This is a genomic window from Flavonifractor sp. An112, from assembly GCF_002161085.1.
Taxonomy (GTDB): Bacteria; Bacillota; Clostridia; order Oscillospirales; family Oscillospiraceae; genus Flavonifractor; species Flavonifractor avicola.
Genome location: NZ_NFLU01000013.1, coordinates 1 through 54,090 on the forward strand (window position 1 = coordinate 1; position 54,090 = coordinate 54,090).

The following is a 54,090-nucleotide window of genomic DNA, read 5'->3' on the forward strand; positions in this document are numbered from 1 at the left end:
GTACTCAAAAGGTGAGCATTTGGTACTTGGGAAAAACATTGCTCACGACATGAAATCTGGTGCTGAAGGTGCTCACTTTTTTGGGGCCCTTTTGCTCACATTTTCGTTTGACAAACACACAAGGGAATCCTATCACGGTAAAAACACCAGAAAAGGATGTGCCGCAAAACGATTGTTTTTGCAGCGCATCCTTCTTTTTTGGATAACGGCATAGACTGCACCGCCGAAAAATTATTTTATGTATTTACCAAGCGGGGACAATATGATATACTAATCTAACAAACATATCATATTACATAACAGGACGGTGATAGTATGGTCGCTGCCAATCCAATCGTCATCTACTCCCGAAAATCCAAGTTCACCGGTAAAGGGGAGAGCATCGAAAACCAGATTGAAATGTGCAGACAATATATCCGGCTGCAGTTCGGAGACGATGCCGCAGAGCAGGCACTGATATATGAGGATGAGGGGTTCTCCGGCGGTACGCTGGAGCGTCCCCAATTCAAAAAAATGATGGCCGATGCAAAAGAAAAGAACTTCCGGGCCATCGTTGTTTACCGCCTGGACCGGATCAGCCGCAACATCGGCGATTTTGCGAAACTGATCGAGCAGCTGAACAGGATGAAGATCGACTTCACTTCCATCAAGGAGCAGTTTGACACTTCCTCTCCCATGGGACGGGCGATGATGTATATTTCTTCGGTTTTTTCCCAGTTGGAGCGGGAGACCATTGCCGAGCGCATCCGGGACAATATGCATGAGTTGTCCAAAACAGGGCGCTGGCTGGGCGGAAACACTCCCACCGGCTATGAGTCTGAGAGCGTTTCCCATGTGACTATCGACGGCAAGACCAAGAAGGCCTGCAAACTGAAGATTCTCCCGGAGGAGATCGGCATCGTCAAGCTGATCTACGACAAGTTCTTGGAAACCGGCTCGCTGACAAAGACGGAGACCTACCTGCTGCAAAAAGGCTATACCACAAAGAACGGCAAGCAGTTCACCCGCTTTGCCGTCAAGGGGATTTTGTCCAATCCGGTTTATCTGATTGCTGACGAATTTGCCTATGAATATCTGACGAAAAATCATGTGGACCTCTTTGCAGAGCAAAGCGACTTTGACGGCGTCCACGGCATTATGGCCTATAACCGCACCTTGCAGCAGCCGGGGAGAGCCCACCAGATCAAGCCCATGGAGGAGTGGATCGTCTCGGTGGGCAAGCACCAGGGAGTCATCGAGGGGAAGGCGTGGGTCAAGGTACAGACCATTCTGGAGCGGAACAAATCCAAAAGTTACCGCAAGCCCCGCAGCAATGTGGCTCTCCTCTCCGGCCTGCTGATCTGCGGCAACTGCGGCGAGTACATGCGCCCGAAACTGTCCAAGCGGCGAAACGCAAAGGGGGAGTTCATTTATACCTACCTTTGCTCCATGAAGGAGCGCAGCCGAGGATATGTCTGCAACATGAAAAACTGTAACGGCAATACATTGGATGCCGACATTATAGAGCAGCTGAAACATTTGAGTGAAGACGGCTCCGATTTTATCCGTCAACTGGAGCAGAGCAAGCGGGCGCTGCTGGGCAACCGGCAGAGTTATGACGCGGAGATCTCCAACTTGGAGTCCGAGATCGCCGCAAACGAGGAGGAGATCAAGGGACTGGTCTCTGCCTTGGGAAAGTCCTCCGGTACTTCTGCCGAAAGTTATATTATGCAGCAGATTGATGAGCTGCACGAGAAAGGGGAGGGCCTGAAGCGGCATTTGGCGGAACTGAAAGAACTGACCTCCAGCCATGCCCTGGCGGACATTGAGTTTGACCTGTTGGCGCAGATGTTGTCCACGTTCAAGGACACCGTGGACAAAATGACGGTGGAGCAGAAGCGGGCGGCCATCCGTACCTTTGTCAAAGAGATTATCTGGGATGGGACGGACGCCCATGTGGTGCTGTTTGGCTCGGAGTATGAATACGAGTTTCCCAAAATTCCAGCAGGATTGGGGAAGCGGGTCGTGGACGGTCAAACAGAGGAAAATCTTGCAGAAGCGGCGGAACGGGGCCTTGCGGAGCCGTCAGGAGCAGGTAGCAAATGAGATCCTGATGCACTTTCGTGCCCAGCGTAAGACCCAGGGGGAGGTATCTTTGTCAGACGCTATTGATGGAGACGGGGACGGGAATTCGCTTTCTCTAATGGATACCATCAGTGTGGATGACGATATGCTGGAGGAGTTGGATGCCAGAGACGCGTGTATCCAGGTGCGGGAATGTGTAAAGAAGTGCCTGGATGCCCGGGAGGCCGCTATTATTACCCTCCGTTACGGATTAAATGACCGTAAGCCCCTGACCCAGCGGGAGGTGGCTGCCAAATGCGGCATTTCGCGGTCCTATGTATCCCGCATTGAAAAAAAGGCGCTGAAAAAACTGGAGACAGCCATGGGGACCCAGCGGTAGGACTTTACGCGGCGGTGATTGTTGGGTTATAATAACAATAACTGTCTTGCCTTCGTGCGGACGGCAAAATTATTTTGATTTGAGTGCAATAAAATGCCTGTGTTTTGCATTCCACCAATGAGAGGAGAGAAAACTATGCTGATCCTGCTGGAGACCATGGCGGAGGAGAGCCGCCGGGTGACCGCTCCAGATATTCTGGAGCCGCTGCTGGTCAGGATGCAGGCTGGAGAACAGGAGGCACTGGCGGAACTCTATCATCATGCCCGGACAGCTGTATACGGCCTTGCTCTCTCCTATCTCAAGAATACCCATGATGCGGAGGATGTGACGCAAGATACTTTTGTGCGTGTTTGGGAAAATGTCCATCAATACCAGTCCCGTGGTACACCGCTGGCGTGGGTACTCACCGTTGCCCGCAATCTGGCCCTGATGAAGCTGCGGGAGCGGGGCAAGACGGAGGAATTGGAACCGGAATCCTGGGAACGGCTGGCGGCGGACAGTCCTCTGGTAACGGTGGAGGACCGTCAGGTACTGCGGGCTGCGCTGGAAGGTCTGACCGATGAAGAGCGCCAGGTGGTTACCCTCCACGCAGTCACCGGCTGGAAACATAAGGAGATCGCGCACCTGCTGGATCTGCCGCTGTCTACGGTGCTGTCCAAGTACCGCCGGGCGCTGCAGAAGCTGCGGACCATACTGGAAGGGGGTGAGAAACCGTGAATGATCAGGAATTGGAGCGTAAACTCCATACGGCACTGGAGCACGCCGCGCCTGACGATGTGGAGGCGGTGCTTGCTCGCCTGGGGCCCCAGAATGGGAAGATTATTCCGATTTCCGCACCCAAACGGCGAAAGCGCATCCTGCCCTGGATCGCGGCTGCCTGCTTGGCGCTTGCCATTGGCGGCGGTGTGGCCGGAGTGCGGTATCAGCAGGCCAACGCGGTAGCCTCTGTGGTCTCCCTCGACGTGAATCCCTGTGTCCGGCTGGAGGTAAACCGGGAAGAAAAGGTTCTTTCCGCCACCCCGGTCAACGATGATGCCAATCAGATTTTGGACGGCATGGATCTGACCGGTACGGATCTGGAGGTGGCGGTCAATGCCATTATTGGCTCTCTGCTGAAGCACGGATATGTGGACGAACTGGCCAATTCTGTGCTGATTTCGGTGGAGGATGACGATCTGACCCGGGGCGCTGCGTTGGAAGAGAAGCTGACAGGGGAGATCTCCCAGGTGCTGGAGTCGGCTTCTATCAACGGGGCTATCCTGTCCCAGAGCTTTGCCACAGATGATGCCTTGCAGCAGAAGGCGGAAGAATACGGGATCTCCCAGGGTAAGGCTGCATTAATCCAGACATTGGTGGACAGCAGTTCCCACCTGACCTTTGAGTCGCTGGTAGGCTTGTCCATCAACGAACTGAATCTGTTGGCCAATTCCGAGGCTGCAGCCGACCTGACAGGCCAGAGCGGTGAGCAGGAAAGCATCCGTTCTACCGGTACTGCAAGCCAGAGTGGCTATGTGGGTGTGGATGCCGCCACCCAGACGGCGTTGACCCATGCCGGTGTTCAGCAGTCCCAGCTGGACTACCTGGAAGCTGACTATGACTATGAAGATGGCCGGATGGTTTACGAGGTTGAATTTGGCGTCAGCGGTGTGGAGTATGAATACGATATCGACGCGGCCACCGGTGCTATTCTCAAAGCGGAGCAGGAGGGACAGACCATCCAGACACCGGCTCCGGGCCAGACCCAACAGCCTCAGGGTGGTTCCAGCGGCACCATCAGCAGCCAGGAGGCCAGAGATATTGCTTTGTCCAACGCCGGAGTGGCCCTTTCGGATACACGGGAGTTGGAAGTGGAATTGGAAGCGGATGATGGCTGCTACAAGGTGGAGTTTAAGTCAGGCCAATATGAATATGAGTATGAAATCAGCGTTGCCGATGGCAGGATTCTAAGTGCCGAGCGGGACGACTGAACAGATTGTTTCCGAAAATCGGGCAGCCATATGGCTGCCCGATTTTTTGTAGAACAAGGGAATCACACTTCTCCTTGACAACCTATACCCCCATGGGTATAATGATGGCGAGATACCCATAGGGGTATAGGGGGTGGATGATATGAAAAAATTGGAGGCCATACTGGAGTGGGGCGGTGTCCGCAAGGATATCACACTGCTCGTTCTTTCCGGACTGGCTCTGGTGGTCAGCATTCTGTGGGGGGCTCATCTGCCGGTAGACCCGGCCTGGGTGGCCATTGTGCTGTGCGGTCTGCCTATTATTTTGGAGGCATTCATTGGGCTGATCACTGCCTTTGACATCAAGGCGGATGTGCTGGTATCCATTGCTCTGGTGGCTTCGGTGATCATCGGCGAGGACTTTGCCGCTGGCGAGGTGGCCTTTATTATGCAGCTGGGCGCCCTGCTGGAGGATCTGACGGTGGCCCGAGCCAGAGCGGGCATTGAAAAGCTGGTGAAACTGACGCCCCGCACCGCTCGCCGGCTGACTGGCGACGGGGAAGAGGTGGTGCCCGCGGAGGTGGTCCAGGTGGGGGAACTGCTGCGGGTGCTGCCCGGTGAGACCATTCCTGTGGATGGGATCATAAGGGACGGGCGCACCTCTGTGGACCAATCGGTCATGACAGGAGAGTCCTTGCCGGTGGACAAGGTCCCAGGGGACCAGGTGTCCAGCGGAACGGTCAACCAATACGGGGCCTTCACCATGGAAGCCACCCGAGTGGGGGAGGACAGCTCCATCCAGCGGATGGTACGGCTGGTCCAGTCGGCGGACGCAGGAAAAGCGAAAATCGTGGGACTGGCCGACCGGTGGGCCACCTGGATCGTGGCGATTGCCCTGTCTGCTGCTGCCATCACCGGCTTTGTTACCGGGGAGCTGATCCGGGCGGTTACTATTTTGGTGGTGTTCTGCCCCTGTGCCCTGGTGCTGGCTACCCCTACCGCCATTATGGCGGCCATTGGCAACGCCACCCGGCACGGGTTCTTGGTACGGGAGGGAGATGCGCTGGAGCGGCTGGCTGGGGTCCAGTGTGTGGCTTTTGACAAGACGGGCACTCTTACATTAGGAAAGCTGCAGGTAACTGCGGTGCTTCCCCTGAATGGCCGGACGGAGGAACAGGTGTGGACAGGGGCTATGGGACTGGAGTCCTGGTCGGAGCACCCTTTGGGTAAGGCTGTTACCGCGGGTGGACGGGAGCGCTTTCCTGATCTGGTGCTGAAGGGGGAGAGCGTGGAGGTGCTGCCCGGCTTGGGATTGAAGGGCCTTGTGGAGGGCAGAGACCTATGGGCAGGCAATCTGGCGCTGATGGAGCAGCTGGGTGTGCCCATGCCCCAGGAGGCGGAGGGCTTTGTTCAGGCCCGGCTGGACGAGGGGTGTACCCTTATCTATCTGGCAGAGGAGGGAACATTGATCGGGGTGATGGCTCTGGCCGATACCCTGCGGCCCGACGCGGCAGAGACCATTCGGGCAGTGAAGGGTGCCGGAGTGCAGCCGGTGCTGCTGACGGGGGATCACCCAAGCGCCGCCGGGCATATCGCGGCACTGCTGAATATCCGGGAGGTGAAGGCTGGATGCCTGCCGGAGGACAAGCTGAATTGGATTGCCCGGGCTCAGGAAGAGGGCAGACCGGTGTGCATGATCGGCGACGGCATCAACGATGCTCCTGCACTGAAACGGGCCATGGTGGGTATTGCCATGGGCGGTGTGGGCAGCGATATCGCTGTGGATGCCGCCGATATGGCCCTGGTGGGGGACGATCTACGGCAACTGCCCCATCTGCTGCGGCTGGCCCGGCGGATGATGGTCACCATCAAATGCAATCTGACCTTCTCCATGGCGCTGAACTTTGCGGCCATTGCCTTGGCCATTACCGGCATTCTGAATCCTGTGGTGGGGGCGCTGGTCCACAACGCGGGCTCGGTGGTGGTCATTGTCAATTCTGCCCTGCTGCTGCGCTGGCACAAAAGGGCGTAAAAGGGGAAAACGGGCTCTGTTCCCGCTTTTTTGAAGGCGGGAACAGAGCCCTTGACAATTTTTACAGGAAGGGAAGGAGAGAATACGAATAATTTGAAAAACTTTAGCCTAACCTCTATGCAAAAATGGAAAACTATATTAAAATAAGATAGCATGATTTTCCGAAAAGGGGTTGAACATATGAGTGAACCGCAGTTCAAGCGGATTCTTCTGAAGCTCAGCGGCGAGGCCCTCGCCGGCGAGGCCAGCCGGGGTCTGGATTTCGATGTCATCGGCAGCGTTTGCGACGTAATCAAGAAGTGCGTGGCAGCCGGTGTCCAGGTGGGTATCGTGGTTGGCGGCGGCAATTTCTGGCGCGGCCTGAAGGATGGCGGCGACCGGATGGAGCGTACCCGTGCCGACCACATGGGAATGCTGGCTACCACCATCAATGCACTGGCAGTGGCCGACGTGCTGGAGCAGAAGGGTGTGGACGTGCGGGTGCAGACCGCCATTGAAATGCGGTCCATCGCCGAGCCCTACATCCGTTCCAAGGCCATCCGGCATATGGAGAAGGGCAGAGTGGTCATTTTCGGCTGCGGCACCGGCAATCCCTTCTTCTCCACCGATACGGCGGCTGTGCTGCGGGCGGCGGAGATCGACGCCGACGCCATTCTGCTGGCCAAGAACATTGACGGCGTGTATTCCGCCGATCCTCGCAAGGACCCCAACGCGGTGAAGTATGATACCATCACCTATGACGATGTGCTGGCTCAGCACCTGGAGGTGATGGATTCCACCGCCACGTCCCTGTCCATGGACAACAAGATCCCGGTGATCCTGTTCGCACTCAAGGACCCTGAGAACATTCTGCGTGTGGTCATGGGTGAAAAAATCGGAACCATCGTCAAGGAGGAACCGTGAAATGAAAGAGCTCAATAAAGAATTCGACGCCAAGATGAAAAAGACCATCGACGTAGTGATGAGTGATTTCGCCAGTGTCCGTGCCGGCCGGGCCAACGCCGCCGTGCTGGATAAAATTACGGTGGACTACTACGGCGCCCCCACCCCCCTGAATCAGGTGGCCGCCATTTCCTCTCCCGATCCCCGTTCCCTGATGATCCAGCCTTGGGACGGTACTCTGCTGAAGGCCATCGAGAAGGCCATCCAGTGCTCTGATCTGGGTATCAACCCCCAGAACGACGGCCGTGTGATCCGCCTGTCCTTCCCCCAGCTCACCGAGGAGCGCCGTAAGGAACTGACCAAGCAGGTGAAGAAGTACGGTGAGAACGGTAAGGTGGCCATCCGCAACATCCGGCGGGACGCTATGGAGAAGTTCAAGGCTCTGGAGAAAAAGGGCGAGATGACCGAGGACGACCGCAAGGACTATGAGAAGGAGCTCCAGGATCTCACCGACAAGCGGTGCAAGGAGATCGATGAGCTGACCGTCAAAAAAGAAGCGGAACTGATGGCGGTATAACATCAAACAAGAGACACATGGTGCGGGATGCGAAGAGTGTCCCGCACTGGTGTCGTATAGGCGGGTTGAACATGGCATTATTCAAACCGAAGGCGGCGCAGGCCCAGGTGGATTTTGACTACCTGCCCCGTCATGTGGCGATCATCATGGACGGCAACGGCCGCTGGGCCAAGCGTCGGGGGCTGCCCCGTACGGCAGGACACGCCGCTGGCGCGGAGACCTTCCGTACCATCGCCACATACTGTCAGAAGATCGGAATTGAGTATCTGACGGTATACGCCTTCTCCACGGAGAATTGGAAGCGACCTCTGGAGGAGGTCTCCGCCATCATCGGACTGCTGAAGAAGTATCTTCTGGAGTCCATTGAGAAGATGGAGCGGGACAAGATCAGACTCCACTTTTTCGGAGATCTGGAGGCACTTCCTCCGGAGTTGAGAGAATTGACGGTGCGTACCGACGATATCTCCACACACTATGATGGTATGCAGGTCAACGTATGCTTCAACTATGGCGGACGGGATGAGATTGTCCGTGCGGCCCGGGCTTTTGCGGCGGAGTGTGCGGCGGGGAAGAAGGACCCCGCTCAGCTGACAGAGGCGGATTTTTCCGGTTACCTCTATTCTGCCGGGGTACCCGACCCGGACCTGGTGATCCGGCCCAGCGGTGAGCTGCGGATCTCCAACTTCTTGCTGTGGCAGTCGGCCTACGCGGAATTCTACTATACCGACGTGCTGTGGCCTGACTTCAGCAAGGAAGAGCTGAACAAGGCGCTGGCGGCTTATCAGGGCCGTTCCCGCCGCTATGGAGGTGTCTGAGTGGTCAAGCGAATCATGGTGGCGGTGGTCTGTATCCCGCTGCTGGCGGCAGCGGTATACGGTGTCTCGCCGGTCTATCCGGTTATCCTGCCCATTCTGGTGGCCGGATTGTCTATGATCGCGGTGCATGAGGTACTGTGGTCCACCGGATTTCTTAAGCATACCCGTATTTCCGGCTATTCCATTGTTTTGGCAGGCCTCATTCCGTTCTGGGTCTACTATAACGGCAAACTAATACCCGCCTTGGCCGGAATGTTCCTCTATGTGGTGCTTCTCTTTGCCGAGGCCATTGGCAGCCATAAGCGCATTACCCTGGAGAAAATGGGAGGCGCTTTCTTCCTCAGTGTAGTCATTCCCTTTTTCCTGTCCTCGCTGCTGCGGATCCGGCTCATGGAGCACTGGATGGCCCTCATCGTGCTGCCCTTTGAGGTGGCTTTCCTCAGCGATGCCTTTGCCCTCTTTGCAGGCATGGCCTTTGGCAAGCATAAGCTGGCGCCTGAGCTCTCCCCCAAAAAGACGGTGGAGGGCGCTGTGGGCGGCTTTGCAGGTGCCATTATCTGCACGGTGATCTATGGTGCTGTCCTCCAGTTTGGCTTCTCCATGCAGGTCAATTACCTGTATCTTGTGATTTACGGCGCTCTGGGCAGCATTGTATCCCAGCTGGGCGACCTGTCTTTTTCCTATATCAAGCGGGAGTATGGCATCAAGGATTTCGGCAACATTTTCCCCGGCCACGGCGGCGTGCTGGACCGTTTCGACAGCGTGATCTTCTGCGCGCCCCTGATCGAACTGCTGATCCAATTCCTGCCCGCTGTGGGAGGCTGAACACATGAGCAACTGCATTTCTTTGCTGGGTTCTACCGGCTCCATCGGGCGGCAGTCACTGGAAGTGATTGCCGCCTGTGGCATGACTGTGGCTTCCTTGACCGCCAACCGGGACGTGGAGCGGATGGAGGCCCAATGCCGCCAGTTCCGGCCCCGACTGGCGGTCATGATGGACCCTGCCGCTGCCGCCGACCTGCGGACCCGGCTGGCCGATACGTCCATCCGGGTGGCCTCCGGTCCTGAGGGACTGGTGGAGGCCGCCACTCTGGAGGAGGCGGACACTGTGCTCACCGCTGTGGTGGGTATGGTGGGCCTGGTTCCTACCCTGGCGGCGGTCCGTCAGGGCAAACGGATTGCACTGGCCAATAAAGAGACCCTGGTGTGCGCCGGCGAGCTGGTGATGAATGGGGCCGATCAGTACGGCGCGGAGATCGTACCGGTGGACTCGGAGCACTCAGCTATTTTCCAGTGTCTCCAGGGCAGCCGGGACAGGGGAGAGGTGAAACGCCTTATCCTCACCGCCTCCGGCGGGCCCTTCTGGGGCTGGGATAAAGAGGCGATTGCCTCTGCTACGGTGGAGCAGGCCCTGAAGCACCCCAACTGGTCTATGGGCGCCAAGATCACGGTGGACTCCGCTACGCTGATGAACAAAGGCCTGGAGTTTATCGAGGCTATGCGGCTCTATCGGATGCCGCCGGAAAAAATCTCCATTGTGGTCCATCGGGAGAGCATCATCCACTCCCTGGTGGAATACTGTGATAACGCGGTGCTGGCCCAGTTGGGGGTACCAGATATGCGTCTGCCTATCCAGTACGCATTGACCTGGCCCGCCCGTACCCAGGCGGTGGCAAAGCCGCTGGACCTGCTGACCTGTCCGCCGTTGACCTTCCATGCTCCGGATTATGAGGCGTTTCCCTGCCTCTCCCTGGCGCTGGAGGCCGCCAAAACCGGCGGCACCGCTACCGCTATCCTCAACGGTGCAAACGAGGCGGCGGTGGGCCTCTTCCTGGCGGGGCAGATTTCCTTCGGCGAGATTGCCAAGCGAGTGGAGCGAGCGCTGGCCCAGGTTCCTGTGGTTCAAACGCCTGCCCTGGAGGATGTGCTGGAGGCCGACAAAGCCGCACGTCTGATTGCAGGCAGGTAATCTGAGTTTGAGGTGTCTATGAACGTACTTTCCATTGTGCTTATCATCTTGTTTTTCGGGCTGCTCATTGCCATCCATGAATTCGGCCACTTTATTGCCGCCAAGCTGATGGGTGTGAAGGTGAACGAGTTTGCTATCGGCATGGGCCCCAAGCTGTTTTCCAGGGAGAAAGGGGAAACGCTTTACAGTCTACGTGCCTTCCCCATCGGCGGCTTCTGCGCCATGGAGGGAGAGGGAGAGTCCTCCGATGATCCGAGAGCCTTTGGTAACAAGGCGGGCTGGAAGCGGCTTATTATTCTGGTGGCCGGTGCGTTCATGAATTTCATTACCGGTGTGGTGCTCATCCTCATCATCATGGCTATGGCGGGCAGTCCCTCCATGCCGGTGGTCACCAGCTTTATGCCCGGGGCAGAGGATATCGCCCAGACCGGGCTTCAGCCGGGAGATCAGTTTTACTCCATTGACGGACACCGCATCTACTTCAACAACGACGCCTTTATCTTCCTGGAGCGAGCAGGGGAGCAGGTGGATGTGGTGGTGCTGCGGGACGGTGAGAAGGTGGATCTGGGCACCATTGACCTGCCCTATCGACAGCTCACCGATGAAAACGGCAATCAGGTCATGAAGCGGGGAATTTATCTGGGCGAGTTCCAGGAGGATACCCCCCTGACCTTGCTGCGAAACACCTGGTATCAGGCGGTGGACTACGTCCGTATGGTATGGATGGGCCTTGGCGACCTGATTACCGGTGCGGTGGGCCTGAACGATATGTCGGGTGTCATCGGCATTGTAGCCGTGGCAGGCGATGTGGGCCAGGCAGGCGCCGCAGCGGCCGGTTTGTTCGGCCTGTTCATCAACATTCTGGACTTTACTGCTCTGATTGCCATTAACCTGGCGGTGATGAATCTGCTGCCCATCCCGGCTTTGGACGGCGGACAGATCCTGTTTGTGTTTGTGGGCGGGATCTACCGGCTCATTACCAAAAAGAAGATGAATGAAAAGTATCTGGGCTATGTGAATGCCGTGGGCTTTTTCTGCCTCATCGCCTTAATGGTGGTGGTGGCGGTCAACGACGTGATCAAGCTGTTTTAGCGGGAGGTATACCAATGACCAGACAGATTCTTGTGGGCGGCGTCCCGGTGGGCGGCGGCGCTCCGGTCACCATTCAATCCATGACCAATACCCGCACCGAGGATGTGACAGCCACGGTGAATCAGATCCTCCGTCTGGAGGAGGCAGGCTGCCAGATCATCCGGGTAGCGGTACCCGATATGGCGGCGGCCAAAGCCGTAGGGGCCATCAAGGCCGGTATCCATATCCCGCTGGTGGTGGACATTCACTTTGACTATAAGCTGGCCCTGGCCTGTGTAGAGGAGGGGTGCGACGCAGTGCGCATCAATCCCGGCAACATTGGCGGGGAAGACCGGGTGAAAGCGGTAGCGGAAGCCTGTAAAGCAAGACACCTTCCCATCCGCATTGGCGTCAACGGCGGTTCTCTGGAGAAGCCCCTGCTAGCCAAGTACGGCGGAGTCACCCCGGAGGCCCTGGTGGAGTCTGCCTTCGGTCACATTGCTCTGCTGGAACAGTATGATTTCCATGATATCTGCGTCTCTCTCAAGTCCTCGTCGGTGGTCACCACCATGGCGGCCTACAAGCTGATGAGCGAGAAAAGTGATTATCCTTTACACCTTGGCGTTACCGAGACGGGCACCACCCGTATGGGTACCATCAAGTCCGCCATCGGCATCGGGGGTCTGCTGGCCCTGGGTATCGGCGACACCCTGCGGGTGTCTCTATCCGCCGACCCGGTGGAGGAGGTGTACGCCGCCAAGGATATCCTAAAGGCCCTGGGTATGGCAGCCAACGAGCCCAATCTGGTGTCCTGTCCCACCTGCGGTCGTACCCGCATTGATCTGATTGGCCTGGCCCACCAGGTGGAGGATCGGCTGAAGGAAGTCCACAAGCCCATTACCGTGGCAGTGATGGGCTGCGTGGTCAACGGCCCCGGCGAAGCCGCCGCCGCCGATGTAGGTATTGCCGGTGGACAGGGGGAGGGCCTTCTGTTCCGCAAGGGCGAGATTGTGAAGAAGGTCCCCCAGGAGCAGCTGGTGGACGAGCTATTTACCCTGATCGACCAACTGTAAAGCAGGAGCGTGTCCTATGCCTCAAGCACAAAAGATCCCATTTTTAAAACTGTTTTCCGCCTGGCGGGCCGGCCCGGAGCTGACGGCGATGGTCCAGGGCTACCTAGTGACCCGGGCGGTCATCGATAAACATACCCGGTCCATCAAGGCCCAGGTGGAGTGCACCGCGCTCCCGGCGGAGGAGCTGCGCCGCCAAATCGAGCGCAGCATTGCCTTGGCCTACCGGGTGGAGCAGGTGTCGCTGGAGATGTCTGTCCCGGCTGGGGATGGGGCTGCCCCTACGCCCGAAGCGCCCCGGAAGCCTGCGGCAGCCGCCCCGGTTCCGGAGCAGCCTGCTCCCGTCCAGCAGCCCCAAAAGCCGCCGGTGGAGGATGATGCCGCCGCGGCCTTCCGCCGTACCGAGGAGATCCGCCGCAAGGCTCTGGAGAGCCTGAAGGTGGCCCGTCCCACAGAGAAAAAGGCCCCTAAAGAGGGGAAAGGGAAATTACTTTACGGCCGCCATGAGATCAAGAAGGAACCTATCCCAATGGGTACCCTGGATCTGGATATGGGTACCGTCATTGTGGAGGGCGACGTGTTCGCGGTAGACCACCGGGAGTTGAAGCGGCGGGAGGCCTGGGTGGTGTCCTTCGACGTGACCGACTATACCGGCTCCGTGCGGGTCAACAAGTTTTTTCCCGGCGATGAGGGCAAGCCCTTGGTAGAGGGTGTGAAGAAAGGTCAGCATCTCTTTATCCAGGGTAAGCTGAATATCGACCGCTTTACCGGTGACATGGTGCTGGAGCCCTTCGCGGTGATGGAGGGCAAAAAAGAGCCCAAGATGGACAACGCCCCCGAGAAACGGGTGGAGCTCCACCTCCATACCAATATGTCGGCCATGGATGCCCTTACCGCTGTGGGCTCCAAGATGGACTCTCCCATCGGCGTGGACAAGAACGTGGTGAAGCGGGCGGAGCGGTGGGGCCACCGGGCCATCGCCATCACCGACCACGGCGTGGCCCATTCCTTCCCCAACGCCTGGCACTCGGCCAAGAACATCAAGATCCTCTACGGTGTGGAGGCCTATTTCATCAACGACGTGGATGACCGGGTGGTCATTCACGGTGACAAGGAACAGGACTTTACACAAGATATCGTCTGCTTTGATATTGAGACCACCGGCCTGGACAAGCGCACCGAGGCCATCACTGAGATCGGCGCCGTGGTGCTGCGGAACGGGGAAGTGGTGGAGCAGTTCTCCACCTTCGCCGACCCGGGCCGGCCCCTGACCCGGGAGATCACCCAGCTCACCGGCATCACGGATGAGATGCTGAAGGGGGCCCCCTCCCAGGAGGAGGCGGTCAATGCGTTCCTGGACTTCGTGGGGGACCGGCCTCTGGCCGCCCACAACGCGGAGTTCGATATGGGCTTTATTGGGGAGGCCTGCCGCCGCATGGGCCGGCCTTTCGAGAATACCTCTCTGGACAGCCTGATCCTGGCTCAGAACCTGCTGCCCGACCTGGGCAAGTATAAGCTGGATATCGTGGCCAATCACCTGAATCTGCCTGCTTTCAACCATCACCGGGCCTATGACGACGCGGCCACGGTGGGCTATATGCTGGTGCCCTTCTTCCGGATGCTGGCCGACCTGGGGGTGCATACCCTCCAGCAGATCAACCCGGCCATGTCCAAGCTCCGCTCCGGCGGCAAGGCCAAGCGGCAGCCCAAGCACCTGATCGTGCTGGCCAAGAATCAGCTGGGCCTGCGGAACCTCTATAAGCTGATCTCCGCCTCCTATCTGGACCACTTCAAGCGCTATCCCATCATGCCAAAAAGCCTCATCAACCAGCACCGGGAGGGTCTCATCATCGGCTCTGCCTGCGAGGCCGGCGAGCTGTTCCAGGCCATCGTCAAACGGAAGGAGTGGAACGAGCTCAAGCGCATCGCCTCCTGGTACGACTTCCTGGAGATCCAGCCCCTGTGCAACAACGCCTTTATGCTCCGCAAGGGCATGGTGAAGAGCCAGGAGGAGCTGCGGGACTTCAACCGCACGGTGGTGGCTCTGGGCGAGGCACTGGACAAGCCGGTGTGCGCCACCGGCGACGTCCATTTTCTGGACCCGGAGGACGAGATTTACCGCCATATCCTGCTGGCCTCCAAGGGCTTTGACGACGCCGATTCCCCTCTGCCCCTGTACTTCAAGACCACCCAGGAGATGCTGGATGAGTTTGCCTACCTGGGCAAGGAGAAGGCCTACGAGGTGGTGGTGCGCAACACCAACCTGGTGGCCGACTGGTGCGAGGACGTGGTGCCCCTGCCCAAGGGCCTGTTTGCTCCTAAGATTGAAAACTCCGCTGAGGAGCTGACCCGGCTGGTATGGGATAAGGCGAAAGCACTTTACGGTGAGGAACCGCCTCAGATCGTGGTGGACCGGATCAACGCCGAGCTGGGTGACATCATCAAGTGTAAGTACGACGTGATTTATATGTCGGCCCAGAAGCTGGTGCAGGACTCCCTGGATCACGGCTATCTGGTGGGCTCCCGTGGTTCGGTGGGCTCCTCTCTGGTGGCCTTCATGTCGGGTATCACCGAGGTGAACTCGCTGCCGCCTCACTACCGCTGCCCCAAGTGCAAGCACTCTGACTTTGAGGCGGCCAAGGAGCTGGGCATCGGCTGCGGCGCTGATATGCCGGATGCCAACTGCCCGGTGTGCGGCACTCCCTATGACAAGGACGGCTTCAACATCCCCTTTGAGACCTTCCTGGGCTTCGGCGGCGACAAGGTGCCTGATATCGACCTGAACTTCTCCGGCGAATATCAGTCCAGCGCCCACCGCTATACCTTTGAGCTGTTTGGACAGACCCATGTGTTCCGGGCGGGCACCATTGGTACGGTGAAGGACAAAATTGCCTTCGGCTATGTGAAGCACTATCTGGACGACCACGGGCTCCACGGCACCCGTGCGGAGGAGAACCGTTTGTCGCTGGGTTGCAGCGGTGTTAAGCGCACCACCGGCCAGCACCCCGGCGGCATGGTGGTCATTCCCCAGAACCGTGAGATCTACGACTTCTGCCCGGTGCAGCACCCCGCCGACGACCCGGACAGCGACATCATCACCACCCACTTTGAATATCACTCCATGGAGTCCAATCTGCTGAAGCTGGATATGCTGGGCCACGATGATCCCACCATGATCCGAATGCTTCAGGACCTGACGGGGGTGGACCCCCAGAAGATCCCTCTGGACGACAAGGACACCATGAGTATCTTCACATCCTCCAAGGTGCTGGGCTTTGAGGACGACCCCATTCTGGGCCCCACCGGAGCCGTGGCCATTCCTGAGTTCAACACCAAGTTCACCCGGGGAATGCTCATGGACACCCAGCCCCACCAGTTCGATATCCTGCTGCGCCTGTCCGGCTTCTCCCACGGCACCGATGTGTGGCTGGGCAATGCCCGGGACCTGATCGTGGATCAGGGTATCCCCGTTGGCCAGGCCATCGGCTGTCGTGACGATATCATGATCTTCCTGATCTCCTGCGGTATGCCGGAGAAGCGCTCCTTCAAGATCATGGAGGCGGTGCGAAAGGGAAGAGGCCTGCCCGAGGGAGCAGAGGAGGAGATGAAGGCCGCCGGTGTGCCCGACTGGTATATCGGCTCCTGTAAGAAGATCAAGTACCTGTTCCCCAAGGCCCACGCCGTGGCTTACGTTATGATGGCCTTCCGCATTGCCTGGTTCAAGGTGCACCACCCCCTGGCCTTCTACGCCGCCTTCTTCTCCATCCGAGCCAAGGCCTTCGACGCCACCTGTATGTGTATGGGCATGGATGTGTGCAAGGCCAAGATGAAGGAGATCGAGAGCAAGGAGAAGCCCACTCCTGTGGAGGAGGATACCCTGGTCACCCTGGAAGTGGTGTATGAGTTCTACCTCCGGGGCTTCACCTTTGAGCACATGGATCTGTACCGCTCCCACGCAATCAACTTCCTGCCCGATATGGAGAAGGGGACCCTGCTGCCGCCCTTTACCTCCATCCCCGGCTTGGGTGAGACGGCGGCCCTGTCCATTATGGAGCAGCGGCAGGGTAAGCGGTTCATCTCCATCGAGGAATTCTCCGCCGCCTGCCCCAAGGTGTCCAAGACCCACATTGAGCAGCTGAAAGCAGTGGGTGCCCTGGACGGTATGCCCGATACCAGTCAGATTACACTGTTTGACGGCTTCTAAGGGAGGGCATACCGTCCTCCCGCCGCTTTTGCGGCGTCCGAGCGTTTTGCTGGAGGCAAAACCTCGATGCCGGACGAATTGATTTCGTCCGGCAGATGGGGTGAAATGGGACCCCACAAGAGGCTTGCCTCTTGTGGGTATGCCCGATACCAGTCAGATCACGCTGTTTGACGGATTTTAAGGAAAGGCATACCGTCCCCCTTTGCGGGCTTGTATTTTGTCTGGGAAAATGGTACCATAAACCCATCCTATTACATAAATGAGGTGTGTGACCATGTTGGATCAAAAGGTTGCTGAGCTGCTGAATGTACAGGTGAATAAGGAGTTCTACTCCGCCTACCTCTATCTGGACTTTTCCATCTACTATGATGAGATCGGACTGGACGGTTTCTCCAACTGGTACAAGGTACAGGCCCAGGAGGAGCGGGACCACGCCATGCTCTTCCTCCAATACCTGCAGAACAACGGCTGCAAGGCCACTCTGGACACCATCCAGAAGCCGGACAAGGAGTTCAAGGACAAGCTGGAGGTGTTGGAGTTCGGCCTGGAGCATGAGCGCTACGTTACCGGCCTGATCCACAATATTTATGAGGCTGCTCAGGCCGCCAAGGATTTCCGCACCACGCAGTTCCTGGACTGGTTTGTCAAGGAGCAGGGCGAGGAGGAAAAGAACGCGGAGGACATGATCAAAAAAATGAAGCTCTTTGGAGATGACGCCAAGGGCCTGTATATGCTTAACAGTGAAATGGCTGCCCGGGTCTACAGAGCCCCCAGTCTGGTTCTTTAAGCGATTGCAGCGGGCAGCCCCCAGGGGGCTGCCCGTATTTTATTCGGTTCGCACTTGACAAAATTGGGATGCTATAGTATATTAGCGTGGTAAAGTGATAAAGCAAAGGGCGTGATCCCATGAAATTCAACATCAACACCCCCGAAGGAACCCGGGACCGGCTGTTTGCCGAGTGTCAGGAGCGGCGGCAGGTCCAGGCTAAGCTAACCCGCCTGTTCCGTCAGCGGGGGTTTCTGGAGGTCTCCACCCCGGAGACCGAGTTCTATGATCTCTTTGCCCGGTCGGGCAGCGCTATTCCCCAGGAGCGCATGATCAAAGTAGGGGACCCCAGCGGTAAGTTCTGCGTCATGCGGCCCGACTCCACCACCCCCATTGCCCGGGTAGCGGCCACCAAACTGAAGGCGGTGGCCATGCCTCAGCGTCTGTACTACGATCAGACAGTGTATCGCGCCAACCCCGCCCACAACGGCGGCAGCCGGGAGATTCCCCAGTGCGGGGTGGAGCTCATCGGTGCAAAAGGGAAGAAGGCGGACGTGGAGATCATTGTTACCGCCATTGATGCCCTGCGGTGCTGCGGAGCCCCCAAGTTCCATGTTGAGCTGGGTCACGCCGGGTACTTCCGGGAGCTGGCCGGTCGGCTGGAATTGGAGAATTCCGCCGTGGAGGAGATCCGGGCCCTCATCGAGGGCAAGAACTTCGCGGCCCTGAAGGATTTCCTGGAACCTTACCGGGGCAACCCGGCCTGTGCCGCCCTGGAACAGCTCAGCCGCCTCTTTGGCGGGGTGGAGGTGCTGGGTCAAGCAGAGAAGCTGGCGGGGAAGACCCCGGCGGTGGACTACCTGTCCGAGCTGTATGACGAGCTGTCCGCCGCGGGCTACGGCCCCTATATCCGCTTCGATCTGGGCATGGTCCACCAGATCGACTATTACACCGGCGTAGTCTTCCGGGGCTATGTGGAGGGCGCGGGAGACGCCGTCCTCTCCGGCGGTCGGTACGATAACCTGGTGGGTATCTTTGGCCGGGAGGCCCAGGCCACCGGCTTTGCCGTGGATGTGGACGCGGTGGCCCGCACCCTGCCTGAGATGGTGCTGCCGGTGCTGCGCACCGTGGTCCACTATGAGCCGGGCTATCTGGCCCAGGCCCTGGAGGCGGTGGATGGCCGCCCTGCCGGTACCTGTGAGCTGTCCCCCTGCCGGACTTTGGAGTCCAGCCTGAATCTGGCCCGGGACAAGGGCGCGGAGATGGTGCTGGTTTTGGATAAGGACGGAGAAAGGACGGTGCGGGTATGAGTGAGCGGCTGAAGATCGCCATTACCAAGGGGCGGCTGCTGGACAAGAGCATGGAGCTCTTTGAGGGGGCCGGGCTGGATTGCTCCCCCATCAAGGACCCGGGCCGCCGTCTGGTCCACTGTGTGCCCAACTACCCCCTGGACGCGGTGCTGGCCAAGGCACCCGACGTCATCACCTATGTGGAGCATGGGGTGTGCGACCTGGGCATCGTAGGGAAGGACACCATCCTGGAGAAGGGAGGCTCCTTCTACGAAGTGCTGGACCTGGGCTTCGGCAAATGCCGGTTCGCCCTGGCCGTCAAGGCGGGGAGCGACTTCTATGGTACCTACAAGACCCGGCGCATCGCCTCCAAGTACCCGGAGGTGACCCGTGCCTTCTTTGCAGGCAAGGGTATGGACGTGGATATCATCAAGATCGAGGGCAGCGTGGAGCTGGCCCCCATTCTGGGCCTGGCCGACGCCATCGTGGATATCGTGGAGACGGGAGCCACTCTGAAGGCCAACGGCCTGGTTCCCATCGAGGATGTGGCGCCGGTGTCTGCCCGGCTTATCGTGAATACCGCCAGCATGAAGCTGTACAAGAATCAGATTGAAGACTTTATCGCCCGTTGTGAGGGAGAATTGGAGAAGCGGACATGATTCAGATCGTAAAAGCAGACGGCGCGGCCGAAAAAGCGGTTATCAGCGCCATGAAGGCCCGAGCGGCCCAGGCAAACCAGGCCATTGACGCGGCGGCAGCCGAGATCATGGAGACGGTCCGGGAGAAGGGTTTTGAAGCGGTGCGGGACTATTCTCTCCGCTTTGATAAGGCTGAACCCCGTGAGATCTCCCAGGAGGAGCTCCAGGCGGCCTATGACCGCTGCCCGGCGGACCTGATTTCCGCCCTGGAGCGGGCGGCGGCCAACATCAAGGATTACAATGAGAAGCTGCTTACCCATACCATGGAGTGGACTTCCCCTGACGGGGGCGTGGTGGGCCGGGTGGTCCGTGGCCTGACCCGGGTGGGAATCTATGTGCCCGGCGGCACGGCAGCCTATCCCAGCAGTGTGATGATGAATGCGGTGCCTGCCAAGGTGGCCGGGGTGGAGGAGATCGTCATGGTGACGCCCCCCACCGAGAACCTGAACGACGCGGTGCTGGCTGCCGCCAAGATCGCCGGGGTGGACCGGGTCATCGCCGTAGGCGGCGCCCAGGCGGTGGCGGCTCTGACCTATGGCGCGGGCTTCATCCCCCGGGTGGATAAGCTGGTAGGCCCCGGCAACGCCTTTGTGGCCTCCGCCAAGCGGCAGGCCTACGGCAAGCTGGACATCGACATGGTGGCAGGGCCTTCCGAGATATTGATTATCGCAGATGGCAAGGCCAACCCCAAATTTGTAGCCGCCGACCTGCTGAGCCAGGCGGAGCACGACAAGCTGGCCTCCGCCGTGCTGCTCACCGATTCCATGGAACTGGCCCAGGCGGTGGACGCTGAAATTATCCGCCAGACTGGCTATCTGGACCGTTCTGAGATCATGGAGTGCTCCCTGCGGGACTTTGGCTGCGCCATCGTGTGCGATAGTCTGGCTGACTGCGTCGCCTTGGCCAACGAGGTAGCCCCGGAGCACTTGGAGATCGTCACCGAGGACCCCCGGGCCCTGCTGCCCTCTATCAAGAACGCCGGTGCGGTGTTCCTGGGCGCCTGGTCCCCGGAACCTCTGGGGGACTATCTGGCCGGACCCGACCATGTGCTGCCCACCAGCGGTACCGCCCGGTTCTTCTCGCCCCTCAGCGTGGACAGCTTCCTCAAGACTATGAGTGTCATCCAATATGACGAGGCCAGCTTGGGTCCCATTAAGGAGCAGATCATCACCCTGGCCAATGCGGAGCATCTCACCGCCCACGCCAATTCCATCAGGGTGCGGTTTGAGTAAAGGAGAATGACCATGAGAACAGCCCAACTGACCCGCACCACCAAGGAGACCGATATCCGTCTAACCCTCTCTCTGGAGGGAGGAGGGGTGGACGTCCACACCGGCATCGGCTTTTTCGATCATATGCTGACGGCTTTCGCCTTCTATGGTGGGCTGGGCCTGGAACTCTATGTCCAGGGCGATCTGGAGGTGGACGGGCACCACACCGTGGAGGATGTAGGCATCGTGCTGGGCCAGGCTATGAAGGAGGCATTGGGGGACCGGAAGGGCATCCGACGGTTTGCCTCTGCCTTCATCCCCATGGATGAGGCCCTGTGCTTCACCGCCCTGGATTTCTCCAACCGGCCCTTTCTGGTGTTTGACGCCGAGATGCCTCAACCCATGATCGGGGCCTATGACTCCTGTCTTACCGAGGAGTTTATGAGGGCCTTCGCGGTGAACAGTGGATTAACTTTACATATGAAGTGCTACTACGGAAAGAACGCCCACCACATTACTGAGGCCCTGTTCAAGTCCCTGGGTGTGGCGGTCAAGGAGGCCGTGCAGATTACCGGTACCGGGGTCACCTCCACCAAGGGGGTGCTGTGATGGGTTATACCGCTATCGTGGATTACGGCGTGGGTAATTTGAAGAGCGTAACTAACGCCATGGACTACCTGGGCCTGAAAACCTGTATCACCAGCAATCCAAAGGAGCTGGAGCTGGCCGACGCCATCATCCTGCCTGGTGTGGGAGCCTTCCCCGACGCGGCGGATAAGCTGCGGGGGACCGGTCTGGACCAGGTGCTGGTGGCCCAGGCAGAACGCAAACCCATCCTGGGCATTTGCCTGGGAATGCAGCTGCTCTTCGACCGGGGTGAAGAGGTGCGGGAGTGTAAAGGACTTGGACTTGTACCTGGCTGTGTCCGTAAGATTGAGACCAATCTTAAGCTGCCCCACATCGGCTGGAACAGCCTGAGCTACCCCAACCCGTCTCCGCTGTTTGCTGGGGTGGAGGAGGGTAGCTACGTCTACTTTGTCCACTCCTTCTGTGGCGTGGCCGCTGACCCGGCCACCGTTATCGCCCAGACCGACTACGGTATCCCGGTGGTGGCGGCGGTGCAGAAGGGCAACGTGTACGGCTGCCAGTTCCACCCGGAGAAGAGCGGCGAGGTGGGCTTGCAGATTCTGAAAAACTTCGGAGGGCTGAACAGATGATCTTATTTCCCGCCATTGACTTGAAAGATGGTAAGGCTGTCCGCCTTTACAAAGGAGATTTCGCAACGGCTCACCAGGTGGCGGATGATCCGCTGGCGACTGCAAAGGCCTTTTATGACGCCGGGGCCCGCCATATCCATATGGTGGACCTGGACGGAGCCCGCAGTGGAGCCCGGCAGAACGGCGCCATCGTGCAGGCGGTGGCCCAGAACTCTGGCCTGGAGGTGGAGCTGGGGGGCGGTATCCGCTCTATGGCCGACCTGGAGGAGGTCTTTGCCCTGGGAGTTTGGCGGTGCGTGATCGGCTCCGCCGCCGTCAGCCATCCGGAGTTTGTAAAAGAGGCGGTTGCCAAGTATGGCGAGCGCATTGCCGTGGGCATTGATGCTATGGACGGCATCGTCAAGACCGCCGGATGGGAGCAGTCCTCCGGCCTCAACTACCTGGACTTCGCCAAGTCCATGGAGGCGATAGGTGTAAGGACGATTATCTTTACAGATATCGCCACCGACGGGATGTTGTCCGGCCCTTCTTTTGACCGGCTGGCTGCGCTGCAAGCGGCGGTAAGCTGTCAGATCGTGGCCTCCGGCGGGGTATCCTCCAACGGAGACCTGTCCAAGCTGAACGGCATGGAGTTGTACGGAGCCATCATCGGCAAGGCCTACTACGCCGGAACGGTGGACCTGGCACAAGCGGTAAAGGAGGCGGGGGAGCAGTGTTAGCCAAACGAATCATTCCCTGCCTGGATGTGCGGGACGGCCGTGTGGTGAAGGGGGTCAACTTCGTCAATATCCGAGACGCCGGCGACCCGGTGGAGCTGGCCAAATACTATTCCGATCAGGGAGCTGATGAGATCGTCTTTCTTGACATCACCGCCACCAGTGATGCCCGGGATACCGTGGCCGACGTGGTAGAACGCACCGCCGCTCAGGTCTTTGTCCCACTAACCGTGGGGGGTGGCATCCGTACTCTGGAGGACTTCCAGCGGCTGCTGCGGGCAGGGGCGGACAAGATCTCTGTCAACTCCGCCGCCGTGGCCCGGCCTGAACTGATTTCCGAAGCGGCGGAGCGGTTCGGTTCCCAGTGCGTGGTGCTGGCGGTGGACGCCCGGTCCCGGGGAGACGGCACCTGGGAGGTGGTGGTGGCCGGAGGCCGCAAGCCCACCGGCATGGACCTCATCGAATGGGTGAAGAAGGGCGAGGCCCTGGGAGCGGGAGAGATTTTGCTCACCTCCATGGACGCAGATGGAACCAAGGCTGGTTTTGATCTGGCCATGACAAAAGCGGTCACCAATGCGGTATCCATCCCCGTCATTGCCTCCGGTGGCTGCGGTAGCCTGGCCCATTTTGCGGAGGTATTTGAAGAGACCGGGTGCGACGCGGCCCTGGCAGCCTCTTTATTCCATTTTGGGGAGTTGACAGTGCCCCAGGTAAAGGAGTATCTTGAAACCAGACAGATCCCGGTGCGATAACTCACACAAGGGGGAAGATGGTATGCTGGATAATATTTTTGATCTGGTGTCCGATCTGATCGGAGAAAACAATGTCAATCAGTTGACTGGAAAGCGATTGCCGGGCGGGAACCAGATGCGGAAACCGGTCAAACAAAGACCGGCCACCAGCCGACCGGCGTCTCGCACATCGGCGGGGCAGACCAAGCTGACCGCCCGCCGGGACCGGCGGGGAGGAGAAGATCCCTGGGACTGGAAAGAGGAGAAGCCGCCCTGGGAGTTTTGAGGTGATAGTATGCTGGATCTGGACCTTTTGTTTCAGAAATCCGATTTGATCCCCGTCATCATCCAGGACGCGGATACCAAAGATATTTTGATGCTGGGCTTTACCAACAAAGAGGCGGTAGAGTTGACCTTAAAGACCAAAACCGCGTGGTTCTGGTCCCGCAGCCGCCAGAAACTGTGGAACAAGGGCGAGAGTTCGGGCCACTTCCTCCATGTGAAGAAGATGGTTACCGACTGTGACACCGACACCCTGCTCTATCTCTGCACCCCGGAGGGCCCCACCTGCCATACCGGAGCACGCAGCTGCTTTTTTAACACGATTTGGGAGGAAACACCATGAGCGATACCATTTTACAGGACCTGTACCAGGTGGTGCTGGGCCGCAAGAGCGATCCCCAGGAGGGGTCCTACACCTGCTACCTGTTTGATAAGGGCCTGGACAAAATTCTGAAGAAGGTGGGGGAGGAGTGCTCCGAGACCATCATCGCTGCCAAGAACGGCAAGCAGGAGGAGACGGTGGGGGAGATCTCCGACCTCATCTACCACCTGATGGTGATGATGGCCGACCAGAACATCCCCCTGGATGCGGTGCTGGCCGAATTGGAGCGCCGCAGCCATAAGATCGGCAATCTGAAACAGATGAAGACAGTGGACCACGAGACCTGATAAGATGTAATGATTACAAAACCGGGTCCTGCCGCCATGGACGGCAGGACCCGGTTTCTTATTTTGCGCGTTCGTAAGGGCTGCTGATGTTGGTGCGGCCCAGAATATAGTCGGTGGAGGTGTGATAGAAGTCGGCCAGCGCCATCAAATGAACCACCGGGATAGTCTGAAAACCACGCTCATAGCGGGAGTACACTGTCTGGCTGATGCCCAGCACCTCGGCAATATCCTTTTGATACAAATCCCTGTCCTCCCGCAGATCACGCAGCCGCTGAAAATACATTGCTCTGCCTCCTTGTAATAGTACTTATGAATACTATTGACAATACAACAGGTTCTCATTAGAATGTTTGATACAGTACTTATAAGTACTAAAAGGAGGACGTGATGGAACTATATCAGGAAATATTGGCTCACATCCTACAGAATACGACCGTGTGCATATCCTTTCCAGAGCTAAAATGTGACATTAGTGCACTGGTAGAACAGGAGTGTTATCAGGCCTTACAAAAAATCCAGGCGATCCTGAGGGACGATCGCCTGGATGATGCGGAGTGTTTTCAAAAAATTGAAGAAATCGTGTGTGTAATTGAGAATTTAGGCGGTGGTTGTGGAACCAGACACGATTTTGGATAAAAGGTGCGATATTAGCTCTCCTTTATTTTTGCCCGTAGGTAACGAACAGAGTATACAGCCGGCTGATGGTATTCCAGCTGTCCTGATCCAGTACGCCGGTCTGGGGCCGGCCGTCCAGTTGCTGGACCCAGCGGATATTATGCTGAGTGGCGGTATCGTTCTGGCCGGTGACCGGAGCAGACTGGATGCCGTTCAGCAGCCGGGCCAGGGCTCGGAACATGGACTGAACCAGATAGAGATGGACGCTGTCCTGGTCAGGCTTTACAGTGAAATCTCCCTGGGGGTAGCCCCGGAAGGGGAGCGGACCGTTCAGCCGGGCCTTGGCTTGGAGGTAGAGGGCGGCAATGGCGTCCCAGGTGGCCTGGTCCACCCGACCGGTCACCGGCGGGAAAAATTCCCGCTGAAAGAGCATAACGGCCTCCAGAGTGCGCTCCCCAAAGACCCCATCTGGAGTGAGCCGCGGCAGAAAGTCGTAGAGGAAGGACAGCTCCCGCAGCATGGTTTGCAGGCTGCGGACCGGTTGGCCGATCAGGCGGATCTCTTGAGGCACAATCATGCGGATACTCCTCTCTCATCGGCGGAGCCCAGGGTCATGGGCTGGCCGGGGTACTGAGTCAAGCCGGTGGCCTGGCTTTCGGGCAGGTCGGGGCGGAATTGCTCCGGGATTACATTGGTGTAGGTCTCCACCGTGTCCACGATGCCGGCGTACAGCCGGTAAAGGGCGGCCCAGGTCTGGGGACCCATGATGCCGTCCTGGGGCAGGCCGGCCATGCGCTGCACTGCGATGACAGCATTTTTTGTGGCGGGACCGTAGATGCCGTCGATGGCCACCCGGGGGATATTGCTGTAGAACTCCGACACCACCGACAGCACATATTGTACGGTCCGTACAGAATCACCTCTGGCGCCCTCGGCCAGCACGTTGGGGAAGGGCTGGCTTCCGCTGCCGGGGTAATAGGTCTGCCCCTGACTGATGAGCTCTGCCAGATCCAGCACCCCCACATAGAGGAACACCATCTTGTACCAGGTGGAATTGCCCACGATGCCATCGGGCGTCAGGTCAAAGATGGACTGGAATTTCTTGACCGCCGCCTCGGTAGCGGGACCAAAGACCCCGTCCACCGGGTAGACCTTGGGAATGGCGGGGTAGTCCCGGGAGATACGGTTGAGCATGACCTGGATGCGCTGGACCGCCTCGCCTCTGTCTCCCCGGCGGATAGGATAGCCGGGGTAGGAGTAGCGGATGCCCTGGACCGGGGCGTTGGTCACCAGCTCAATGTTATCGCCGTAGTAGGAGCGCAGGATGGTCATATAGTCCGCCCCCTGTTCCGCCATGGCCTGGCTGCCCCACTGGGACAGCCCGTCACAGGTGACGGTGGTGCCATTGCAGAATTTGGCGGCCAGAGGCTCTACAAAGCCGATGCGCCGTATGTAGGAGTTGAACATCTCATCCACCAGCTGGCTGATATTTTCAAAGATGTTACGGTCCTTGATAAATTTCTGGTCGTAGGCGGTGGAGGAGGTGATATTGAAGGGGTAGCCCCGGCTTGGGTAGAACTCGGTGTATACCCGGTTGAGGGCGAAAGAGATGATGGCCAGGATGTTGGCCTGGAGGGCGGCGGGCTCCCAGGTGGGGTAGATCTCGCTGGAGGCCACGTTTTTCACATACTCCGGAAAGGATACCGTCACATTCTCCGCGCTGGAGCCCGGCGGGCCCAGATGAACGGTGATGTATTGCGGCACATAGGGGGTAATGGGCAGCGATTCTGGCATGGTATCCCTCCTTTACAGATTCTGAGGCGGTACGTTGACCGGGTCCTCCGGCAGCAGAGTGGCAGACTGCTCCGGCAGAGGGATGAGCTCCAGCTCCTGCAAGGTCTGGGTACCGGCAAAGATCTGGACGTTCTCCACCACCAGCAGTTCATAGCCCGGGGACTCAGCCCAGATATCACATACGGCAAAGGGAGTGACGGTGCCGGGAGACTCGCTGGCTGAGGCGTCAGGCGTTTCTACCTGAACCGGTGTGGTGCGGCCATTGGCGTCGGTGACCCGCAGGGCCAGCAGGGTGTGGCGGCCTTCGGTGCCCCGCTGGGTAAAAGCTACGGTGGCGCCTGCCACCGGGATCTGGGCCCGGGACGTAAATACCCGGGTCAGAATGGTTCCTGTTGCGGCCAAGTTGCATTCCTCCTTTTCTTTCCACTCTATGCCGTCAACGGAGGAATTGCCCGTGAGGCGTTGACATCGGGGCCGGTTTTGAGTAAACTGAATAGGAAAGATATCCTCTGGAACGAGTGTGATGGCGCATGAGAAAGCAAAAGGTGTCCAGTGCGGTGATTCGGCGGCTGCCCCGGTATTACCGCCATTTGACGGACCTGCATACGGCCGGTGTGGAGCGTATTTCATCCAGTGCTCTGGGCCGCTCCATGGGATTGACAGCCTCCCAGATCCGGCAGGATCTGTCCTGCTTTGGGGAATTTGGCCAGCAGGGATATGGTTATAACGTGGAGAAACTGCGGGATGAGATCTCTGATATCCTGGGTATGAACCGGGGACATACGGCGGTTATTCTGGGCGCGGGCAATCTGGGCCGGGCCCTGATGGAGAACTTCCACTTTGAGCGCTCGGGTGTGGCGCTGGCCGCGGCCTTTGACGTGGCCCCGGAGATCGTGGGCCAGACTCGCTCTGGCGTGCCCATTTATCATGTGGATCGGCTGGAGGAGTATCTGGTGGAGCATCCGGCCAGCATCGGTGTATTGACCGTGCCCCGGAGCGTTGCCAATACCACCGCCAGTCGGCTGGTGCGAGCCGGTGTACGGGGTATCTGGAATTTTACTAACAGCGAGCTGACGGTGGAGGCGCCGGGCGTGGTCATTGAAGATGTTCACTTTGCGGACAGCCTGTTGGCCCTCAGCTATATGATCTCGGAGGACGCATGAAAAAAGCAGCGGCAATCTTGCTTGCCGGGGTGATTCTGGTGAGCTGCGGGGCGGTGGTAGCCGCCGACCAGTCTTTGGTGAGCAAAAGTTATGTAAATGGTACGTTTACCGATGAGGCCCTGAAGCAGGCGGAGCAGCGGGTGGAGGAATTGACGGCACCTGTCTATAATCAGGCGCTGAACCAGCTCAACAGCGAGCATTCCGCATATTTGGCCCAAGCAGGCGGAACGTCCGGACTCAATGACCTGCGCTTTAAAAAGGGCGATGTGCTGACCCTTACCTCCGGCTCCGGCGTGATGCTGCTGGCAGGAAGTGCTACGGCCTCCGGTGGTGTGCTGGTGGATACAACGGCAGGCAATACGGTGGCCTCCGGCAGTGGGCTGACTGCCCGCCACCGCTGTCTGGCAGGGGAGAGCGCCGCTGTGGCGGTGACTGTGACCTCTGATACCGCAGTCCTCTGTCTGGAGGGGAGCTATACCCTCTCCGCCAGCGGAAACGTAGATTATAACGCTATGGCTGACGGCCTGACTAAGATGGGCCTTCTGAAGGGCACCGGCGCCACCTACGGCTCCGGCTATGAGCTGGAGCGCCAGCCGGTCCGGGTGGAGGGCCTGGTCATGTTCATTCGCCTGTTGGGGGAGGAACAGGCCGCCCTGTCCAGTACGGCAACCAATCCCTTTGTGGACAGCCCCAGTTGGGCCGACCGCTATCTGGCCTATGCCTATGAAAAGGGCTACACTACCGGCATTGGTACCAACGCCGCCGGTCAGCTGGTCTTTGCCCCCAACAACACCATTACGGCAGGGGAGTATATGACCTTCGTGCTCCGGGCGCTGGGCTATTCCGAGACTGGCACCAATCCTGACTTTACCTGGCAGACTGCCATGGAGGCGGGGGTAACGCTGGGTGCCATCCGTCAGAGTGAACGCACTATGCTGGAGAGCGGCACCTTCCTGCGGGCCCAGGTAGTCTATCTGTCGGTGTGTGCCCTCTCGGCTCCCACCAAGGACGGCGGAATCCTGCTGGACCGCACTGCCTCCAACGGCGGGTATGACAAGGCCGCCATGCAGACCGTGCTGAACGAGGTATCCACCCTGCGTCTGAGTTAAATACACAAAAAACGCGAGCCTTACGGCTCGCGTTTTTTTATTGCTTGGCGGTGCGCATGGCCCGCATGGCGTTGAGAATGGCGATGACCGAGACGCCTACATCGGCAAAGACGGCTTCCCACAGATTGGCCAGGCCCAGGGCACTGAGTACCAGCACCAGCAGCTTTACCCCCAGGGCAAACACGATGTTCTGACGGACAATAGCCAGAGTGCGGCGGGCGATGGCAATGGCCTGGGCCAGCTTGGAGGGCTTGTCGTCCATGAGGACGATGTCTGCCGCCTCGATGGCAGCGTCGGAACCCAGGGCACCCATGGCAATGCCCACATCCGCCCGGGAAAGGACGGGGGCGTCGTTGATACCGTCTCCCACGAAGGCCAGGGCCCCCTTGGGGGACACCTCTTTCAGCAGTCCCTCTACCCGGTCTACCTTGTCAGTGGGGAGGAGCTGGGTGTGGACCTCATCCAGCCCCAGCTGGGCGGCTACCGCCTCGCCAACCTGCTTGGCATCGCCGGTGAGCATCACGGTTTTGTGCACCCCTGCCGCCTTCAGTGCGGCGATGGCCTGCTGGGCGTCCGGCTTTACCTGGTCGGAGATGACGATGTGCCCCAGATAGACCCCGTCGGCGGCCACATGGACCGTGGTGCCCACATGGTGGCAGGGGTGCCAGGTGACGCCGATCTCATCCATCAGTTTGTCGTTGCCGGCGCAGATCACTTTGCCGTCCACCACAGCCTTGACGCCCCGGCCGGACAGCTCTTCCGCCTGAGTGACCCGGCTGCGGTCGGGCAGCTGGCCCCAGGCCTCCAGCAGAGAGCGGGAGATGGGGTGATCGGAGGAGGCCTCTGCCAGGGCGGCCAGCTCCAGTAGTTGGCTCTGGTCACAGTGATCGGGATGAATAGCGGTGACGTTAAAGGCTCCCTGGGTCAGGGTGCCGGTCTTGTCAAAGACCACGATCTCCGTTTTGGCCAGCACCTCCAGGTAGTTGCCTCCTTTGACCAGAATACCGGCCCGGGAGGCCCCGCCGATGCCGCCGAAGAAGGAGAGCGGCACCGAGATCACCAGGGCGCAGGGGCAGGATACTACCAGGAAATTGAGCGCCCGCTGAATGGAATCCAGCCAGCTCACCTGGGTGAAGAGGGGAGGCAGGAGGGCCAGAGCCACGGCAGCCAGCACCACAATGGGGGTATAGTACCGGGCAAAACGGGTGATGAAGTGCTCCGCCTTGGCCTTTTTGCTGCTGGCGTTCTCCACCAGGTCCAGGATCTTGGATACGGTGGACTCCTCAAAAGCCTTGGTGACCTGAACTTTCAGCAAGCCGGACAGGTTGACACAGCCGGAGACCACATCGTCGCCGGGCTGGACCTGGCGGGGGAGGGACTCGCCGGTGAGGGCGGCGGTGTCCAGGGTGGAGGTTCCCTCCAGCACCACGCCGTCCAGGGGAATCCGCTCCCCAGCCTTGATCACAATGGCGTCTCCCACAGATACTTCCTCCGGGTCCACCTGATGCAGCTGGCTGTCCACCTCGATGTTGGCGTAGTCGGGGCGGATATCCATCAGAGCCGCGATAGAGGTGCGGGACCGGTTGACCGCATAGCTCTGGAACCACTCTCCAACCTGATAGAACAGCATAACAAAGACGGCCTCCGGGTATTCGCCGATGGCAAGTGCGCCGATGGTGGCCAGGGCCATGAGGAAGTTCTCGTCAAATACCTGCCCGTGGGCGATGTTGCGCACCGCCCGCCACAGCACATCCCAGCCGATGACGGCATAGGGGACCAGAAAGACCGCCAGCTCCGCCCAGCCGGACAGGGGAAGCAGTACAGCCCCAACAAACAGCACCCCGCTGGCCAGAATGCGGATGAGCATCCGCTTTTGCTTTTTGGTCATGATCCATCTCTCCTTTGCACACAGATGACAGGATTAGAACACAATGGTGCAGTCGGGCTCCACCTTTTTGCAGACCTTGGCGGCCTGCTGGAGAATCTCGTCGAACCGGGCGTCGTCGGCGTCCAGGGTCAGTTTCTGGGTCATAAAGCTGACGGTGGCGCTGTTCACCCCGTCCAGCTTGCGAATGGCGTCCTCCATCTTGGCGGCGCAGTTGGCGCAGTCCAGATCTCTCAGCTTGAATGACTTTCTCATCGTAAAACTCCTCTCATTCCGCAATGTGTTCCATGCCCTGGCCCAGAATGGTGCGGACATGGCCGTCCGCCAGGGAGTAAAACACGGTCTTGCCCTCCCGGCGGTATTTCACCAGTTTGCTCTGCTTCAAAGCCCGCAGCTGATGGGAGATGGCGGACTGGGTCATGCCCAGCAGCTTGGCGATGTCGCACACGCACATCTCCGACTCAAAAAGCACATACAGGATCTTGATGCGGGTAGAATCCCCAAAGATCTTAAACAGCTCTGCCAGATCGTAGAGGATCTCATCTTCCGGCATGGTGCGCTCCACTTTATCCACGATCTCCTGGTGGACGTGGCTGTAATCGCACCGTTCCACGCCGTTGCTGTCTGTCATGGCGACCATCCTTTCTAATAACATATGAGCTATTGTTCATATGTTATTATATACTTGCTCGGCAGGATGTCAAGAGGGAATGGAAGTTTTTCTTGCGATGGGGCTCGGGCGGGGGTATGATGGGGGAGAGAACAGGCCCTTGGGGCCGGAAGGGACGGATAGATATGAAGCGAGATGATGGACGGGATGTGGGCCTGGAGGCCCTGGACCGGTGCGAATATATGGTGTTGGCGGTAAACGACGTTGAGGGGCTGCCCTATTGTATGCCGCTTAACGGCGTTCGGGTGGGGGAGGCGGTCTATTTTCACTCCAGGCTGGGGGGAGAAAAGCTGGACTGCCTGAGACTCCACCCCCAGGTCTGCCTGACGGCTGTAGGCCATCAGCGGGTGGTGCAGGCGGCCTACGAGACGGAGTTCACCAGCGCCGTAGCCCGTGGGACCGCCCATGAGGTGACCGACCCGGAGGAGCAGAAGGCAGCTCTGCGGGCCATCTGCAAAAAATATGCCCCCGACTGCCCGGAACGGGTGGAGGAGGTCATTGAGAAGCACCTGCCCCGCACCGCGGTGTGGCGGATTGATTTGGAGCAGGTCAGTGGACGGGAACGACTTTGTAAGGAATGAAAAAAGGGGCGCCGCGAGATACGCGGCGCCCCTTTTGTGTACGAATGCTTATTTATACTTGTAGAATCCCTCACCGGCGTTGATGCCCAGCTTACCGGTGTCAATGTACTCCTCTTTCAGCCGCTTGGCCATTTTGCCGTAGGTGGTATTGGGGTCGGCGGCAGCAGGATTGTTGGTGAGGATATTGTAGGCCGTGGTGATACCCACGATGTCCAGGATGCGGAAGGGGCCCATGGGGGCGCCGGTAGCCAGCACCCAGGTCTTGTCGATGGTCTCGAAGTCGGCGATATCCTCCGCCCACAGGCTCTGGGCTGCCATCAGGAAGGGGACCAGCATGGAGTTGAGCAGGTAGCCGTTTTTTTCCTTCTTCAGACGCAGGGGCACCATGCTGATATCCGCGGCAAACTGGGCAACTTCTTCGTAAGCGGCCGGGTCGGTGCCGGGGTGGCCCATGACCTCCGCGGTGTTCTGCTTCCAGATGTTGTTGGCAAAGTGGAGCGCCAGGTACTTCTCCGGCCGGCCGGTATACTGGGCCAGGGAAGAGGGGAGCAGGGTGGAGGTATTGGTGGCCAGGATGGTTTTTTCCGGCAGCAGAGGAGCCAGTTTCTGATAGAATTCGATCTTTTCCTGGGGAACCTCTGCCAGGGCCTCAATGACCAGGTCGGCGTCCTTCACCGCCCCGGCCAGGTCGGTGGTCAGGGTCAGGCCGGTCAAAGCTGCGTCCGCCTGGGCGATCAGCCCGTCGATCTCCTCCGGAGTGTAGGTGCGGCTGTTGTCCAGCAGACCGGGACTATAGGGGCCAGGGGTGGACTTGGCGGCAGTGAGTTCCGCCACATAGATGTCGTGAAGCCTCTGCAGCTTGGGCTGGGCCCGGCCGATGGAGGCATCGCTCCTCAGCCAGATGGTGACGTGAAAGCCTTTGTAGGCGGTCTGGTAGGCGATTTGACTGCCCAGCACGCCGCCGCCGATGAGAACCACATTCTGAATGCTCATTACGCTGCCTCCTGTTAAAAAATTCACGTTTATATAATGAACTAAATAGTTTAGCTAATGATAGTATAATACAATAACGGTGTTTTGTCAACGCTGTTCCGCTCAAAAGGCAAAAAAACAGGCACACTGCCTATAGCAGTGCGCCTGTTTTTTGTTCATCACAATGGGCTGTCAGCTCTCCTGAGGTCACTCCAGCATCCGCTTCAGATACTGCCCGGTGTAGGAGGCGGGGCACTGGGCCACCGCCTCGGGGGTACCGGTGGCCACAATAGTACCGCCGCCGGAGCCGCCCTCGGGGCCCAGATCAATGACGTGGTCGGCAGTCTTGATCACGTCCAGATTGTGCTCGATGACCACCACGGTGTTGCCCGCGTCCACCAGCTTCTGAAGTACCTCGATCAGCTTATGCACATCGGCGGTGTGAAGGCCGGTGGTGGGCTCGTCCAGAATATAGATGGTCTTGCCGGTGGAGCGCTTGGCCAGCTCAGTGGCCAGCTTGACACGCTGGGCCTCGCCGCCGGACAGTTCGGTGGAGGGCTGGCCCAGCTTTACATAGCTGAGACCCACCTCGTAGAGGGTCTGGAGCTTGTTGTACAGCCGGGGCAGGTGCTCGAAGAAGGGGAGGGCCTCCTCCACCGTCATATCCAGCACCTCATAGATGTTCTTGCCCTTGTAGCGTACCTCCAGGGTTTCCCGGTTGTACCGCTTTCCCTTACATACCTCGCAGGGGACGTAGATATCAGGAAGGAAGTGCATCTCGATCTTGATGAGACCGTCGCCCTGGCAGGCCTCGCACCGTCCGCCCCGCACATTGAAGGAGAACCGACCGGGGCCGTAACCTCTGGCCTTGGCGTCGGGGGTGGAGGCGAACAGGTCCCGGATGTCGTTGAAGAGGCCGGTGTAGGTGGCCGGGTTGGACCGGGGGGTGCGGCCGATGGGGGACTGGTCGATGGCAATGATTTTGTCCAGATATTCCTCGCCTTCGATGGACTGGTGCTTGCCGGGGCGGGTTTTGGCCCGGTTCAGGTCGGCGGCCAGCCGCTTATAGAGGATCTCGTTGACCAAGGAGGATTTGCCGGAGCCGGATACGCCGGTGACACAGGTGAAGGTGCCCAGAGGAATGGACACATCCACATTTTGCAGGTTGTTCTCCGCCGCGCCCTTGACCGTGAGGAAGTGGCCGTTACCGGTCCGCCGCTCCGCCGGAACGGGGATTTTCTTCCGGCCGGACAGGTAGTCACCGGTGATGGAGCCGGGGGTATTCATCACCTCTTCGGCGGTGCCGCAGGCCACCACCTGGCCGCCATGGACGCCTGCGCCGGGGCCGATGTCTACGATATAGTCGGCCTGACGCATGGTATCCTCGTCGTGTTCCACCACAAGCAGGGTGTTGCCCAGGTCACGCAGGTGCTTGAGTGTGGCCAGCAGCTTGTCGTTGTCCCGCTGGTGCAGGCCGATGGAGGGCTCGTCCAGGATGTAGAGCACCCCCATCAGGGAGGAGCCGATCTGAGTGGCCAGGCGGATACGCTGGCTCTCGCCGCCGGACAGAGTGGCGGCGGCCCGGCTCAGGGTCAGATATTGCAGGCCCACGCTCTGAAGGAAACCCAGCCGGTTCTTGATCTCCTTCAGGATGCGGTCGGCGATGAGCATTTTCTGATCGGAGAGCTCCAGGTGGTCCACAAAGTCCAGTGCTTCGGTCACGGACTTGCGGCAGAAGGTGTCGATGTTGATGCCCCCCACGGTGACGGCCAGAGCCTCCTTCCGCAGGCGCTTGCCGCCGCAGTCGGGGCAGGGGCGTTCGCCCATGCAGTCCTCCAGATCCCGGCGCATGGCGTCAGACTGGGTCTCCTTATAACGGCGTTCCAGGTTGTTGATGATGCCCTCAAAGGGCTGCATCAGGGTGCCGTGGCCGTTTTCCCGCTCATAGGTCAGCTTCAGCTTTTCCCCCCTGGTGCCGTAGAGGATGATATCCATGATCTCTGCCGGCAGGTCTTTGATAGGGGTGGTCAGCTTGAAGTTGTACTTCTTGGACAGAGCCTCAAAATACATCCGGGAAATGGAATCCCCCTTGATGTTGTTCCAGCCGGAGGCGGTGATGGCCCCCTCCAGAATGGACAGTTCTTTGTTGGGGATGATAAGGTCCGGGTCCACCTTCAGCTGAGAGCCCAGGCCGGTACAGGTGGGGCAGGCGCCGAAGGGGTTGTTGAAGGAGAACATACGGGGGGACAGCTCCTCGATGGAGATGCCGCAGTCCTCGCAGGCGTAATTCTGGGAGAACATGATATCCCGGTCCTCGCCCACAATGTTGATGACTACCAGGCCGCCGGCCAGGTTGGAGGCGACCTCTACCGAGTCGGTGAGCCGGCGGGCGATGTCCTCCTTGATGACCAGCCGGTCCACCACGATCTCGATGTTGTGCTTCTTGTTCTTGTCCAGCTCGATCTCTTCCGTCAGGTCGTACAGGGAGCCGTCCACCCGGCAGCGGACGTAGCCCGACTTGCGGGCGTCCTCCAGCAGCTTCTGGTGGGTGCCCTTCTTGCCGCGGACCACCGGGGCCATGACCTGAATGCGGGTGGCCTCGGGCAGCTCCAGCACCTGGTCAATGATCTGGTCGATGGTCTGCTGCTTAATCTCCTTGCCGCACTTGGGGCAGTGGGGGGTACCCACCCGGGCCCACAGCAGACGGAGATAGTCATAGATCTCGGTGACGGTGCCCACGGTGGACCGGGGGTTTTTGGAGGTGGTCTTCTGGTCGATGGAGATGGCGGGGGAGAGACCGTCGATGTAATCCACGTCAGGCTTCTCCATCTGTCCCAGGAACATCCGGGCATAGGAGGACAGGGACTCTACATAGCGTCGCTGTCCCTCGGCATAGATGGTGTCAAAGGCCAGAGAGGACTTGCCTGAGCCGGACAGGCCGGTGAGTACCACCAGCTTGTCACGGGGGATGTCCACATCGATGTTTTTCAGATTGTTGGCGCGAGCGCCTTTGACGGAAATATGGTCGAGCATGGTTCAGGTACTCCTTTGGAAGGAAAAGATCAATAGCCGAACAGATCAGCCACCTTACCCAGCATATCACGGATGGGCAGGTTGTAGGGGCAGCGCTTCTCGCAGGCGCCGCACTGGACGCAGGAGCCGGCGTGGTACTGCATGGCGTCGTACCGGGCCTTGGCCCAGTCGGCCAGGCCGTACTTGCGGGCATAGTTGGCCATCAGGAAGCAGTTGGGGATGCTGATGCCGTTGGGGCAGGGGGCGCAGTAGTTGCAGCGGCGGCAGAACTCGTTGCCCAGTTCCTTGCGGATGCGGTCGCACTCGGCCAGTTCCTCCTGGGTGAGAGGGGAGAAGTGCTCAGCGGCCTCGGCGTTGCGGTCGGCCTCCTCAGGGGAACCCATGCCGGGAATGGCGATATCAATGACACCGGAAGCGGCGATGAACCGCAGGGCCAGGTTCCAGTCGTCCAGGTTGCCGCCGGCCATGGGCTTCATGGCAATGGTGCCGATGCCCATCTCGCGGGCCTTCTTCAGAACTTCGTGGCCATGAGTCTCCACGATATTATAGGGGAACATGATGGTTTCAATCTTGTCGCCGTGGAGCTCGATCATCTTCTTCAACGCATCCACGTTGTGGGCGGTGACGCCAAGATGGCCGATCTTACCGGCGGCCTTGGCCTCCTCCAGTGCCTCCCAGGCGCCGCCTTCGCCGAACACCTTGCCGATCTCATTTTCCGGCAGGTTGTGGATCTGATAGATGTCGATGTAGTCAGTGCGCAGGTTTTTCAGGCTGATGTCGATATCCTTGGCCATAGACGCCTTGTCCCGGGCCATGGACTTGGTAGCCAGAATAAACTTGTCCCGGCGGCCCTCCAGGGCGGCGCCCAGATACTCCTCGGACACGGTGTAGCCGCGGGCGGTATCGATATAGTTCATGCCGTACTGCTCCAGCTTGTCCACCACCGCCTTGGTATTGGCGGCGTCGGCACGCTGGATGGGGATGCCGCCGAAGGAAACCTGGGCAGCTTTAAGACCAGTTTTACCAAGTGTGACGTAATTCATGACAAAAACCTCACTTTTATGATGTTTGGTCAGCTAATGATAACGAGTCCCGCGATGAATAGGCCGAGGGAGAGAAGTGTAAATGCGATCCAGCTAAAGATACGGGAAAAGATCTCCCAGTCAGAGGGCTCGGCGTCCTCCGGATACTTGACCCGGAAGGACAGGTGAAGGCGGAACAGGGTGTCGTCGAATTTAATGAGCAGGGCGGCAATCCCGGCAAGGAAGAGACCCAGAAACCACATCAGGGAATTACCCCGGTGGGCATCCGCTTGGGGCAGCTGGGAGAATCGGATGAGGGTGGACAGGCTGGGCCGGTGTGGGTCCACCACATTGCCGTCTGCGTCGTGTTCGACACCGTTCACCGAGTAGGTGACATGAAAGAGGTCGGAATCAGGCTCGCCGTCCTCCCGTATAAACAGGAACAGATCTTCGGTGTATCCGCCCCGAAAAAGAATGCTGTCCTCCTCCCGGATCTCTACACCGATCAGGTCCAGGGACTCCCACTCTCCGCCTGGGGCGGCAGTGGGGTCTTCACGGACGGTATAGGGGCCGTAGACCGTGTCCCCCCAGTGGTAAGTGACGGTGTTTCCTTCTACCGTGAAGGAGGCACTCTGACCGTCCACCTTGGCGGAGTACACTGTGGTATCGCCCTCCGTGGCAGGGAAGTAGAGGGCGTCCTGGTACTCCACGCCGTACTGGCGGCCAATGAAGAAGTAGAGGACCGAAAAGACAGCGACAATGACGATCAAAACAATGGGCAGGATCTTTTTCAGCCGGTCGTACATGATAACAGCCCTCCTTGTAAGAGGTCACCCCTGGCCCCGCAGCTCAATGATGCGGTCCCGGAGGACGGCGGCGTACTCGAATTCCAACCGTTTCGATGCCTCCCGCATCTCCTTCTCCAGCTTAGCGATGGCGGCCTCCTTCTCCTTCTTGGACAGAGCCTTCTTGGAGTGGGGCAGCTCGCCTTTGTCCTCGGACAGGTCGATGACGTCCCGCACCGACTTGATGACAGTCTTGGGCACGATGCCGTGGGCCTGGTTGAAGGCGTCCTGCTTGGCCCGGCGGCGCTCGGTCTCGTCAATGGCCCGGCGCATGGAGGGGGTGATGGAGTCGGCGTACATGACCACCAGACCCTGGGCGTTTCGGGCGGCACGGCCGATGGTCTGAATGAGGGAGGTCTCGGAGCGGAGGAAGCCCTCCTTGTCGGCGTCCAGAATGGCCACCAGAGAGACCTCCGGCAGGTCCAGACCTTCGCGCAGCAGGTTGATGCCCACCAGCACGTCGAAGGTGCCCAGCCGCAGGTCCCGGATGATCTCCATCCGCTCGATGGTGTCGATATCGTGGTGCATATACCGCACCTTGATGCCGGCATTGGTGAGATAGGCGGTGAGATCCTCCGCCATCTTCTTGGTGAGGGTGGTGACCAGCACCCGTTCCTTGCGGGCGGTGCGGTCGTTGATCTCCCCAATGAGGTCGTCGATCTGGCCCTCCACCGGGCGCACCTCGATCTTGGGGTCCAGCAGGCCGGTGGGGCGGATGACCTGCTCCACGATCTGGCCTGACCGCTCCCGCTCGTATTCGCCGGGGGTGGCGGACACATAGACCACCTGATTGAGGCGTTTCTGGAACTCCTCAAACTTCAGGGGCCGGTTGTCAAAGGCGCAGGGGAGACGGAAGCCGTAGTCCACCAGGGAGGTCTTTCGGGCACGGTCACCGTTGTACATGGCCCGCACCTGGGGGAGGGTCACGTGGCTCTCGTCGATGAAGAGGACAAAATCCTTGGGGAAGTAGTCCAGCAGGGTGTGGGGGGGCGACCCGGCGGGGCGGCCCTCAATGACCCGGCTGTAGTTCTCAATACCGGTGCAGTAGCCCAGTTCCTGCATCATTTCCACATCGTACATGGTGCGCTGCTTGATGCGCTGGGCCTCGATAAGCTTGCCCTCCTGCTCGAAGAAGGACACCCGCTCCTCCAGTTCCTTATAAATTTCCTGGACGGCGGCGTCCATCTTCTCCTTGGGGGTGACATAGTGGGTGGCGGGCCATACGGGAATGGTGTTGAGCCGCCGGATGGGGGCGCCGGTGACCACGTTGATCTCGCTGATGCGGTCGATCTCGTCACCGAAAAACTCCACCCGGATAGCCGAGTCCTTCCAGTAGGCAGGGAAGATCTCCACCGTGTCTCCCCGGACCCGGAACATATTGCGCTCAAAGGCGATATCATTGCGCTCGTAGCGGATGGCCACCAGCTTTTTCAGCAGCTCGTCCCGCTCCATCTGAGCGCCTACCCGGAGGGACACCATCATTTTGGCAAAGTCCTCTGGCTCGCCCAGGCCATAGATACAGGACACCGAGGACACCACGATCACGTCCCGCCGCTCCATCAGGGAGGCGGTGGCCGCCAGCCGCAGCCGGTCAATTTCCTCGTTCACCGCCGAGTCCTTTTCAATAAAGGTGTCGGTGTGGGGGATATAGGCCTCGGGCTGGTAGTAGTCGTAGTAGGACACGAAGTACTCCACCGCGTTGTTGGGGAAGAATTCCTTGAACTCGGCACACAGCTGGGCCGCCAGGGTCTTGTTGTGGGCCAGCACCAGGGTGGGGCGCTGGACCGCCTCGATGACCTTGGCCATGGTGAAGGTTTTGCCCGAACCGGTGACGCCCAGCAGGGTCTGTTCGTCCAGCCCGTTTTCAATGCCCGCCGCCAGGGCGGCAATGGCCTCGGGCTGATCGCCTGCTGGCTGATATTCGCTGACAACTTCAAATTTGGGCATACCATCACCTCGTGGTTCCATTGTATCAGAACATCAGTTCCATTGCAACGGGGAATCGAATAAATGTTCCTATGGCTTGTAGAAGCCGCTGTCCCGGAGGGACACCATATCGTCGTCCACAAAAATCACGTGGTCCACCAATTCCACACCCAGCTTGGCCAGGATGGGGGCCAGGCTGTTGGTGGTGGCGATGTCGTCCCCGGAGGGGAAGGCAATGCCGGAAACGTGGTTGTGTGCCAGCACCACCGCCGCGGCGTTGAGGGAGAGGGCGGCCTCGGCGATGAGCCGGGTGGTAATGTTGACGGCGTTTACATTGCCCTCGCCCAGTTTACGGATACCCAGCACCTTGCCCTTACCGTCCATGCACAGCAGGCAGAGCTGTTCGTTGCGGGCGCCGAAGAAGTAGGGCTGGAGCAGGGCAAAATAGTCTCTGGTGTTCCGGGCAATGTCGTCCATCTGGGTGCGGGCGGTGAGATAGCGGCCGGACAATTCCTTGGTGGCTTTGAACAGAACGGCGGCGTGTTCGCCCACGCCCTTGACCTTTTGCAGCTCCTCCGGTGTTGCGTCCAGTACCCCAGCCAGAGAGCCGAAATGATTCAGAAGCTCATGGGCCAGGGGATTGGTATCGCTGCGGGGATTGGCGTAGAACAGGAGCAATTCCAGCAGCTTGTGGTCGGGAAAGGAGTCCGGCCGGGCCAGAAATTCAGTTTTTAACCGCTGACGGTGGCCGTCGTGGGTGCCCATGACCGGACTCCTCCTTTATATGTTTAGGCCTTGGCGCCGTACTGAGCCAGATAGGCTTCCATTTTGCTCTTCATCTCGTCGTCAATGTAGACCTTGCCGTCGATCTCCTTATTGTGGAGGAAGGAAATGATCTCCTTGACGGTGACGATGGGGTAGACGGCGATGCCGTAGTCTTCCCGCAGCTCGTCCAGGGTAGAGCAGTCCTTGGTGCCCCGCTCCATGCGGTCCACGGACACGATGAGGGCCTTCATGTTCACGTTGGCCACGTGCTTGAAGAGCTCAATGGTCTCCCGGACGGCGGTACCGGCGGTAACCACGTCCTCCACGATGACCACGTCGTCCCCGTCCTGAGGCTTGTAGCCCACCATGGAGCCGCCCTCGCCGTGGTCCTTGGCTTCCTTCCGGTTAAAGCAGTAGGGCAGGTTCCGGTCATAGTTGCGGTACAGGGAGGCGGCGGCGGTGACAGCCAGAGGGATGCCCTTGTAGGCGGGGCCAAACAGGCAGGTCACGCCCTCGGGCAGGTTCTCCTGGATGCAGGCGGCGTAGTAGTCGCCCAGCTTGGCAGCCTGAGCGCCGGTCTTGTAGTTGCCGGTGTTGATGAAATAGGGGGTCTTGCGGCCGGACTTGGTGGTGAAGTCGCCGAAGGTGAGCACGCCGGAGCGCACCATGAAGGTGATGAATTCTTCTTTGTAGGTCATGTGAAAAACCTCTCTTCTCAAAATAGTCAAAATATTATACCACTGATGAAGGAACTGGACAAGGGCTTGCGCCGTCCAAAGAAAAGATGGTTTTAGGAAATTTTAATTGTTCTTTTTCCCGCCAATATGATACAATACAGAAACTGACGCAAGCGAGGTGTTCTCTTTTGGAATTGCTGCAATGGCTGACGTCCACCAATCTGGGCGAAATGTTTTTTACCATGCTGGTGTCCATGGTGCCTATCATTGAGCTGCGGGGCGGCGTGCCCTTCGGTACCGCTCTGGGCCTGCCTCCGGGACAGGCGCTGGTGGCCTCGATTATTGGCAATATGATCCCCATCCCCTTTATTATCGTTTATATCCGGCGGATTTTTCTATGGATGCGCCGGAAATCCCCCAAGCTCAATTCCCTGGTGGACAAGCTGGAAAAAAAGGCCCACCTGAAGGGGCAGAAGGTGACCAAATATAAATATATCGGTCTGTGGATATTTGTGGCTATCCCCCTGCCGGGCACCGGCGCCTGGACCGGCGCCCTGGCGGCCGCCTTCCTGGATATGCCTTTGCGGAAAGCGCTGCCCTCCATTTTCCTGGGTGTGGTCACCGCCGGGCTGATCATGACCTTTGCCACCGGCATTGTGGTCTCCACCGTAGGGAGCTGAGTCCCTTCTTCCGCCCCGTGCATAGGATGGGGCGGAGGTGAAGGGTTTGGACGGAATCTTACAGGCCGTATTGGCCCTGCTGGCGGCCATCGGCCTTCTGGCCCTGGGCTGGGTGCTGTTTGGATGGCTGCTTGCTCCGGCGGAAGGGGCCGGCCCGGTCTATGCCGTGGTCCCGGCGGCAGGGGAGGGCGCCCATCTGGAGCAGGATGTAAAGCGGCTGCTGTGGCTGCGGGGGCGGCAGAAAAAGGGGTTTACCATCGTGATCGCCGACGGCGGACTGGACCCGGCGGGAAAAGCGGTGGCTGCCGCCCTGCTCACCGGCGCCACTGGCGTGGTGGTCTGTCCTGCCGGGCGGCTGAGCGAGTACATCACAGAGAAATAGCATTCGACAAATCCGCCTGCGGATGGTATCATATTCTCCAAGCGACACAAGGAGGGGCAGCCATGCAGGAGGAGTCACAGGATTATATGCAGGGCACCGTGTCGGCCGTGATCTACCAGAACGAGGAGAACGGCTACACGGTGCTTCGTCTTGACGTTGGGGACGGGGCTCTGGTCACGGTGGTGGGCTGTATGCCGGGGGTGGCCCCCGGAGAGAGTATCTCGGTCCAGGGCAGTTGGACCCGCCACGCCTCCTACGGCGAGCAGTTCAAGGCTGAGACCGTGGAGCGGCGTCTGCCCGCCGGGGCCAAGGCCATCTTCGACTACCTGTCCTCGGGGGCGGTGCGGGGCATCGGCGCCGCTACCGCCCGGCGGATGATCGAGGAGTTTGGGGAGGACGCCCTCACCGTGCTGGAGGAACATCCGGAGCAGCTTACCCGCATCAAGGGTATCACCCGCAAGAAGGCTCTGACCATCGGGGAACATTTCCGGCTCCAGATGGGGATGCGGCGGCTGCTGGCCTTTCTGGGGGAGCATGAGGTGCCCCTCCAGCTGGCCATGCCTCTGTACCGCCGGTACGGGGACCGGGCCCTGGAGGTCATCCGGGGCAATCCCTATCTGATGGTGGACGAGGAGCTGGGCGTGGACTTCTCCACCGCCGACGCCCTGGCCCTGTCCATGGGCATGGAGGGGGACGACCCCCAGCGCATCGAGGCGGCTCTCCTGTTTGAACTGACCTACAATCTGGACAACGGCCACGCCTTCCTGCCCCGGCGGAAGCTGCTGATGGCCACCGGCCAGCTCATCGGCGTGGAGGGGGAGAGCCTGGAGGACGCCCTGGAGACCCTGCTGGAGCGGGGTGAGGTGATCCAGGAGCCGGTGGCAGGGGAGGAGGCTGTCTACCTCCAGGCCCTGTGCGAGGCCGAGCAGTATGTGGCCTGGCGGCTCACCGAGATGTCCCGGGGTGAGCTCACCGCCCCCCACGGCCTGGATGAACTCATCGACCGTATCCAGGACGGCCAGGGCATCGTGTACGCACCCCAGCAGCGGGAGGCGGTAGCCCTGGCGGCTACAAGCCAGGTGATGCTCCTCACCGGCGGTCCCGGTACCGGTAAGACCACCTCTCTGCGGGGGGTCCTGGCCCTCTTTGACCAGCTGGGGCTGGAGACTGCCCTGGCTGCCCCCACCGGCCGGGCCGCCAAGCGGCTGGGAGAGCTGTGCGGGGCGGAGGGATATACCATCCACCGGCTGCTGGAGACCCAGTACGACCCCCGCTCCGGCAAGCTGATCTTCGCCCACGACGAGAGCGATCCCCTGAAGGCGGACGCCGTCATCGTGGACGAGACCTCCATGGTGGACATCGTGCTGATGCAGGGGCTGCTGGCCGCCCTGCGGGACGACTGCCGCCTGATCCTGGTGGGGGACCCGGACCAGCTGCCCAGCGTGGGCCCCGGCAACCTGTTTTCCGATCTCATCCGCAGCGGAGCCATCCCTATGGTGCGGCTCACCGAGATTTTCCGGCAGGCCGCCGAGAGCGCCATCGTCCGCAACGCCCACGGGGTCAACCGGGGCCAGCTGCCCGACCTGAAGGACCGGGAGCACGACTTTTTCTTCCTGCGCCGGAAGGACCCGGCCCGGGCGGCTGAGACCATTGTGGAGCTGATCCAGACCCGGCTGCCCAACAATATGGGCATTCCCGCCGACCAGATCCAGGTGCTGTCACCCACCCGCAAGCGGGTGACCGGCACTGCCTCTCTCAATAGGGCCATTCAGGAGGCGGTCAATCCCGCTGATCCCGACAAGCCGGAGAAGCGGTTTGGCGAGTATGTGTTCCGACAGGGTGACCGGGTCATGCAGGTACGCAACAACTACGATGTGATCTGGCATGACGGTTCCGACAGCGGCATGGGCATTTTTAATGGAGATATCGGCACCATTACCCGGGTGGACAACCGGGAGGGCACCCTTACCGTGGACTTTGAGGGCAGGGTGGTGGAGTACACCCAGGATATGCTGGTGGAGCTGGAGCCCGCCTACGCCATCACCGTCCACAAGGCCCAGGGCAGCGAGTACCGGGCGGTGATCCTGGCGGTGAGTGAGGGGGCCCCCATGCTGCTCACCCGGGGGGTGCTGTACACTGCCATCACCCGTGCCCGGGAACTGCTCATCCTGGTGGGGGATGAGGAAGTGGTGGCCACCATGACCGCCAACGACCGCCAGCAGAGGCGGTATTCCGGCCTGCGGTGGCGGCTGGTGCAGATGAAAGAATAATAAAAAAGGTCCTCTTCCCAGTGGGGAAGAGGACCTTTTTGCAATATAATTTACTTGGTGCCAAAGATGCGGTCGCCGGCATCGCCCAGACCGGGAACGATGTAGCCGTGCTCGTTCAGCTTCTCATCCAGAGCGGCGCAGTAGATGTCCACATCGGGATGATCGTGATGGACCCGCTCGATGCCCTCGGGGGCGGCGATGATGTTCATCAGCTTGATATGCTTGACCTCATAGTTCTTGATGAACTGGATAGCAGCGGAGGCGGAGCCGCCGGTGGCCAGCATGGGATCCAGAATGATAACCTCGCGCTCGGCAATGTCGTTGGGCATCTTGCAGTAATACTCCACAGGCTCCAGAGTATCAGGGTCACGGTACAGACCGATGTGGCCCACCTTGGCGGAGGGGATCAGGGTCAGGATGCCGTCCACCATACCCAGGCCGGCCCGCAGAACAGGAACGATGGCCAGCTTCTTGCCGGCGATGGTCTTGAACTTGCCGGTGGTGATGGGGGTCTTGATCTCTACCTCCTCCATAGGCAGGTCGCGGGTGGCCTCATAGCACATGAGGGTGGCGATCTCAGAGACGACCTGACGGAAGTCCCTGACGCCGGTGGTCTCATCCCGGAGGATAGACAGCTTGTGCTGCAGGAGAGGGTGATCGAGAATGTGTACTTTTTCCATATCCATGGCGCTATTCCCCTTTGTTTTGTTCTTTTGCCAGCCGCTCCCGTTCAGCCTGGGAGAGCCGGTGATAGTCGGGCGCCAGACCCGCCGCGTCGGTGAGCAGGCCCTGCCGGGCAAGCTCCAGACCGCACCGGGCCACGCCCCACGCGTTCTGGAATTGCAGATGGGGGGGCGCCAGGCGGACGTCCAGCCCCAGCCCTTTGAGGGTAGTATAGCATAAAACCGCGCCGTCTCCAACCAGTAATTGCGTTTTTCCGCTGTTTTTTAATTCCGCCCCCAGCTCCTCCAGGGAAATGGCCCGGTCGGGAGTCAGGCGCTCCAGCGTTTCGCCGTTACTGGCAAAGCGGGTGTTGTACACCTGATGCCGCCGGGCGTCCATGACGGCGCAGATCTCCAGCCCGGTGTGGGCCAGGTTCCAGGCCATGGATTCCAGGGTGGAGCAGGCGGCGCAGGGCTTGCTGCCTGGCCAGGCCAGGCCCTTGGCGGCGGCCACGCCGATCCGCAGACCGGTAAAGGAGCCGGGGCCCGCCGCCACGGCGATGACGTCTACATCCTCCAGAGTAAGGCCGCACCCGGAGAGCAGGGAAGTGGTCATGGGCATCAGGGTGACCGAGTGGGTCAGGCCGTTGTTCTGATAGGATTGGGCAATGAGCTTTTCATCCTCACACAGAGCCACCGAGCAGGCGGTGGCGGAGGATTCCAGAGCTAATATCTTCATGGTTGGGGACCTCCCGTAATGGTGATGATGCGTTGGTCGTCGTGCTCGCCCCGGCGGATGTCCACCCGGATGGTATCCTCCTCCAGCGCGTCGGCGATGTTTTCGCTCCACTCCACAGCGCACACGCCGCCCCGGGCCAGGTAGTCCTCCCAGCCAATGTCGAAGAGCTCGTCTGAAGAGCCCAGCCGGTACATATCAAAGTGGAACAGGGGCAGACGCCCGCCCTCGTACTCATTGACAATGGTAAAGGTGGGGCTGGTCACCCGCTCCTCCACCCCAAGGCCGCGGGCAAGACCTCGGGTAAAGGCGGTCTTGCCCGCCCCCAGATCGCCGGTAAAGGCGATGACGCTCCCCGGATTCAGCCGGGCGGCCAGAGCAGCGCCTGCGGCCTCAGTCTCAGCAGGGGAGTTGGTTATAATTTCCATATAGCACCTCTTCAAAATGTGAAGATTCTGACAAGATTATAACACACCTGTTTACCAAACGCAAAAAAGATGGTAAACTAATTTGACGTACGTCCGAACCCGCGGACGAAATAGGTAAGGAGGCGAGTCGGTGTCCTGGCTGAGAGATTCCTTTCGTTCCTTCTGGCAGCAGGGCGACCGGCTGCTGCTGACCCTGTGCCTGCTGGCCAGTGGGTATGGTCTGGTGCTCATCTTCAGCGCCACCCGCTACCTGGGCGAGGCGGACGCCATGCGCTGCATGATCGTGCAGGCCGTGGCGATTGTTATGGGTGTTGTGATCTATATGCTCATGTCCTCGGTGGACATCGAGCTGTTCGTGGATAAATCCTGGAAGTGGCTGCTGCTCTTTAACGTGGTCATCAACGCGCTGGTCCGTACCCCTCTGGGTGTGGAGGTCAACGGCAACCGCAGCTGGCTTCACATTCCTGGGTTTCCCGTCAACCTTCAGCCCGCCGAGCTGGCCAAGCTGACTTTTGTACTGCTGCTGGCCTGGCAGATGAGCCGGCTGCGGGACAAGGGCATCAGCAAGCCCTCCTCGGTGTTCCAGATCGCGGGGCACACCCTGTTCATGTTCGGTGTGGTGGCGGTGACCTCCGGCGACTTCGGCATGGGTCTGACTTATCTGATCATTTTTGTCATTATGGCCTGGTGCGCCGGGGTCAAAAAACGCTGGTTCCTGCTGGCGGCTGTAGTGTGTGTGGTTGGCGTGGTTTTGATCTGGCCTCATGTCAAGGATATGTATTACATGAAGCGGTTTACCGTGGTAATCGACCATATTCTGGGCAATCTCAACACCATTTGGGAACAGACCCAGGGCAAAGGCTGGCAGCAGAGCCGCAGTATCCTGGCCATCGGCAGCGGCGGCCTCACCGGCATGGGTTACCTCCAGGGTATCCAGACCCAGAGTCAGTACAAGCAGTCTCTGCCCGCCCGGGAGACCGACGAGATCTTTGCCGTCTGCGGCGAGGAGTTTGGCCTGATCGGCTGTCTGCTGCTGCTGGTTTTGCTGGCGGCCATCATCCTGCGGTGTGTGTGGGTGGCCCGCCGGGCCTGTTCCCCCCAGAGCGCCTTTATTGCCATGGGCTACGCCGGTATGCTGCTGGCTCAGGTGGGCGTCAATGTGGGGATGTGCCTCTATGTATTCCCGGTGGTAGGTCTCACTCTGCCCTTTATCAGCTATGGCGGCTCCTCCATCATCACCATGTATGCCGCCATGGGCGTGGTTTCCAGCATCAAAATGCGCTCTTTGCCCAGCTGGCTGCGGGACCGCAGCAGGCTGTAGATGGATAGAGCCTGTCCAATGGGGCAGGCTATGGAGGTAAACAAGAAAGGACGGTTCTTAGCACATGAAGGTCACAAGGATCGAATTGCAGCCCGGCGTCTGGCTGACGGCGGTACAGACTAAAAAATTCAAATCCAGCGTATTGGGGGCCCAGTTTCTCACCCCGCTGACGGCGGAAAAGGCCTCTCTCAATGCCCTGGCTCCCATGGTGCTCCGCCGGGGAACGGCGGCTCATCCTGATATGGAATCCCTGTCCGCTGCCCTGGACGAGCTGTACGGCGGTTCTCTGGAGCCCATGGTGCGGAAGAAGGGCGAGACCCAGTGCGTGGGCTTTGTGGGCAGCTTTCTGGATGACGTCTACACCCTGAACAAGGAGCAGGTGCTGGAGCCGGCCGCCGCCCTGCTGGCGGAGCTGATCGGCGCCCCCTATACTCAGGACGGGGCCTTCTGCCCCGACTATACCGGGCAGGAGAAGGCCAATCTGGCCGACCGCATCAAGGCCCAGGTCAATGATAAGCGGCAGTACGCCCAGATCCGGGTGGTGGCCGAGATGTGCGCCGGGGAGAGCTTCGGCGTGGATAAGCTGGGCAGCCTGGAGGCGGTGGAGGCCATCACTCCCCAGAGCCTGTGGGCAGGCTATCAGGCCCTGCTGAAGGAGGCCCGGGTGGAGCTCTACTACTGCGGCTCGGCGGACGCCCAGCGGGTACAGGCGGCCTTCGGGCCTCTGCTGGCGGTGCTGCCGGAGGGGGAGCGGGCCGGTTTGGTCCGCCCCGCCAAGGGAAAGGCGCCCAAGCAGGCCAAACGGGTAGAGGAGGCTCTGGATGTGACCCAAGGCAAGCTGGCTATGGGCTTCCGTACCAACTGCGACGCCTGGGATCAGAACTATCCGGCCCTCACCCTGGTCAACGCCATCTATGGCGGCACTACCACCTCCAAGCTGTTTATGAATGTCCGGGAGAAGCTGAGCCTGTGCTACTACGCCAGTTCCGGCCTGATGAAATACAAGGACGTGATGCTGGTCTCCTCCGGCGTGGAGTTTGACAAGGTGGGTCAGGCGGAGGCCGAGATCCTCTCCCAGCTCTACAAGTGCCAGACCGGGGACTTCTCCGACGATGAGCTGGAATGGGCCCGCCGGTCGGTGGTGAGCACCCTGCGCACCACCCTGGACACCCAGGCCCGGCTGGAGGACTACTGGCTGGGCCAGTCCGCCGCCGGTCTCACCGACGGCCCTGACGACATGGCTGCCCGGGTGGAGGCCGTTACACGGGCCCAGGTGGTGGAGGCTGCCCAGGATCTGACCCTGGACACCGTATATTTCCTGAAAGGCAGGGAGTGATTCTATGGTAAGCAAGCAGTACCCCAGTTTGGGGGAGACCGTATTTCATGAGATTCTGGAGAACGGGCTCCACATCTATGTGGACCGCCGCCGGGATTTCCAGAAGAGCTACGCCTTCTTTGCCACCAACTACGGCGGCATGGATATGCGCTTTTTCCAGGATGGCCGGTGGAAGGACACCCCGGCGGGGGTGGCCCACTTCCTGGAGCACAAGATGTTTGACACCGAGGACGGCAACGCCCTCCAGGATCTGGCGGCCAACGGAGCCTCTCCCAACGCCTTCACCAGCTCCGCCATCACCGGCTACTACTTTGAGAGCACCGAGAAGTTCTTCGACAACCTGAAGATCCTGCTCTCCTTTGTGTCCGTGCCTTACTTCACCCAGGAGAGCGTGGACAAGGAGCAGGGCATCATCGGTCAGGAGATCCGCATGGTGGAGGACGACCCGGAGAACCAGGTGTTCTACGCCCTGATGGAGTGCCTGTACGATCACCATCCCATCCGGGTGCCCATCGCCGGTACCCAGGAGTCCATCTCCCACATCACTGCCGGCACCCTCTATTCCTGCCACAAGGCCTTCTATAACCCGGCCAACATGGTGCTCACCGTGGCGGGCGACGTGGACCCGGAGCAGGTGTGCGCCATTGCCAAGGAGATCCTGCCCAAGGATTCTCTGGGCCAGATGGAACGGGACTACGGCGGGGAGGAGGACCCCCAGGCCGCCTGCTTCGAGAAGGAACTGACCATGGAGGTGTCCACCCCCATCTTCATGCTGGGTTTCAAGTGCGATCCCGCCCAGAAGGGCGAAGAGTGGATGCGTCGGGAGCTGGCAGGCGAGCTGGCCTGCGAAGCTCTGCTGGGCAACTCCACACCCCTGTACGCCAAGCTGTACAGCCAGGGGCTCATCAACAAGAATTTCAGCTACGGCTTTGAGCTCTATCCCGGCTGCGCCATGATGGTGGCCGGCGGCGAGAGCCGGGACCCCAAGAAGGTGCGGGACGCGGTGCTGGCCGAAGGGGAGCGTCTGGCCCGGGAGGGCATCGACCCCGGCCTGTTCCAGCGGCTGAAGAAGGGGGTCTACGGCGCCAAGGTCCGGGGCCTCAACTTCTTTGAGTTTACCTGCATCTCCATGGCCCAGTCCCACTTTACCGGGGTGGACTACTTCAAGTTCCCGGAGATTTTCGACTCCATCGACCAGGCCTGCGTGGAGGACTGCATCCGCAGCTGGGTGACCGCTGAGCGGTGCGGTCTGGCCGTGGTGCGCCCGGGGGAGGGTGAGGCGTAATGGGTACCGTATCCTTTCCCGGCCTGGGGCTGGAGCTGACCATGAACCCCATTGCCTTCCGGGTCTTTGGATGGCCTGTCCACTGGTACGGCATTATCATCGCCGCCGGCTTCTTGCTGGCGGTGGTGTATTGCTCCCGGAAGGCGTCCCAGTTCGGCATCCGTCAGGATGACATCATCGATATGCTCTTTTTTGCCGTGCCCCTGTCCATCATCGGGGCCCGGCTGTACTACATCATTTTCTACCTGGATCTGTACCGCAGACCGGACGGCTCCCTGGACTTCGGGGCCATGGTAAGCATCTGGGACGGCGGCCTGGCCATCTACGGCGGCGTCATTGCCGCGGTCATTACCTTGCTGGTGTTCTGCAAGGTGCGGAAGATCAAATTCCTGGCCTTTGCCGACCTGGGCGCCTACGGAATGCTCATCGGCCAGCTGGTAGGCCGGTGGGGCAACTTTGTCAACATCGAGGCCTACGGCGGTCCTACCGATCTGCCCTGGCGCATGGGTATCTACGAGTATGTAAACGGATCTCTGCAATATGTGGAGGTCCATCCCACCTTCCTGTATGAGTCCCTGTGGAACCTGGTGGGGCTGGTACTGCTCATCGTCATCGCCAAGAAGTGGCGGAAGTTTGACGGCCAGATCTTTTTGAGCTACTTTGCCTGGTACGGGGTGGGCCGGGGCTTCATCGAGGGCCTGCGGACCGACAGCCTGTACTTCTTCAACACCCCCATCCGGGTTTCCCAGGTGTTCGGCTTCGCCACTGCCGCCGTCGCCATCGTGGCGCTGGTCTACCTGTTGGGCTTCCGCAAGCACGACCCGGACAAGCTGTGGGTCAACCAGATGAAGGCCCATCCCAGGCTGGTGGCTCTGGTCTACCCTGAGGGACAGGGCGGAAAGTGGCTGGCCAGCCAGAAAAAGCGCCTGGAGCAGGATTTTGCCAAGGTGGAGGAATATGCCCTCCCCGCGGATGTGCCTGCCGAGGACAAGGCGGAGATGATTGCCGCCCTGAAGGAGCGTTCCGACCTGAAAGAGGTACTGGTCAAGGAAGAAAAGAAAAAATAAGTCCATTTTGCTTGAGGGTCTGTTGCAAAATGTGCAGCTCGTACAAAGACCCGTCATTCCGAGAAAAACGGCCGCCCACAGGTGACTACTGGTAAAGAACAAGACTAAAAGAAAGAAAAAACCAGGCAGTTACCGCAAAAGCCAACTCTTGTGACAAAATTGAACACCCCGAAAAAAGCACGATTTGACAATCGTGCTTTTTTCATGCCCGGAAGGAGGCACCGACCATGCCAGAGGCCGCAATATCGGAATATTTTTATGGCGACGAGGCGGAGCAATTTATCTATTTCCGCATCCCCCGCCAGCTTATCACAGACCCCCATTTCAAGCACCTGTCCACAGACGCCAAGCTGCTGTATGGGATGCTGTTAGACCGAATGAGCCTGTCCGTCAAAAACGGCTGGTATGACGAGGATGGGCGCGTGTATATCTACTACACCGTAGAGGAGATATGCGGAGACATGAACTGTGGTCGGGATAAGGCCATGAAAATGCTGGCCGACTTGGATACTCGGAAAGGTGTGGGCCTCATCAGCCGTATCAAGCAGGGGCAGGGCAAACCCACCAAGCTCTATGTAAAGCGATTTACCACCGGCTCCGTTCCCTCTCAGCCGCCCTCACCGGAGAAGCGTCCTTTTATGCCCTCTCCAGACGTCGATTTTTCCGGCGTGCAGAAGTCGGCTTTTCCGACCTCTGGAAGTCGAGATAGCCGACCTCCAGACGTCGAGAAAACCGACCCTAATTATACTAATCAGAATCAAACTGATTTTAGCTATCCTGATCCATCCATCTATCCCCCCAGCCCCCCAGAGGGGGGCGGATCGGAGATGGAGCGATACGAACAGCGAGAGCAAATCAAAGCCAATATTGACTATGACTATTTGAGGCGCCAGTGTTCATACGACGATGTGGAAAGCCTTTTGGAACTGATCGTGGATGTGGTGGGCAGTACCGCCTCCACCATCCGCATCGGCAAGGAGGTTTTGCCGGCGGAGACGGTGAAACGGCGTTTTTTGCAACTGGATAGCTCTCACATCGAGTATGTGATCGACTCCCTCAAGCAGACCACCACAAAAATCAATAATATCCGGGCCTATCTGCTCACGGCGCTCTACAACGCGCCGGTGACGATAGGCCCTTACTATTCCGCCGCTGTGCGGCATGACTTCGGCTGAAATTGAATCTCACCATGAAACGCAAATCCCTCAAAACAGCATTTCAGGGCCGGAAAATATTAAATCTCACGGTGAGACGCAATTTTAAGCAATATTTTGAAGGAGGAAACCCTATGGCAGATGAAACCAGCAAGACCCCCGAATCCCCTACGGAACGACCTTCCCCTCAGAATATCCCTTTGGCAAAAATCCATGACCTGCCCGGCGTGTTTATCCCCAAACAGCCAGACAAGAGTTACGGCGGCCTGGTGAGCAGCATCCAGGCCAGCGGCGTCAAGGAGCCGGTCATCCTCCGATTGCGGGAGGACGGCGAATACCAGCTTGTGACAGGCTATCGCCGCCGGCGTGGAAGTGAGCTTGCCAAGAAGCAGGACATTCTGGCGTTTGTCTACGAAATGACCTTGCAGGAGGCGGTGGATTACCACCGGCGGGTCCAGAACCAGCCTGCTTTACCGATCCCCGGCAAGCTGTTCAAACCCACCGCCAAGAAAAAAGCGGAACAACCTGTCCCAACTGCTGTGTCAATGTTCAAGGAACCCACCGAGGGCAAAGCAGAGAACAAGCCGGGCAACAAGACCACCGACACCTCCAAGGAGACAGCCACCGTCAAGGGCAGTCCCGCCCCCAAGGAGGGCAAGGGGGCGACAGCCACCCCCGCCGCTGATCCTCTCAAGCCCAGGGAGCAGCCCATCGAGGGCAAGTCAGAGGGGAAGCCAGACGCCAAAACCGCCGACACCCCCAAGGCGACAGCCCCCGCAAAGAGCGGCCCCGCTCCCAAGGAGGGCAAGGAAACGTCGGCTTCCCCCGCCGCTGGTGCTCCCAAGCCCAAGGAACCCACCGAGAGTAAGACGGAGGCCAAGCCGGACGGCAAGACCACCGACACTCCCAAGGAGACAGCTCCCGCCAAGAGCGGCCCCGTTCCCAAGGAGGGCAAGGAGGGGCCGGTCGCCTCCATTGCGGATACTCCCAAGGCCAAGGAGCAGCCCACCGAGGGCAAGACGGAGGCCAAGCCGGACGGCAAGGTCACCGACACTCCCAAGGGGATAGCCCCCGCCAAGGACGACTCCGCCCCCAAGGAGAGTAAGGAGGCGCCTACCGCCCCC

General features: G+C 59.5%; 55 protein-coding genes. 38 read left to right on the plus strand and 17 right to left on the minus strand.

All coding sequences use genetic code 11. The features are described 5' to 3' along the window. The 25 genes from B5E56_RS14755 to hisE all read left to right on the plus strand — a co-directional run. On the plus strand, nt 1-214 hold a 214-nt coding region (locus B5E56_RS14755; protein ID WP_206404981.1), incomplete at its 5' end, for a hypothetical protein. 101 nt (nt 215-315) lie between these two features. Beyond that, nucleotides 316-2,085, plus strand: coding sequence for a recombinase family protein (locus tag B5E56_RS11380; RefSeq protein WP_087390188.1), 1,770 nt, complete (start codon nt 316-318; stop codon nt 2,083-2,085). 49 nt (nt 2,086-2,134) lie between these two features. Next, nucleotides 2,135-2,443 (plus strand): sigma-70 family RNA polymerase sigma factor, encoded by a 309-nt coding sequence (locus B5E56_RS14760; RefSeq protein WP_206404982.1) that lies wholly within the window; start codon nt 2,135-2,137, stop codon nt 2,441-2,443. Nucleotides 2,444-2,578: 135 nt separating this feature from the next. Next, the gene (locus B5E56_RS11390; protein ID WP_087330531.1) at nt 2,579-3,160 is read left to right on the plus strand and encodes an RNA polymerase sigma factor; all 582 of its coding nucleotides are present in this window, start codon (nt 2,579-2,581) and stop codon (nt 3,158-3,160) included. Then, entirely contained in the window at nt 3,157-4,410 is a 1,254-nt protein-coding gene (locus tag B5E56_RS11395) for an anti-sigma-I factor RsgI family protein (protein ID WP_087390197.1), read from the plus strand. Before B5E56_RS11390 ends, B5E56_RS11395 begins: the two co-directional genes overlap by 4 nt. Nucleotides 4,411-4,552: 142 nt before the next feature. Then, nucleotides 4,553-6,421: a heavy metal translocating P-type ATPase gene (locus B5E56_RS11400; RefSeq protein ID WP_087390200.1), complete on the plus strand. Its 1,869-nt coding sequence runs from the start codon at nt 4,553-4,555 to the stop codon at nt 6,419-6,421. Nucleotides 6,422-6,601: 180 nt separating this feature from the next. Continuing rightward, nucleotides 6,602-7,324: a UMP kinase gene (gene pyrH, locus B5E56_RS11405; RefSeq protein ID WP_087187991.1), complete on the plus strand. Its 723-nt coding sequence runs from the start codon at nt 6,602-6,604 to the stop codon at nt 7,322-7,324. A 1-nt stretch (nt 7,325) separates the two neighbouring features. Next, complete coding sequence (gene frr / locus B5E56_RS11410; RefSeq protein WP_087187992.1) at nt 7,326-7,880, plus strand: ribosome recycling factor; 555 nt, start codon at nt 7,326-7,328, stop codon at nt 7,878-7,880. Nucleotides 7,881-7,951: 71 nt separating this feature from the next. Then, complete coding sequence (locus B5E56_RS11415) at nt 7,952-8,695, plus strand: isoprenyl transferase (protein ID WP_087390202.1); 744 nt, start codon at nt 7,952-7,954, stop codon at nt 8,693-8,695. Then, a complete protein-coding gene (locus tag B5E56_RS11420) occupies nt 8,696-9,520 on the plus strand; it encodes a phosphatidate cytidylyltransferase (RefSeq protein WP_242958954.1) in 825 nt (274 codons plus the stop codon). A gap of 4 nt (nt 9,521-9,524) precedes the next feature. Beyond that, entirely contained in the window at nt 9,525-10,664 is a 1,140-nt protein-coding gene (locus B5E56_RS11425) for a 1-deoxy-D-xylulose-5-phosphate reductoisomerase (protein WP_087390206.1), read from the plus strand. 18 nt (nt 10,665-10,682) lie between these two features. After that, nucleotides 10,683-11,756: a M50 family metallopeptidase gene (locus tag B5E56_RS11430; protein ID WP_087390208.1), complete on the plus strand. Its 1,074-nt coding sequence runs from the start codon at nt 10,683-10,685 to the stop codon at nt 11,754-11,756. A 14-nt stretch (nt 11,757-11,770) separates the two neighbouring features. Next, nucleotides 11,771-12,808, plus strand: coding sequence for a flavodoxin-dependent (E)-4-hydroxy-3-methylbut-2-enyl-diphosphate synthase (ispG, locus tag B5E56_RS11435; protein WP_087390211.1), 1,038 nt, complete (start codon nt 11,771-11,773; stop codon nt 12,806-12,808). A gap of 16 nt (nt 12,809-12,824) precedes the next feature. Next, nucleotides 12,825-17,009, plus strand: coding sequence for a PolC-type DNA polymerase III (locus B5E56_RS11440; protein WP_087390214.1), 4,185 nt, complete (start codon nt 12,825-12,827; stop codon nt 17,007-17,009). A gap of 274 nt (nt 17,010-17,283) precedes the next feature. Then, nucleotides 17,284-17,796 (plus strand): ferritin, encoded by a 513-nt coding sequence (locus B5E56_RS11445; RefSeq protein ID WP_087390217.1) that lies wholly within the window; start codon nt 17,284-17,286, stop codon nt 17,794-17,796. Nucleotides 17,797-17,915: 119 nt separating this feature from the next. After that, entirely contained in the window at nt 17,916-19,085 is a 1,170-nt protein-coding gene (gene hisZ, locus B5E56_RS11450; protein ID WP_087187999.1) for an ATP phosphoribosyltransferase regulatory subunit, read from the plus strand. Continuing rightward, nucleotides 19,082-19,723 carry an ATP phosphoribosyltransferase gene (gene hisG / locus B5E56_RS11455; RefSeq protein WP_087188000.1) on the plus strand — a complete coding sequence of 214 codons (642 nt, stop codon included), beginning with the start codon at nt 19,082-19,084 and terminating at the stop codon, nt 19,721-19,723. The genes hisZ and hisG overlap by 4 nt, the downstream gene beginning before the upstream one ends. Then, the gene (gene hisD, locus B5E56_RS11460; RefSeq protein WP_087390220.1) at nt 19,720-20,994 is read left to right on the plus strand and encodes a histidinol dehydrogenase; all 1,275 of its coding nucleotides are present in this window, start codon (nt 19,720-19,722) and stop codon (nt 20,992-20,994) included. Before hisG ends, hisD begins: the two co-directional genes overlap by 4 nt. Nucleotides 20,995-21,006: 12 nt before the next feature. Next, a complete protein-coding gene (hisB, locus tag B5E56_RS11465) occupies nt 21,007-21,582 on the plus strand; it encodes an imidazoleglycerol-phosphate dehydratase HisB (protein WP_087390222.1) in 576 nt (191 codons plus the stop codon). Then, the gene (gene hisH, locus B5E56_RS11470; RefSeq protein ID WP_087390224.1) at nt 21,582-22,190 is read left to right on the plus strand and encodes an imidazole glycerol phosphate synthase subunit HisH; all 609 of its coding nucleotides are present in this window, start codon (nt 21,582-21,584) and stop codon (nt 22,188-22,190) included. The genes hisB and hisH overlap by 1 nt, the downstream gene beginning before the upstream one ends. Beyond that, a complete protein-coding gene (gene hisA / locus B5E56_RS11475; protein ID WP_087390226.1) occupies nt 22,187-22,909 on the plus strand; it encodes a 1-(5-phosphoribosyl)-5-[(5-phosphoribosylamino)methylideneamino]imidazole-4-carboxamide isomerase in 723 nt (240 codons plus the stop codon). The genes hisH and hisA overlap by 4 nt, the downstream gene beginning before the upstream one ends. Further along, the gene (gene hisF / locus B5E56_RS11480; protein ID WP_087188005.1) at nt 22,903-23,658 is read left to right on the plus strand and encodes an imidazole glycerol phosphate synthase subunit HisF; all 756 of its coding nucleotides are present in this window, start codon (nt 22,903-22,905) and stop codon (nt 23,656-23,658) included. The genes hisA and hisF overlap by 7 nt, the downstream gene beginning before the upstream one ends. Before the next feature lie 22 nt (nt 23,659-23,680). Next, nucleotides 23,681-23,923, plus strand: a complete 243-nt coding sequence (locus B5E56_RS11485) for a hypothetical protein (RefSeq protein ID WP_087188006.1) — start codon at nt 23,681-23,683, stop codon at nt 23,921-23,923. A 9-nt stretch (nt 23,924-23,932) separates the two neighbouring features. Then, nucleotides 23,933-24,262 (plus strand): phosphoribosyl-AMP cyclohydrolase, encoded by a 330-nt coding sequence (gene hisI / locus B5E56_RS11490; protein WP_087330507.1) that lies wholly within the window; start codon nt 23,933-23,935, stop codon nt 24,260-24,262. Further along, nucleotides 24,259-24,588, plus strand: a complete 330-nt coding sequence (hisE, locus tag B5E56_RS11495) for a phosphoribosyl-ATP diphosphatase (protein ID WP_087188008.1) — start codon at nt 24,259-24,261, stop codon at nt 24,586-24,588. Before hisI ends, hisE begins: the two co-directional genes overlap by 4 nt. 58 nt (nt 24,589-24,646) lie before the next feature. On the opposite strand, the gene B5E56_RS11500 is transcribed toward hisE, so the two are convergent. Continuing rightward, the gene (locus tag B5E56_RS11500; RefSeq protein ID WP_087390229.1) at nt 24,647-24,871 is read right to left on the minus strand and encodes a helix-turn-helix domain-containing protein; all 225 of its coding nucleotides are present in this window, start codon (nt 24,869-24,871) and stop codon (nt 24,647-24,649) included. A 104-nt stretch (nt 24,872-24,975) separates the two neighbouring features. Between B5E56_RS11500 and B5E56_RS11505 the strand changes: the two genes are divergently transcribed. Next, nucleotides 24,976-25,224 carry a hypothetical protein gene (locus tag B5E56_RS11505; protein WP_087390232.1) on the plus strand — a complete coding sequence of 83 codons (249 nt, stop codon included), beginning with the start codon at nt 24,976-24,978 and terminating at the stop codon, nt 25,222-25,224. A gap of 22 nt (nt 25,225-25,246) precedes the next feature. Here the strand turns inward: B5E56_RS11505 and B5E56_RS11510 are convergent, their stop codons facing one another. Genes B5E56_RS11510 through B5E56_RS11520 form a run of 3 tightly spaced genes read right to left on the minus strand, consistent with a single transcriptional unit; the run spans nt 25,247 to nt 27,399 of the window. Continuing rightward, entirely contained in the window at nt 25,247-25,780 is a 534-nt protein-coding gene (locus tag B5E56_RS11510; RefSeq protein ID WP_242958955.1) for a peptidoglycan-binding domain-containing protein, read from the minus strand. After that, nucleotides 25,777-26,997, minus strand: a complete 1,221-nt coding sequence (locus B5E56_RS11515) for a peptidoglycan-binding protein (RefSeq protein ID WP_087390236.1) — start codon at nt 26,995-26,997, stop codon at nt 25,777-25,779. Before B5E56_RS11515 ends, B5E56_RS11510 begins: the two co-directional genes overlap by 4 nt. A gap of 12 nt (nt 26,998-27,009) precedes the next feature. After that, complete coding sequence (locus B5E56_RS11520) at nt 27,010-27,399, minus strand: spore cortex-lytic protein (RefSeq protein WP_087188012.1); 390 nt, start codon at nt 27,397-27,399, stop codon at nt 27,010-27,012. A 128-nt stretch (nt 27,400-27,527) separates the two neighbouring features. Between B5E56_RS11520 and B5E56_RS11525 the strand changes: the two genes are divergently transcribed. Both B5E56_RS11525 and B5E56_RS11530 read left to right on the plus strand, forming a co-directional pair. Next, complete coding sequence (locus B5E56_RS11525; RefSeq protein WP_087188013.1) at nt 27,528-28,160, plus strand: redox-sensing transcriptional repressor Rex; 633 nt, start codon at nt 27,528-27,530, stop codon at nt 28,158-28,160. Then, complete coding sequence (locus tag B5E56_RS11530) at nt 28,157-29,269, plus strand: S-layer homology domain-containing protein (protein ID WP_087390239.1); 1,113 nt, start codon at nt 28,157-28,159, stop codon at nt 29,267-29,269. Before B5E56_RS11525 ends, B5E56_RS11530 begins: the two co-directional genes overlap by 4 nt. Before the next feature lie 37 nt (nt 29,270-29,306). On the opposite strand, the gene B5E56_RS11535 is transcribed toward B5E56_RS11530, so the two are convergent. The 3 genes from B5E56_RS11535 to B5E56_RS11545 are packed head-to-tail and all read right to left on the minus strand — an operon-like array spanning nt 29,307 to nt 31,785. After that, the gene (locus B5E56_RS11535; protein ID WP_087390242.1) at nt 29,307-31,157 is read right to left on the minus strand and encodes a heavy metal translocating P-type ATPase; all 1,851 of its coding nucleotides are present in this window, start codon (nt 31,155-31,157) and stop codon (nt 29,307-29,309) included. Between the two features lie 33 nt (nt 31,158-31,190). Continuing rightward, on the minus strand, nt 31,191-31,409 hold the full coding sequence (locus B5E56_RS11540) for a cation transporter (protein WP_087390245.1): 219 nt from the start codon (nt 31,407-31,409) through the stop codon (nt 31,191-31,193). Nucleotides 31,410-31,422: 13 nt separating this feature from the next. Then, nucleotides 31,423-31,785 carry an ArsR/SmtB family transcription factor gene (locus B5E56_RS11545; protein ID WP_087266504.1) on the minus strand — a complete coding sequence of 121 codons (363 nt, stop codon included), beginning with the start codon at nt 31,783-31,785 and terminating at the stop codon, nt 31,423-31,425. 164 nt (nt 31,786-31,949) lie between these two features. Between B5E56_RS11545 and B5E56_RS11550 the strand changes: the two genes are divergently transcribed. Further along, nucleotides 31,950-32,405: a pyridoxamine 5'-phosphate oxidase family protein gene (locus B5E56_RS11550; protein ID WP_087266502.1), complete on the plus strand. Its 456-nt coding sequence runs from the start codon at nt 31,950-31,952 to the stop codon at nt 32,403-32,405. A gap of 48 nt (nt 32,406-32,453) precedes the next feature. Here B5E56_RS11550 and B5E56_RS11555 read toward each other — a convergent pair whose 3' ends face one another. From B5E56_RS11555 to pyrE, 7 genes are all read right to left on the minus strand, one after another. Then, nucleotides 32,454-33,398: a 3-hydroxyacyl-CoA dehydrogenase gene (locus B5E56_RS11555; protein ID WP_087328972.1), complete on the minus strand. Its 945-nt coding sequence runs from the start codon at nt 33,396-33,398 to the stop codon at nt 32,454-32,456. 186 nt (nt 33,399-33,584) lie between these two features. Then, nucleotides 33,585-36,410 (minus strand): excinuclease ABC subunit UvrA, encoded by a 2,826-nt coding sequence (gene uvrA, locus B5E56_RS11560; RefSeq protein WP_087328974.1) that lies wholly within the window; start codon nt 36,408-36,410, stop codon nt 33,585-33,587. Nucleotides 36,411-36,439: 29 nt separating this feature from the next. Then, a complete protein-coding gene (locus B5E56_RS11565; RefSeq protein ID WP_087390248.1) occupies nt 36,440-37,453 on the minus strand; it encodes an aldo/keto reductase in 1,014 nt (337 codons plus the stop codon). A gap of 29 nt (nt 37,454-37,482) precedes the next feature. Then, on the minus strand, nt 37,483-38,238 hold the full coding sequence (locus tag B5E56_RS11570; protein ID WP_087390252.1) for a hypothetical protein: 756 nt from the start codon (nt 38,236-38,238) through the stop codon (nt 37,483-37,485). 24 nt (nt 38,239-38,262) lie between these two features. Then, nucleotides 38,263-40,224: an excinuclease ABC subunit UvrB gene (gene uvrB, locus B5E56_RS11575; protein ID WP_087390255.1), complete on the minus strand. Its 1,962-nt coding sequence runs from the start codon at nt 40,222-40,224 to the stop codon at nt 38,263-38,265. Nucleotides 40,225-40,293: 69 nt separating this feature from the next. Continuing rightward, nucleotides 40,294-40,968: a JAB domain-containing protein gene (gene radC, locus B5E56_RS11580; RefSeq protein WP_087390258.1), complete on the minus strand. Its 675-nt coding sequence runs from the start codon at nt 40,966-40,968 to the stop codon at nt 40,294-40,296. Nucleotides 40,969-40,991: 23 nt separating this feature from the next. Further along, nucleotides 40,992-41,666 carry an orotate phosphoribosyltransferase gene (pyrE, locus tag B5E56_RS11585; RefSeq protein WP_087266487.1) on the minus strand — a complete coding sequence of 225 codons (675 nt, stop codon included), beginning with the start codon at nt 41,664-41,666 and terminating at the stop codon, nt 40,992-40,994. Nucleotides 41,667-41,833: 167 nt separating this feature from the next. On the opposite strand from pyrE, the gene B5E56_RS11590 reads away from it, so the two are divergent. The 3 genes from B5E56_RS11590 to B5E56_RS11600 all read left to right on the plus strand — a co-directional run bounded on the left by B5E56_RS11590 (nt 41,834) and on the right by B5E56_RS11600 (nt 44,977). Beyond that, the gene (locus B5E56_RS11590) at nt 41,834-42,325 is read left to right on the plus strand and encodes a COG2426 family protein (RefSeq protein WP_343212801.1); all 492 of its coding nucleotides are present in this window, start codon (nt 41,834-41,836) and stop codon (nt 42,323-42,325) included. A gap of 46 nt (nt 42,326-42,371) precedes the next feature. Then, nucleotides 42,372-42,707, plus strand: a complete 336-nt coding sequence (locus B5E56_RS11595) for a hypothetical protein (protein WP_087188025.1) — start codon at nt 42,372-42,374, stop codon at nt 42,705-42,707. A gap of 62 nt (nt 42,708-42,769) precedes the next feature. Further along, a complete protein-coding gene (locus tag B5E56_RS11600; protein ID WP_087390261.1) occupies nt 42,770-44,977 on the plus strand; it encodes an SF1B family DNA helicase RecD2 in 2,208 nt (735 codons plus the stop codon). A gap of 50 nt (nt 44,978-45,027) precedes the next feature. Here B5E56_RS11600 and upp read toward each other — a convergent pair whose 3' ends face one another. From upp to tsaE, 3 genes are read right to left on the minus strand one after another with little or no spacing between them, the layout of a single operon-like run. Beyond that, nucleotides 45,028-45,657: a uracil phosphoribosyltransferase gene (upp, locus tag B5E56_RS11605; protein ID WP_087188067.1), complete on the minus strand. Its 630-nt coding sequence runs from the start codon at nt 45,655-45,657 to the stop codon at nt 45,028-45,030. A gap of 10 nt (nt 45,658-45,667) precedes the next feature. After that, nucleotides 45,668-46,378, minus strand: coding sequence for a tRNA (adenosine(37)-N6)-threonylcarbamoyltransferase complex dimerization subunit type 1 TsaB (tsaB, locus tag B5E56_RS11610; protein WP_087390264.1), 711 nt, complete (start codon nt 46,376-46,378; stop codon nt 45,668-45,670). Continuing rightward, nucleotides 46,375-46,803, minus strand: coding sequence for a tRNA (adenosine(37)-N6)-threonylcarbamoyltransferase complex ATPase subunit type 1 TsaE (tsaE, locus tag B5E56_RS11615; RefSeq protein WP_087266478.1), 429 nt, complete (start codon nt 46,801-46,803; stop codon nt 46,375-46,377). Before tsaE ends, tsaB begins: the two co-directional genes overlap by 4 nt. Nucleotides 46,804-46,933: 130 nt before the next feature. Between tsaE and B5E56_RS11620 the strand changes: the two genes are divergently transcribed. From B5E56_RS11620 to B5E56_RS11645, 6 genes are all read left to right on the plus strand, one after another. Further along, nucleotides 46,934-48,124, plus strand: coding sequence for an FtsW/RodA/SpoVE family cell cycle protein (locus B5E56_RS11620; protein ID WP_087390266.1), 1,191 nt, complete (start codon nt 46,934-46,936; stop codon nt 48,122-48,124). A 64-nt stretch (nt 48,125-48,188) separates the two neighbouring features. Further along, a complete protein-coding gene (locus B5E56_RS11625; protein WP_087390269.1) occupies nt 48,189-49,460 on the plus strand; it encodes an EF-P 5-aminopentanol modification-associated protein YfmF in 1,272 nt (423 codons plus the stop codon). A gap of 4 nt (nt 49,461-49,464) precedes the next feature. After that, nucleotides 49,465-50,745, plus strand: coding sequence for an EF-P 5-aminopentanol modification-associated protein YfmH (locus B5E56_RS11630; protein WP_087390272.1), 1,281 nt, complete (start codon nt 49,465-49,467; stop codon nt 50,743-50,745). Continuing rightward, nucleotides 50,745-51,812 carry a prolipoprotein diacylglyceryl transferase gene (lgt, locus tag B5E56_RS11635; protein WP_087390275.1) on the plus strand — a complete coding sequence of 356 codons (1,068 nt, stop codon included), beginning with the start codon at nt 50,745-50,747 and terminating at the stop codon, nt 51,810-51,812. Before B5E56_RS11630 ends, lgt begins: the two co-directional genes overlap by 1 nt. Nucleotides 51,813-52,039: 227 nt before the next feature. Next, nucleotides 52,040-52,987 carry a DUF6017 domain-containing protein gene (locus tag B5E56_RS11640; protein WP_087390277.1) on the plus strand — a complete coding sequence of 316 codons (948 nt, stop codon included), beginning with the start codon at nt 52,040-52,042 and terminating at the stop codon, nt 52,985-52,987. A gap of 113 nt (nt 52,988-53,100) precedes the next feature. After that, the coding region (locus B5E56_RS11645; protein WP_158098715.1) for a ParB N-terminal domain-containing protein at nt 53,101-54,090 on the plus strand (990 nt) is incomplete at its 3' end.

What these genes read in the sequence shown, in the direction of transcription:
- B5E56_RS11555 (WP_087328972.1), bottom strand. Translation starts at nt 33,398, where the DNA reads ATGAGCATTCAGAATGTGGTTCTCATCGGCGGCGGCGTGCTGGGCAGT.
- hisZ (WP_087187999.1), top strand. Translation starts at nt 17,916, where the DNA reads ATGAAATTCAACATCAACACCCCCGAAGGAACCCGGGACCGGCTGTTT.
- frr (WP_087187992.1), top strand. Translation starts at nt 7,326, where the DNA reads ATGAAAGAGCTCAATAAAGAATTCGACGCCAAGATGAAAAAGACCATC.
- hisB (WP_087390222.1), top strand. Translation starts at nt 21,007, where the DNA reads ATGAGAACAGCCCAACTGACCCGCACCACCAAGGAGACCGATATCCGT.
- B5E56_RS11400 (WP_087390200.1), top strand. Translation starts at nt 4,553, where the DNA reads ATGAAAAAATTGGAGGCCATACTGGAGTGGGGCGGTGTCCGCAAGGAT.
- B5E56_RS11600 (WP_087390261.1), top strand. Translation starts at nt 42,770, where the DNA reads ATGCAGGAGGAGTCACAGGATTATATGCAGGGCACCGTGTCGGCCGTG.
- hisI (WP_087330507.1), top strand. Translation starts at nt 23,933, where the DNA reads ATGCTGGATCTGGACCTTTTGTTTCAGAAATCCGATTTGATCCCCGTC.
- B5E56_RS11415 (WP_087390202.1), top strand. Translation starts at nt 7,952, where the DNA reads ATGGCATTATTCAAACCGAAGGCGGCGCAGGCCCAGGTGGATTTTGAC.
- lgt (WP_087390275.1), top strand. Translation starts at nt 50,745, where the DNA reads ATGGGTACCGTATCCTTTCCCGGCCTGGGGCTGGAGCTGACCATGAAC.
- B5E56_RS11505 (WP_087390232.1), top strand. Translation starts at nt 24,976, where the DNA reads ATGGAACTATATCAGGAAATATTGGCTCACATCCTACAGAATACGACC.
- hisA (WP_087390226.1), top strand. Translation starts at nt 22,187, where the DNA reads ATGATCTTATTTCCCGCCATTGACTTGAAAGATGGTAAGGCTGTCCGC.
- B5E56_RS11500 (WP_087390229.1), bottom strand. Translation starts at nt 24,871, where the DNA reads ATGTATTTTCAGCGGCTGCGTGATCTGCGGGAGGACAGGGATTTGTAT.
- tsaB (WP_087390264.1), bottom strand. Translation starts at nt 46,378, where the DNA reads ATGAAGATATTAGCTCTGGAATCCTCCGCCACCGCCTGCTCGGTGGCT.
- uvrB (WP_087390255.1), bottom strand. Translation starts at nt 40,224, where the DNA reads ATGCCCAAATTTGAAGTTGTCAGCGAATATCAGCCAGCAGGCGATCAG.
- B5E56_RS11545 (WP_087266504.1), bottom strand. Translation starts at nt 31,785, where the DNA reads ATGACAGACAGCAACGGCGTGGAACGGTGCGATTACAGCCACGTCCAC.
- hisD (WP_087390220.1), top strand. Translation starts at nt 19,720, where the DNA reads ATGATTCAGATCGTAAAAGCAGACGGCGCGGCCGAAAAAGCGGTTATC.
- B5E56_RS11515 (WP_087390236.1), bottom strand. Translation starts at nt 26,997, where the DNA reads ATGCCAGAATCGCTGCCCATTACCCCCTATGTGCCGCAATACATCACC.
- B5E56_RS11640 (WP_087390277.1), top strand. Translation starts at nt 52,040, where the DNA reads ATGCCAGAGGCCGCAATATCGGAATATTTTTATGGCGACGAGGCGGAG.
- B5E56_RS11445 (WP_087390217.1), top strand. Translation starts at nt 17,284, where the DNA reads ATGTTGGATCAAAAGGTTGCTGAGCTGCTGAATGTACAGGTGAATAAG.
- B5E56_RS11625 (WP_087390269.1), top strand. Translation starts at nt 48,189, where the DNA reads ATGAAGGTCACAAGGATCGAATTGCAGCCCGGCGTCTGGCTGACGGCG.
- B5E56_RS11525 (WP_087188013.1), top strand. Translation starts at nt 27,528, where the DNA reads ATGAGAAAGCAAAAGGTGTCCAGTGCGGTGATTCGGCGGCTGCCCCGG.
- tsaE (WP_087266478.1), bottom strand. Translation starts at nt 46,803, where the DNA reads ATGGAAATTATAACCAACTCCCCTGCTGAGACTGAGGCCGCAGGCGCT.
- B5E56_RS11485 (WP_087188006.1), top strand. Translation starts at nt 23,681, where the DNA reads ATGCTGGATAATATTTTTGATCTGGTGTCCGATCTGATCGGAGAAAAC.
- B5E56_RS11425 (WP_087390206.1), top strand. Translation starts at nt 9,525, where the DNA reads ATGAGCAACTGCATTTCTTTGCTGGGTTCTACCGGCTCCATCGGGCGG.
- B5E56_RS11430 (WP_087390208.1), top strand. Translation starts at nt 10,683, where the DNA reads ATGAACGTACTTTCCATTGTGCTTATCATCTTGTTTTTCGGGCTGCTC.
- B5E56_RS11565 (WP_087390248.1), bottom strand. Translation starts at nt 37,453, where the DNA reads ATGAATTACGTCACACTTGGTAAAACTGGTCTTAAAGCTGCCCAGGTT.
- hisH (WP_087390224.1), top strand. Translation starts at nt 21,582, where the DNA reads ATGGGTTATACCGCTATCGTGGATTACGGCGTGGGTAATTTGAAGAGC.
- B5E56_RS11380 (WP_087390188.1), top strand. Translation starts at nt 316, where the DNA reads ATGGTCGCTGCCAATCCAATCGTCATCTACTCCCGAAAATCCAAGTTC.
- pyrH (WP_087187991.1), top strand. Translation starts at nt 6,602, where the DNA reads ATGAGTGAACCGCAGTTCAAGCGGATTCTTCTGAAGCTCAGCGGCGAG.
- upp (WP_087188067.1), bottom strand. Translation starts at nt 45,657, where the DNA reads ATGGAAAAAGTACACATTCTCGATCACCCTCTCCTGCAGCACAAGCTG.
- pyrE (WP_087266487.1), bottom strand. Translation starts at nt 41,666, where the DNA reads ATGACCTACAAAGAAGAATTCATCACCTTCATGGTGCGCTCCGGCGTG.
- hisE (WP_087188008.1), top strand. Translation starts at nt 24,259, where the DNA reads ATGAGCGATACCATTTTACAGGACCTGTACCAGGTGGTGCTGGGCCGC.
- B5E56_RS11630 (WP_087390272.1), top strand. Translation starts at nt 49,465, where the DNA reads ATGGTAAGCAAGCAGTACCCCAGTTTGGGGGAGACCGTATTTCATGAG.
- B5E56_RS11535 (WP_087390242.1), bottom strand. Translation starts at nt 31,157, where the DNA reads ATGACCAAAAAGCAAAAGCGGATGCTCATCCGCATTCTGGCCAGCGGG.
- B5E56_RS11510 (WP_242958955.1), bottom strand. Translation starts at nt 25,780, where the DNA reads ATGATTGTGCCTCAAGAGATCCGCCTGATCGGCCAACCGGTCCGCAGC.
- B5E56_RS11440 (WP_087390214.1), top strand. Translation starts at nt 12,825, where the DNA reads ATGCCTCAAGCACAAAAGATCCCATTTTTAAAACTGTTTTCCGCCTGG.
- B5E56_RS11550 (WP_087266502.1), top strand. Translation starts at nt 31,950, where the DNA reads ATGAAGCGAGATGATGGACGGGATGTGGGCCTGGAGGCCCTGGACCGG.
- hisG (WP_087188000.1), top strand. Translation starts at nt 19,082, where the DNA reads ATGAGTGAGCGGCTGAAGATCGCCATTACCAAGGGGCGGCTGCTGGAC.
- B5E56_RS11530 (WP_087390239.1), top strand. Translation starts at nt 28,157, where the DNA reads ATGAAAAAAGCAGCGGCAATCTTGCTTGCCGGGGTGATTCTGGTGAGC.
- ispG (WP_087390211.1), top strand. Translation starts at nt 11,771, where the DNA reads ATGACCAGACAGATTCTTGTGGGCGGCGTCCCGGTGGGCGGCGGCGCT.
- uvrA (WP_087328974.1), bottom strand. Translation starts at nt 36,410, where the DNA reads ATGCTCGACCATATTTCCGTCAAAGGCGCTCGCGCCAACAATCTGAAA.
- B5E56_RS11570 (WP_087390252.1), bottom strand. Translation starts at nt 38,238, where the DNA reads ATGTACGACCGGCTGAAAAAGATCCTGCCCATTGTTTTGATCGTCATT.
- B5E56_RS11540 (WP_087390245.1), bottom strand. Translation starts at nt 31,409, where the DNA reads ATGAGAAAGTCATTCAAGCTGAGAGATCTGGACTGCGCCAACTGCGCC.
- B5E56_RS11390 (WP_087330531.1), top strand. Translation starts at nt 2,579, where the DNA reads ATGCTGATCCTGCTGGAGACCATGGCGGAGGAGAGCCGCCGGGTGACC.
- radC (WP_087390258.1), bottom strand. Translation starts at nt 40,968, where the DNA reads ATGGGCACCCACGACGGCCACCGTCAGCGGTTAAAAACTGAATTTCTG.